Annotated in this window: 54 protein-coding genes and 1 pseudogene (1 of these 55 only partly in view); 27 read left to right on the top strand and 28 right to left on the bottom strand. The window is 61.3% G+C overall.

What is annotated here, in order from left to right; genetic code table 11:
* A protein-coding gene (locus ACPYOP_RS04785; RefSeq protein ID WP_481409242.1) for an SDR family oxidoreductase crosses the window boundary here: on the bottom strand, positions 1-61 show its beginning. 704 nt of this gene lie to the left of the window's left edge; the window shows 61 of its 765 coding nt (coding positions 1-61); the start codon lies at positions 59-61; its stop codon lies off the left edge, out of view.
* A 119-nt stretch (positions 62-180) separates the two neighbouring features.
* Here ACPYOP_RS04785 and ACPYOP_RS04780 point away from each other — a divergent pair, with 119 nt between their 5' ends.
* A complete protein-coding gene (locus ACPYOP_RS04780) occupies positions 181-1,137 on the top strand; it encodes a LysR family transcriptional regulator (protein ID WP_481409241.1) in 957 nt (318 codons plus the stop codon).
* Here the strand turns inward: ACPYOP_RS04780 and ACPYOP_RS04775 are convergent.
* A pseudogene (locus tag ACPYOP_RS04775) lies at positions 1,138-1,999 on the bottom strand (LysR family transcriptional regulator).
* Between the two features lie 97 nt (positions 2,000-2,096).
* On the opposite strand from ACPYOP_RS04775, the gene ACPYOP_RS04770 reads away from it, so the two are divergent.
* From ACPYOP_RS04770 to ACPYOP_RS04750, 5 genes are all read left to right on the top strand, one after another.
* Positions 2,097-3,380, top strand: a complete 1,284-nt coding sequence (locus ACPYOP_RS04770) for an MFS transporter (protein WP_481409240.1) — start codon at positions 2,097-2,099, stop codon at positions 3,378-3,380.
* Positions 3,381-3,395: 15 nt separating this feature from the next.
* The gene (locus ACPYOP_RS04765) at positions 3,396-3,782 is read left to right on the top strand and encodes a VOC family protein (protein ID WP_481409239.1); all 387 of its coding nucleotides are present in this window, start codon (positions 3,396-3,398) and stop codon (positions 3,780-3,782) included.
* Positions 3,783-3,907: 125 nt separating this feature from the next.
* Entirely contained in the window at positions 3,908-4,249 is a 342-nt protein-coding gene (locus tag ACPYOP_RS04760) for an ArsR/SmtB family transcription factor (protein ID WP_481409238.1), read from the top strand.
* Positions 4,233-4,715, top strand: a complete 483-nt coding sequence (locus ACPYOP_RS04755; protein WP_481409237.1) for an SRPBCC family protein — start codon at positions 4,233-4,235, stop codon at positions 4,713-4,715. The genes ACPYOP_RS04760 and ACPYOP_RS04755 overlap by 17 nt, the downstream gene beginning before the upstream one ends.
* Before the next feature lie 5 nt (positions 4,716-4,720).
* Complete coding sequence (locus ACPYOP_RS04750; RefSeq protein WP_481409236.1) at positions 4,721-5,125, top strand: GFA family protein; 405 nt, start codon at positions 4,721-4,723, stop codon at positions 5,123-5,125.
* On the opposite strand, the gene ACPYOP_RS04745 is transcribed toward ACPYOP_RS04750, so the two are convergent.
* From ACPYOP_RS04745 to ubiE, 11 genes are all read right to left on the bottom strand, one after another.
* A complete protein-coding gene (locus ACPYOP_RS04745; protein WP_481409235.1) occupies positions 5,122-5,526 on the bottom strand; it encodes a PIN domain-containing protein in 405 nt (134 codons plus the stop codon). The genes ACPYOP_RS04750 and ACPYOP_RS04745 overlap by 4 nt on opposite strands.
* On the bottom strand, positions 5,523-5,765 hold the full coding sequence (locus tag ACPYOP_RS04740; protein WP_481409234.1) for an antitoxin: 243 nt from the start codon (positions 5,763-5,765) through the stop codon (positions 5,523-5,525). The genes ACPYOP_RS04745 and ACPYOP_RS04740 overlap by 4 nt, the downstream gene beginning before the upstream one ends.
* Before the next feature lie 65 nt (positions 5,766-5,830).
* The gene (locus ACPYOP_RS04735) at positions 5,831-6,505 is read right to left on the bottom strand and encodes a spermidine synthase (RefSeq protein ID WP_481409233.1); all 675 of its coding nucleotides are present in this window, start codon (positions 6,503-6,505) and stop codon (positions 5,831-5,833) included.
* A gap of 126 nt (positions 6,506-6,631) precedes the next feature.
* On the bottom strand, positions 6,632-8,293 hold the full coding sequence (locus ACPYOP_RS04730; protein WP_481409232.1) for a urocanate hydratase: 1,662 nt from the start codon (positions 8,291-8,293) through the stop codon (positions 6,632-6,634).
* A 42-nt stretch (positions 8,294-8,335) separates the two neighbouring features.
* On the bottom strand, positions 8,336-8,665 hold the full coding sequence (locus tag ACPYOP_RS04725) for a TfoX/Sxy family protein (protein WP_481409231.1): 330 nt from the start codon (positions 8,663-8,665) through the stop codon (positions 8,336-8,338).
* 18 nt (positions 8,666-8,683) lie between these two features.
* A complete protein-coding gene (locus ACPYOP_RS04720; protein ID WP_481409230.1) occupies positions 8,684-9,784 on the bottom strand; it encodes a DUF917 domain-containing protein in 1,101 nt (366 codons plus the stop codon).
* A gap of 3 nt (positions 9,785-9,787) precedes the next feature.
* A complete protein-coding gene (locus tag ACPYOP_RS04715; RefSeq protein WP_481409229.1) occupies positions 9,788-11,062 on the bottom strand; it encodes a Zn-dependent hydrolase in 1,275 nt (424 codons plus the stop codon).
* The gene (locus ACPYOP_RS04710) at positions 11,062-12,444 is read right to left on the bottom strand and encodes a dihydroorotase (protein WP_481409228.1); all 1,383 of its coding nucleotides are present in this window, start codon (positions 12,442-12,444) and stop codon (positions 11,062-11,064) included. Before ACPYOP_RS04710 ends, ACPYOP_RS04715 begins: the two co-directional genes overlap by 1 nt.
* 40 nt (positions 12,445-12,484) lie before the next feature.
* Entirely contained in the window at positions 12,485-14,068 is a 1,584-nt protein-coding gene (locus tag ACPYOP_RS04705; RefSeq protein ID WP_481409227.1) for an aromatic amino acid lyase, read from the bottom strand.
* A 237-nt stretch (positions 14,069-14,305) separates the two neighbouring features.
* On the bottom strand, positions 14,306-15,880 hold the full coding sequence (gene ubiB / locus ACPYOP_RS04700; RefSeq protein ID WP_481409226.1) for a 2-polyprenylphenol 6-hydroxylase: 1,575 nt from the start codon (positions 15,878-15,880) through the stop codon (positions 14,306-14,308).
* 62 nt (positions 15,881-15,942) lie between these two features.
* The gene (ubiE, locus tag ACPYOP_RS04695; RefSeq protein ID WP_481409225.1) at positions 15,943-16,719 is read right to left on the bottom strand and encodes a bifunctional demethylmenaquinone methyltransferase/2-methoxy-6-polyprenyl-1,4-benzoquinol methylase UbiE; all 777 of its coding nucleotides are present in this window, start codon (positions 16,717-16,719) and stop codon (positions 15,943-15,945) included.
* Between the two features lie 246 nt (positions 16,720-16,965).
* On the opposite strand from ubiE, the gene mutM reads away from it, so the two are divergent.
* From mutM to dnaA, 4 genes are all read left to right on the top strand, one after another.
* A complete protein-coding gene (mutM, locus tag ACPYOP_RS04690; RefSeq protein ID WP_481409224.1) occupies positions 16,966-17,856 on the top strand; it encodes a bifunctional DNA-formamidopyrimidine glycosylase/DNA-(apurinic or apyrimidinic site) lyase in 891 nt (296 codons plus the stop codon).
* Between the two features lie 41 nt (positions 17,857-17,897).
* On the top strand, positions 17,898-18,671 hold the full coding sequence (locus ACPYOP_RS04685) for an enoyl-CoA hydratase (RefSeq protein ID WP_481409223.1): 774 nt from the start codon (positions 17,898-17,900) through the stop codon (positions 18,669-18,671).
* Positions 18,672-18,864: 193 nt separating this feature from the next.
* On the top strand, positions 18,865-19,140 hold the full coding sequence (rpsT, locus tag ACPYOP_RS04680; protein ID WP_004108374.1) for a 30S ribosomal protein S20: 276 nt from the start codon (positions 18,865-18,867) through the stop codon (positions 19,138-19,140).
* Positions 19,141-20,013: 873 nt separating this feature from the next.
* Entirely contained in the window at positions 20,014-21,564 is a 1,551-nt protein-coding gene (gene dnaA, locus ACPYOP_RS04675; RefSeq protein ID WP_481409222.1) for a chromosomal replication initiator protein DnaA, read from the top strand.
* A 283-nt stretch (positions 21,565-21,847) separates the two neighbouring features.
* On the opposite strand, the gene hemW is transcribed toward dnaA, so the two are convergent.
* The 4 genes from hemW to rph are packed head-to-tail and all read right to left on the bottom strand — an operon-like array spanning position 21,848 to position 24,862.
* The gene (gene hemW / locus ACPYOP_RS04670; RefSeq protein ID WP_481409320.1) at positions 21,848-23,023 is read right to left on the bottom strand and encodes a radical SAM family heme chaperone HemW; all 1,176 of its coding nucleotides are present in this window, start codon (positions 23,021-23,023) and stop codon (positions 21,848-21,850) included.
* A 37-nt stretch (positions 23,024-23,060) separates the two neighbouring features.
* Positions 23,061-23,705, bottom strand: a complete 645-nt coding sequence (gene rdgB, locus ACPYOP_RS04665) for an RdgB/HAM1 family non-canonical purine NTP pyrophosphatase (RefSeq protein ID WP_481409221.1) — start codon at positions 23,703-23,705, stop codon at positions 23,061-23,063.
* 11 nt (positions 23,706-23,716) lie between these two features.
* The gene (locus ACPYOP_RS04660) at positions 23,717-24,133 is read right to left on the bottom strand and encodes a VOC family protein (RefSeq protein ID WP_481409220.1); all 417 of its coding nucleotides are present in this window, start codon (positions 24,131-24,133) and stop codon (positions 23,717-23,719) included.
* Between the two features lie 12 nt (positions 24,134-24,145).
* Positions 24,146-24,862 carry a ribonuclease PH gene (gene rph / locus ACPYOP_RS04655; protein ID WP_481409219.1) on the bottom strand — a complete coding sequence of 239 codons (717 nt, stop codon included), beginning with the start codon at positions 24,860-24,862 and terminating at the stop codon, positions 24,146-24,148.
* A gap of 171 nt (positions 24,863-25,033) precedes the next feature.
* On the opposite strand from rph, the gene hrcA reads away from it, so the two are divergent.
* Complete coding sequence (hrcA, locus tag ACPYOP_RS04650) at positions 25,034-26,122, top strand: heat-inducible transcriptional repressor HrcA (protein WP_481409218.1); 1,089 nt, start codon at positions 25,034-25,036, stop codon at positions 26,120-26,122.
* Between the two features lie 24 nt (positions 26,123-26,146).
* Here the strand turns inward: hrcA and ACPYOP_RS04645 are convergent, their stop codons facing one another.
* Positions 26,147-26,581: a GFA family protein gene (locus tag ACPYOP_RS04645; RefSeq protein WP_481409217.1), complete on the bottom strand. Its 435-nt coding sequence runs from the start codon at positions 26,579-26,581 to the stop codon at positions 26,147-26,149.
* A gap of 215 nt (positions 26,582-26,796) precedes the next feature.
* Between ACPYOP_RS04645 and grpE the strand changes: the two genes are divergently transcribed.
* The gene (gene grpE, locus ACPYOP_RS04640) at positions 26,797-27,438 is read left to right on the top strand and encodes a nucleotide exchange factor GrpE (protein WP_481409216.1); all 642 of its coding nucleotides are present in this window, start codon (positions 26,797-26,799) and stop codon (positions 27,436-27,438) included.
* Between the two features lie 93 nt (positions 27,439-27,531).
* Here the strand turns inward: grpE and ptsN are convergent, their stop codons facing one another.
* From ptsN to lptC, 6 genes are all read right to left on the bottom strand, one after another.
* The gene (gene ptsN, locus ACPYOP_RS04635; protein WP_120662806.1) at positions 27,532-27,996 is read right to left on the bottom strand and encodes a PTS IIA-like nitrogen regulatory protein PtsN; all 465 of its coding nucleotides are present in this window, start codon (positions 27,994-27,996) and stop codon (positions 27,532-27,534) included.
* An 88-nt stretch (positions 27,997-28,084) separates the two neighbouring features.
* Complete coding sequence (gene hpf / locus ACPYOP_RS04630; RefSeq protein ID WP_481409215.1) at positions 28,085-28,660, bottom strand: ribosome hibernation-promoting factor, HPF/YfiA family; 576 nt, start codon at positions 28,658-28,660, stop codon at positions 28,085-28,087.
* A 250-nt stretch (positions 28,661-28,910) separates the two neighbouring features.
* On the bottom strand, positions 28,911-30,470 hold the full coding sequence (rpoN, locus tag ACPYOP_RS04625) for an RNA polymerase factor sigma-54 (RefSeq protein WP_481409214.1): 1,560 nt from the start codon (positions 30,468-30,470) through the stop codon (positions 28,911-28,913).
* Positions 30,471-30,665: 195 nt separating this feature from the next.
* Positions 30,666-31,454 (bottom strand): LPS export ABC transporter ATP-binding protein, encoded by a 789-nt coding sequence (lptB, locus tag ACPYOP_RS04620; RefSeq protein ID WP_481409319.1) that lies wholly within the window; start codon positions 31,452-31,454, stop codon positions 30,666-30,668.
* 40 nt (positions 31,455-31,494) lie between these two features.
* Positions 31,495-32,148 (bottom strand): LptA/OstA family protein, encoded by a 654-nt coding sequence (locus ACPYOP_RS04615; protein ID WP_481409213.1) that lies wholly within the window; start codon positions 32,146-32,148, stop codon positions 31,495-31,497.
* Entirely contained in the window at positions 32,145-32,831 is a 687-nt protein-coding gene (gene lptC / locus ACPYOP_RS04610; RefSeq protein WP_481409212.1) for an LPS export ABC transporter periplasmic protein LptC, read from the bottom strand. Before lptC ends, ACPYOP_RS04615 begins: the two co-directional genes overlap by 4 nt.
* Positions 32,832-33,152: 321 nt before the next feature.
* Between lptC and sppA the strand changes: the two genes are divergently transcribed.
* The 3 genes from sppA to ACPYOP_RS04595 all read left to right on the top strand — a co-directional run bounded on the left by sppA (position 33,153) and on the right by ACPYOP_RS04595 (position 34,940).
* Positions 33,153-34,109: a signal peptide peptidase SppA gene (sppA, locus tag ACPYOP_RS04605; protein WP_481409211.1), complete on the top strand. Its 957-nt coding sequence runs from the start codon at positions 33,153-33,155 to the stop codon at positions 34,107-34,109.
* 26 nt (positions 34,110-34,135) lie between these two features.
* Complete coding sequence (locus ACPYOP_RS04600; RefSeq protein ID WP_004120746.1) at positions 34,136-34,441, top strand: integration host factor subunit beta; 306 nt, start codon at positions 34,136-34,138, stop codon at positions 34,439-34,441.
* 166 nt (positions 34,442-34,607) lie between these two features.
* Positions 34,608-34,940, top strand: coding sequence for a LapA family protein (locus ACPYOP_RS04595; RefSeq protein ID WP_481409210.1), 333 nt, complete (start codon positions 34,608-34,610; stop codon positions 34,938-34,940).
* Here ACPYOP_RS04595 and ACPYOP_RS04590 read toward each other — a convergent pair.
* Positions 34,932-35,390, bottom strand: a complete 459-nt coding sequence (locus tag ACPYOP_RS04590) for an N-acetyltransferase family protein (RefSeq protein ID WP_481409209.1) — start codon at positions 35,388-35,390, stop codon at positions 34,932-34,934. The genes ACPYOP_RS04595 and ACPYOP_RS04590 overlap by 9 nt on opposite strands.
* A gap of 36 nt (positions 35,391-35,426) precedes the next feature.
* On the bottom strand, positions 35,427-35,879 hold the full coding sequence (locus ACPYOP_RS04585; RefSeq protein WP_481409208.1) for an SRPBCC family protein: 453 nt from the start codon (positions 35,877-35,879) through the stop codon (positions 35,427-35,429).
* Between the two features lie 115 nt (positions 35,880-35,994).
* Here ACPYOP_RS04585 and ACPYOP_RS04580 point away from each other — a divergent pair, with 115 nt between their 5' ends.
* From ACPYOP_RS04580 to olsB, 5 genes are all read left to right on the top strand, one after another.
* Complete coding sequence (locus tag ACPYOP_RS04580; protein ID WP_481409318.1) at positions 35,995-37,131, top strand: class I SAM-dependent methyltransferase; 1,137 nt, start codon at positions 35,995-35,997, stop codon at positions 37,129-37,131.
* Positions 37,128-37,988, top strand: coding sequence for a TrmH family RNA methyltransferase (locus ACPYOP_RS04575; RefSeq protein ID WP_481409207.1), 861 nt, complete (start codon positions 37,128-37,130; stop codon positions 37,986-37,988). The genes ACPYOP_RS04580 and ACPYOP_RS04575 overlap by 4 nt, the downstream gene beginning before the upstream one ends.
* Complete coding sequence (lspA, locus tag ACPYOP_RS04570; protein ID WP_481409206.1) at positions 37,985-38,503, top strand: signal peptidase II; 519 nt, start codon at positions 37,985-37,987, stop codon at positions 38,501-38,503. Before ACPYOP_RS04575 ends, lspA begins: the two co-directional genes overlap by 4 nt.
* Positions 38,504-38,558: 55 nt before the next feature.
* The gene (locus ACPYOP_RS04565; protein ID WP_481409205.1) at positions 38,559-40,847 is read left to right on the top strand and encodes a hybrid sensor histidine kinase/response regulator; all 2,289 of its coding nucleotides are present in this window, start codon (positions 38,559-38,561) and stop codon (positions 40,845-40,847) included.
* A 231-nt stretch (positions 40,848-41,078) separates the two neighbouring features.
* A complete protein-coding gene (olsB, locus tag ACPYOP_RS04560) occupies positions 41,079-41,957 on the top strand; it encodes a l-ornithine N(alpha)-acyltransferase (RefSeq protein WP_481409204.1) in 879 nt (292 codons plus the stop codon).
* Between the two features lie 18 nt (positions 41,958-41,975).
* Here olsB and ACPYOP_RS04555 read toward each other — a convergent pair whose 3' ends face one another.
* Entirely contained in the window at positions 41,976-43,385 is a 1,410-nt protein-coding gene (locus ACPYOP_RS04555; RefSeq protein ID WP_481409203.1) for a DUF5939 domain-containing protein, read from the bottom strand.
* A 68-nt stretch (positions 43,386-43,453) separates the two neighbouring features.
* On the bottom strand, positions 43,454-45,742 hold the full coding sequence (locus ACPYOP_RS04550; protein ID WP_481409202.1) for an NADP-dependent malic enzyme: 2,289 nt from the start codon (positions 45,740-45,742) through the stop codon (positions 43,454-43,456).
* 196 nt (positions 45,743-45,938) lie between these two features.
* On the opposite strand from ACPYOP_RS04550, the gene mutS reads away from it, so the two are divergent.
* The 7 genes from mutS (at position 45,939) to trpS (ending at position 56,180) form a co-directional block, all read left to right on the top strand.
* A complete protein-coding gene (gene mutS, locus ACPYOP_RS04545; RefSeq protein ID WP_481409317.1) occupies positions 45,939-48,596 on the top strand; it encodes a DNA mismatch repair protein MutS in 2,658 nt (885 codons plus the stop codon).
* A gap of 28 nt (positions 48,597-48,624) precedes the next feature.
* Entirely contained in the window at positions 48,625-48,918 is a 294-nt protein-coding gene (locus tag ACPYOP_RS04540; RefSeq protein ID WP_120666415.1) for a hypothetical protein, read from the top strand.
* 111 nt (positions 48,919-49,029) lie between these two features.
* On the top strand, positions 49,030-51,984 hold the full coding sequence (locus ACPYOP_RS04535; RefSeq protein WP_481409201.1) for a [protein-PII] uridylyltransferase: 2,955 nt from the start codon (positions 49,030-49,032) through the stop codon (positions 51,982-51,984).
* Positions 51,981-53,582, top strand: a complete 1,602-nt coding sequence (gene murJ / locus ACPYOP_RS04530) for a murein biosynthesis integral membrane protein MurJ (RefSeq protein ID WP_481409200.1) — start codon at positions 51,981-51,983, stop codon at positions 53,580-53,582. The genes ACPYOP_RS04535 and murJ overlap by 4 nt, the downstream gene beginning before the upstream one ends.
* Positions 53,583-53,720: 138 nt before the next feature.
* A complete protein-coding gene (locus ACPYOP_RS04525; RefSeq protein ID WP_481409199.1) occupies positions 53,721-54,530 on the top strand; it encodes a DUF1963 domain-containing protein in 810 nt (269 codons plus the stop codon).
* A gap of 81 nt (positions 54,531-54,611) precedes the next feature.
* Positions 54,612-55,004, top strand: a complete 393-nt coding sequence (locus ACPYOP_RS04520; RefSeq protein WP_481409198.1) for a VOC family protein — start codon at positions 54,612-54,614, stop codon at positions 55,002-55,004.
* Between the two features lie 111 nt (positions 55,005-55,115).
* Complete coding sequence (trpS, locus tag ACPYOP_RS04515; protein WP_149632892.1) at positions 55,116-56,180, top strand: tryptophan--tRNA ligase; 1,065 nt, start codon at positions 55,116-55,118, stop codon at positions 56,178-56,180.
* Positions 56,181-56,323 lie beyond the last annotated feature (143 nt).

Genomic DNA, 56,323 nt, shown 5'->3' with positions numbered 1-56,323 from the left:
TACGGCCGATGCCGGAGCTGGCGCCGGTGACGATTGCGACTTTTCCATTCAAGCGGTTCATTGTTCCATCTCCTGTGTGGGAACGTGTCTTTCGGTTTGTCCGATACGAGGAAGATGGCCTTTTCCGATCGTTCGGATTAGTCTTCAAAAAGAGGAATTCGAATTCGGAGTTTCCGAACGATGCTGAAGATCGATGGGATCGTGACGTTCGTGACTGTAGCCGAGGCCGGCTCGATCAGCGAGGCGGCCCGACGCCTGCGCCTGTCGAAATCCGTCGTCAGCGAACGGCTCTCGGAAATGGAGAAGGCGTTGGGAGCAACCCTGCTTCATCGCACGACCCGCAAGCTGACCCTGACGGAGGATGGCGCGGCTTTTCTGCAGCGCGCGACGCGTATCGCGCAGGAGGTTCGCGAGGCGGCGGCCGATCTTGCCGAGCGGCGCGGCACGCTGATGGGACCGCTGCGCATCGCCGCGCCCGTCACCTTCGGCCGCCTGCATCTGGGGCCGGCTCTCTATCCGTTTCTCGCCGCGCATCCGGAGATCGAGTTGACGCTCGACCTCGACGACCGCCGCGTCGATGCCGCCTCGGATGGCTATGATGCGATCATACGCAACGGCCTGATCGCCGACTCGCGCCTGATCGCATGGAAGCTCGCCCGCAGTCGCCGCCTTCTTGTGGCCTCGCCGGATTATCTGAGCCGTCACGGCAAGCCCTCCTCCCTGGCCGACCTAGAGAATCATCGTGGTATTTTCTACACGAATCGCGGTGTTGCGGATTGGCGTTTCGAGGGACCAGACGGTGCTGTGGTCATCCGTGCGAAGCTGGCTCTGGGCGTCAACAACGGCGATGTCCTTCACGATGCAGCGATTGGCGGGCTCGGCATCGCCTTGCTGCCGGCCTTCATTGCGGGGCCTTCGGTGAGGGAGGGGCGGCTTGTCGAAATCGATGTCGGCTATCGGCCCGAGCCTGAGTTCATTTTCATGGCTCATCCGGAGGGGCGCAATCCCTCGGCCAAGCTCCGGGCAATGGCCGATCATTTGAAGAAGGCTTTTGGCGATCCGCCTTATTGGGAGCGGGAGCAATTCCAGCAAAAGTGTGAAGCGGTTTTGCGTCCGGAATTGCGTGAAAACAAATAGCTACGCAATCAGGCTCATGAGGTTGGCGATGACGGGCGATCGCTGCGCCTTGAGACTGGCGAGGCCGAGCCGCGCCACGACCGGCGGCCCGTCGATCTGCCGATAGGCCACGCCGTCGAGCTTGATCTGTGCGATCGAAGCCGGGACGATGGAAACGCCGAGATTGGCGGCGACGAGATTGACGACGGAGGGGATCTGCGGCGCCTCCTGCGTCACCACAAGCTCGAAGCCCGCCTCGCGGCAAGCTCCAACGATATCGTCATAGAGGCTGCGGAAAGAGGATGAAGGGCTCACCGGCGAGCGCCGCGATCGGCACGTGCTCCTTTTTCGCCAGCGGATGATGTGCCGGCAGCGCGATCAGCATCGGCTCGTCGGCAAAGCGCTTCAGGCGCACATCTCGCGGATCTTCCAGGCCCGGACGAATGAAAGCCGCGTCGATCTCGCCGCGCATCAGCCGTTCCATCAGCGCATTGGTGTTCATTTCGGTCAGCGATATCAGCACCTTCGGCCAGTGCCGCCGAAATTCGCGAATGGTTGCCGTGACGATGGTGTTGAAGGCGGAAGATGCGGTGAAGCCAAGCGACAGGCGGCCGATCTCGCCGCGATTGGCGCGCTGGGCGGCGAGCTTTGCCTTTTCCGCCGCATCAATCGCCATTCTTGCTTCGGTGAGAAAGGCCTCGCCGGCGGCCGTCAGCTCCGCGCCATGCGGCACGCGGTGAAACAGTTGCGCGCCCACCTCGTTTTCCAGGTCCCGGATCTGCTGGCTGAGCGGCGGCTGGCCGATGCCGAGCTTGGCGGCCGCGCGCGTGAAATTCCCTGCTTCCGCGAGCGCCAGAAAATAGCGGATATGACGTAGCTCCAACGCTATCTCCAAAAGCTATTGAGATCGCCTGTTCCATATATTGGACTAATGAAGCCGACCTGACTAGATTCCAGGGTAAGAAAGGTTGGGTGCCCCCATGTTTCGCGCCGCCAGAAAGCAGGAAACCACTGCTTCCGAAGTTCCATCCAGTCCCGAATTGACGCTCGTCAGGAACGAGCCGCAGGCCGAGCCTCGCCAATTCCTCACGCGCGGCACGCCCGCCTTCCGCCGTGCGACCATCGCGCTGTTTCTCTCGGGCTTTGCCACCTTCTCGCTGCTCTATTGCGTGCAGCCGCTGATGCCGATCTTCTCGCAGGACTTCGGGGTCACGCCGGCTGCAAGTTCGCTGTCGCTCTCGCTTTCGACCGGCTTCCTGGCCTTCGCGATTTTCGGCGCCGCCGCCGTTTCCGAGAGCCTTGGCCGCCGCAGCCTGATGTTCATTTCGCTGCTTGGCGCGGCCATCTGTACGCTCGTCTGCGCGGTATCACCAAGCTGGCATATGCTGCTTGCCGTTCGCGCGCTCGAAGGCTTTCTGCTGGGCGGCGTCCCAGCCGTCGCCATGACCTATCTGGCTGAAGAAATCGAACCGCGCGGCCTTGGCGGCGCCATGGGCCTCTACATCGCCGGCAACGCCTTCGGCGGCATGGCCGGGCGCGTGGTGACCGGTACGATCGCCGAATATCTGAGCTGGCGGCCAGCTTTGGCAACCGTTGGCATACTCGGCCTGATCGCCGCCATTGGCTTCCTCTATCTGTTGCCGCCGTCGCGCAATTTCACTCCTCGCAAGGGCTTCGATACCGCCTTTCACGTAAAGGCCTGGGGCGGTCACTTCGGCAATGCGGCGCTGCCGCTGCTCTTTGCCATCGGCTTTCTCGTCATGGGCTCCTTCGTCACGGTCTATAACTATGCCGGCTTCCGTCTCGTCGCCGATCCCTATGATCTCAGCCAAACCGAGCTTGGTCTGATCTTCACCGCCTATCTCTTCGGCATCGTCGCCTCTTGGGCTGCCGGTCTGCTCGGCGATCGCATCGGCCATTTTGTCGTGCTGCTGGTGGGCGTGCTGATCGCGGCACTTGGCGCAGCGGTGACGCTCTCCAGCTCATTGCCGCTGATCATTCTCGGCATCGTCCTCGTGACGATCGGTTTCTTCATGGCCCATTCCGTCGCCAGTGCGCTGGTGGGACGGCTGGCCGATGGCTTCAAGGGGCACGCCTCCTCGCTCTACCTGCTCGCCTATTATCTCGGTTCCAGCATTGCCGGCTCGGTCGGCGGCTATTTCTGGCTTGCCGATGGCTGGAATGCGGTGGTTGCCTTCATCCTCGTCATGCTGGCACTATGTCTCGCCAGTGCTTTTGCCGTCGCCAGGCTGGCGCGCCGTTGAGGCCAGGAGGTTCCCATGATCCGCATCGACCATCTCGATCATCTGGTGCTCACGGTTGCGAGCATCGATCAGAGCTGCGATTTCTATGCCCGCACTCTCGGCATGGGCATCGAAACTTTCGGGGAGGGCCGCAAGGCTCTGACCTTCGGCAACCAGAAGATCAATCTGCACCGCGCCGGACACGAGTTCGAGCCCAAGGCCGAACGACCGACGCCGGGCTCGGCCGACCTTTGCTTCATCAGCACGACGCCGCTGGATGACATCATCGCTCACCTCACGGCCGAGGGCGTTGCGATTGAAGAGGGTCCGGTTAACCGGACCGGCGCGACCGGCCCCATTCTCTCGGTCTATTTTCGCGATCCCGATGAAAACCTGATCGAGGTCTCCAACACCCTCTCCTGAGATCGTACACCGGCTAACGAATCGCTTTCTGTCCTGGCCTGCCCATGAATGCGTCTGCTTGACTCTCGCAATTTCGGCCTATATTAAACCGATAAGTTAATTAACTTTCTGGTTTATCATCCCGCATGGATACCTTGAGCACGACTTTGTCAGCCCTCGCCGATCCCACCCGGCGGGCAATCCTGGCGCGGCTGACGACCGGCGAGGCATCCGTGTCCGAGCTGGCCGAACCCTTTGACATGTCGCTGGTGGCCGTCTCCAAGCATTTGAAGGTGCTGGAGAAAGCGGGCCTGATCTCGAAGGGGAAGGAGGCGCAATGGCGGCCCTGCCGGCTGGAACCGAAGCCGCTGCGCCAAGTCGATGACTGGCTGGAGAGCTATCGCCAGTTCTGGAACGACAATCTCGATCGCCTGGAGGACTACGCGGCACTATTGCAAAAGGGAGGAAAGAATGACCCCAGCAACTGAGGGCGGCAGCTTGCGCCCGCCGCGCGAGATCGTGCTGACCCGCGAGATTGCCGCGCCGCGTGCCCTGCTGTTTCGCCTCTGGACGGAACCGCAACATCTCATGCGCTGGTGGGGACCGCAAAACATGACAGCCCCAGCCGTTTCCGTCGACCTGCGGGAAGGGGGCGCCTGGCGGCACTGCATTCTGACACCGGAGGGCAAGGAATATTGGAGCCATGGCCGCTATCTGGAGATCGTTCCGCCCGAGCGCCTTGTCTTCACCTTCGCCTGGGAAAACCAAGAGGGTAGGCCCGAACACCCGATGCAGGTGACCGTGGAGTTTCATGAGCTTGGCGAGAAGACGCGCCTCGTCTTCCGCAAGGTCGAGCTGCCCGACGATACGGAGCTCAGATTGCAGACCGGCGGCTGGGAGCAAGCCCTCGAGAAATACGTCGCTTACGCAGAAGCCACCTCAAGGGAAGGATGAGAGTGATGAAGAAGACCTATCATGGAAGCTGCCATTGCGGCGCGGTCGCTTACGAAGCCGATCTCGATCTGCAGGGCGGCACTTTCAAATGCAACTGTTCGATCTGCAAGAAGAAGCGCAATTGGCTGGCTGTGGCAACGCCGGCCGACTTCCGCCTGACCTCGGGCGAAGATAGCATCGGCGAATATCAGTTCGGCCCGCGTATCCTGCATCATCTCTTCTGCAAGACTTGCGGCATCAGCTCCTTCAACTGGGGTGAAAATCCGGCACTCGGCGGCAAGTTCTATGCGATCAGCATCAGCTGCCTGGACGATGCCACCGACGAGGAATTAACCTCGCTTCCCGTCGGCTATTTCGACGGCCGCGACGATCGCTTCGATCGTGCGCCGGAGGAAACGCGTTATCTTTAGGCGTGCGATAAGGACGCCCAATCCTCGTAACGTAGTTTTTCAACACGCTGAAATTCTCTGACATTGCGTGTTATCAGGATCAGATCGCGGGCGACCGCTTGGCCCGCGATCAGAACGTCATAGGTACCGATCGGTGTGCCAAGGGAAGCAAGGCTTGCGCGAATTTCACCGGCTACACGGGCATCTTGCTTGTCGAAATCCAGCGTCTCGAACTGCAAGGCATCCACACGCGCCAGATTGTCGACAACGCGCTGGCCCTTGTAAGCGCCATAAAATAACTCGTGTATGACGATGGCCGGAATGGCAAAATCCTGGGGCTTATGTCTGCGAAGCTCGCTGACGAAGCCGGAATGTCCTTTCATCAGGGCGATGACGGCATTGCTGTCGAGCAGATATTTCACTTGAAGATATCCAGCTCGGGGCGTTGCTGCTCGGCAGGCTGTTCCGTCGCCGCCTCTTCAAAATCGGGGTCGACCGGCCCTGTAACGGATTCCAGCCAATCCCAATCTTCGGCGATCGGCTCCAGAATGATTGCTTTTCCCTGCCGGCGGATGCGCACTTCTTCGCCGTCGAGGCGGAATTCCTTCGGCAAGCGTACGGCCTGCGAGCGGCCGGACCAGAAGATCTTTGCGGTGTCCATGCCATAACTCCTTTGAGATATGACATTGATATATAGCATCTCGGGCGCTATTTCAATTCGAGGCGCTATGATCCTGATTTTGTCGCGAGCCAGATGACATGACGCGCGCCCGTTTTGCCATTCGCGCGCGTATTGACCACCTCGGCGGTAAAACCGCTGTCGCGCAGACGTCTTGTGAAGCGCTCGTCAGGCCCTGAAGACCAGACCGCGAGCACGCCTCCCGGGCGCAAGGCATCACGCGCTGCCTTCAGGCCCCGATAGTCGTAGAGGCCGTCATTGGCTTCTGACGTGATGCCATCCGGGCCGTTGTCGACATCGAGGAGGATGGCGTCATAAGCCGCCTTGCGGGCGCGAATGAGCGGGCGCACATCGCCTTCATGAATAGCGACGCGCGGGTCATCGAGACAGCCGTCGAAGACCGTCGCCATCGGTCCGCGTGCCCAGGTCACCACGGCCGGCACGAGTTCCGCAACGGTGACCTTGGCATCCGCACCGAGTTCGCCGAGTGCCGCCCGCAAGGTAAAGCCCATGCCGAGGCCGCCGATCAATATATACGGCGCCTTCCGGCCCTTGATCTTCTCGCAGGAAAGCGTGGCAAGCGCCCGCTCCGAGCCGCTCAGACGGCTATTCATCAACTCGTTGGTGCCGAGCATGATGGAAAATTCCTGGCCGCGCTGCTTCAGGCGCAGCTCGCCGCCACCAGGGATTTTCGCAGTGTCGAGCAAGGTCCAGGGGATCACGGGCAATTCTCCAGAGCAATTCCAGGAAAACTGCGTAGCGGTTTTCCGTCCGGAATTGCGTGTAAAACAGGTCGACTTGAATTGCCGGGGACCATAGTCTTTCGATGTCGCCAAGAACAGACGCGCTTATCCCAAACGGATATAGGGCACATCCTTTTTCGCAACTTCGTCCAGCGCTTCCTCATAGCCGGCATCGGCATAGCGCATGACACCGAGCGCCGTGTCGTTGGTCAGCGCGTGGTCGAGCCGTTCGTCGGCGGCAGCCGTGCCGTCGGCGACCACGGTGACGCCGCAGCTGGTCATATAGCCGGCATAGCCGCCGCCGCCGGAATGGACGACGACGAGATCGGCCATGGACGAGCAGAGCATCATGGCGTCGATCAGCGGCCAGTCGGCGATCGCGTCGGAGCCGTCCTTCATGCGCTCGGTCATGATGTTCGGATGCGCCATGGCGCCCGCATCGAGATGGTCGCGCGAAAAGGCGATCGGACCTTTCAGCTCGCCGCTTACGACAAGCTCGTTGACGCGGCGGGCCAGCGCCGTGCGCTCGCCATGGCCGAGCCAGGCGATGCGTGCCGGCAGGCCTTCGAAGGGCACATGCTGGCGGGCAAGCTTGATCCAGTTGGTGATGATCTTGTTGTCCGGAAACATCTCCAGCAGCAGATCGTCGATGCGGGCGATGTCGCTTTCCTCGCCCGAAAGCGCCATCCAGCGGAACGGGCCGATCGCACGGCAGAAGAGCGGCCGTAGATAGGCTTCGGTGAAGATCGGGATATCGAAGGCGTTGGCGACGCCGCCTTCCTTCGCTTGGGTGCGGATCAGGTTGCCGTTGTCGAAGACTTCCGAACCCTTTTTCTGGAAGTCCAGCATGGCCTTCACGTGCTCGACGATCGAGGCGCGGCTTGCCGCCATCAGCTGTCCTTGACCATCATCGCGCAAGTCCCGAACCTGCTGCAGGTTCATGCCCTTCGGCACATAGCCATAGACGAGATCGTGCGCCGAGGTCTGGTCGGTGACGATATCGGGCACGATGCCGCGCCGCGCGATCTCGGGATAGATCTCCGCCGCATTGCCGACAAGGCCGACGGAAAGCGCCCGCTTCTCCTTGACCGCCGAATCGATCATCGCCAACGCGGAATCGAGATCCGGGGCGATTTCCTGCAGGTAGCCGATGTCCTGGCGCTTCCTGGCGCGCTCGGCATCGATATCGACGCAGAGGATCGCGGCACCCGCCATGCGACCGGCGAGCGGCTGCGCACCGCCCATGCCGCCGAGACCCGCCGTCAGCACGAAACGGCCGAAGAGATCGCCGCCGAAGCGGCGCTCCGCGATGCGCATGAAGATTTCGTAGGTGCCCTGGATCACGCCCTGGCTGCCGATATATTGCCAGGCGCCGGCCGTGAGGCCACCCCAGCAGATCAAGCCCTTGCGCTGCAGCTCATAGAAGACTTCGGCCTTTGCCCATTGGCCGACGATGTTGCAGTTCGCCATGATGACGAGCGGTGCCTTGTCATGCGTGCGGATGAGGCCGATCGGCTTGCCGGACTGGATGAGCAGGGTCTGGTCCTCATCCATTTCCGTCAGCGCCTTCACGATGCCCTTATGCGCTGCCCAGTTGCGGGCGGCTTTGCCGAGGGCGGCATAGACGACGAGGTTATCAGGGTCCTCGCCGACCGAGAGCACGTTTTCGAGCAGGCGCAGCAGGGCCTCCTGCCGCCAGCCTTTGGCCCGCAGCTCCGGGCCGCCCGGAATGGGGAATTTCGGATGACGTGGATTGGCTTTCGGCATGGATTTCCCTTCCCTATTTTCTTTGTTGTTTCGGCGGCCCGGCTATTTCGGCGGCAAGCCTTTGACGAAGTCCAGCGCGGCCAGAAGCAGCCGCTTGCGCAGCATGTCATTGCCATAGGCTTCCGGCCCGGCGCGCAGCCACCCCTTCATTTCGCGGCCGCCCATCAACATGGTTTTGACGTCATGCTGCTCCAGCGCCCAGGCATCGTTACCTTTGCCGAGGCGGATCAGCATCCCGTCTTCGCGGGCGCCGCAAAGCAGATGGCCGTTGAGCAGGAAGGCCCAGCCGCCGAACATCCCCTTTTCGCTGAGCCCGGCTCGTCGCCCAAGCTCCTCTCTCAGCAATTCCTCGAGACCGGCGTCACGTGCCATCTGCGCCTCCCACGCTTTTCAACCCTTCTTGCCGGCCAGGGCGTATTTCGCGATCTCGATCCCCATGGCCTTTTCCACCGAGGGATAGACCGTGGGGTCGAGCACGCTGGCAGACAGCGGAATGATATCCATCGGCACATGCAGGATGAAAACCTTCATGCCTTCGTGCAGCTGGCCGACGCTCAAGGGCTCGCCTTCCGGCGACAGCGTGGTGATGACGGAAGGGAAGGTCGCAAGACGCTTGCCGCCGGTATCCTCGACCGCCATGTATTCGTTCATCACATGCATGACGACGGCCTTGTCGCCGCTGCCGACCGTGATGGTGCCGATGTCGAAGGCTTCCTTCGTGTAGACGACGTCCTTTTTGGTGATCGTGCCCTCGGCCAGGATATGGCCGCCGGTCGTCTTGCAGATGCCGTCGATGACGGCGCTGCCGCCCTTCTTTTCCGCCTCGATGATCGCTTCGCCGAGCGACAGCGCCATGGAGATGCCGCCGAGTGCGGCGTGCGTGCGAACGTAAGAAGCGCGCAGCGGGTTGCGGCAGGAGGCGATGAAGCCGCCGGACTGGTCGGAGGCCGCGCGCAGGATCGGCGAAATCTTCGCCGTCGCGCCCTTCACGACCAGCTCGATATAGCGGTTTTCGGCCCGGTTGCCGCCGACGGCGGTCTGGATCATCTGCTCGGGCGAACCCGCCATGCCGATCGAGCCCATGTCGCCCGTCGGATGGGCGCGGATGTCGCCGACCGCATCCACCACCTTCGTTCCGAGGATGGCCGATGGCAGCCAGCCGTTCAGCGTCGAGGACCGGCCGTTCTGGCCGATGATCAGGCCGGAAAGCTTCTCTCCAAGCTCGTCCTGCAGGAGCTGCGCGGCCTTCACGTAATCGATGCCCTGCATTTCCCAGGGCGTCGTGGAGGCCGGTGCGCCGATGGCGGCGGCCGTAGCGATCCAGTCGTTGTCGTTGAGTTCGTCGATCGACACCAGCTCCGGCTTGCCGACATTGACGGCGGCATAGCCGAGCATGCGCCCATGATCGGCCCAGCCACCACCGCCTGCGGCGTAAACCGAGCCGCCCTTGACGGCTGCTTCCACATCCTTGGCAACGAGTATGCGTCCCATCGGCTACTCCCGGTTCTGTTTGAGGTTCTTGTCCATGTCGCGCACCGCTTCGAAGAGCACGGCGGCGCCCATGGCGATGTCGTCATTCTCTGCCCACTCCTCCGCGCAATGGCTGCGGCCTTCCTTGCAGGGCACGAAGATCATGGCGGCGGGGGCGACCTTGGCGATCCAGGCCGTGTCGTGGCCGGCACCGGAGGCCATGCGGCGATGCTTGGCGCCGACGGTCTCGCAGGCACGCTCGAGCGTTTCGAGCAGCACCGGCGCGCCGGGAGTCGGCATGTTGTCGGATACGCGCACCGGCGGGTTGATTGTCACGCCATGATCGGCGGCGATGGTCTTCACCTCGCCATCGATCCAGGCTAGGAAATCTTCCATGTCACTGCGGATTTCGGCGCGGCCGTCGATCAGCAGCACGACCTTCGAGGGCACGACATTGGCGGCGTTGGGCTCGATGCGGAATTCGCCGACAGTCGCGGCGAAATGGCCCGGCGTCTTTGCCTGTTCGGCGGCACGTTGACGGATGTCGAGGACCAATTGCGAGGCTGCCACGAGCGCATCTGCACGGCGATCCATCGGCGTCGTGCCGGCATGATCGGCGCGGCCTTCCACGGTAATCTCGATGCGGGTGATGCCGGCGATCGCGGTGACGATGCCGATATCCTTGTTCTCTGCCTCCAGCACCGGACCCTGCTCGATATGCAGTTCCAGGAAGCCGGCGAGATCCGGGCGCTTCTGGGCAAGCAGCACCGAGGGATCGCCGCCGACCTCGGCAATCCCTTGCGAAAGCGCGCGGTCGCCGCTGGTGCGGGAAAGCCATGCCTCGGGAATCTGCCCGGTCATGCCTCGGCTGCCGATGCAGGAGACGCCGAAGATGCTGACTTCCTCCGCCAGGAAATCGACGACTTCCAGATCATGATCGAGCTCGATGCCGCGATCCTTCAAGGAGCGCGCGACTTCGAGCGCGGCGATCGTGCCGGCAATGCCGTCGAAGCGGCCGCCATCCGGAACGGTGTCGGAATGCGAGCCGACAAGGATCGTGCCGAGGCCGGGCCTTGCGCCCGCGCGCCGGCCGATCAGGTTGCCGGCGGCATCCATGCGTGTCGTGAGCCCCGCCGCCTTCATGCGCGCCTCAATATAGGCACGCCCTTCCAGGAAGAGCGGCGAGAAGGCGCGGCGCGTCCAGGGATGGCCCGGGTCGGTGATGCCGGCCAGCGCATCGATATCCTCGGCGATACGGTCGGCGTTGACGGGCAGGTTATGGCGCTTGGGGTCGTTCATCAGGCAGTCTCTCCGACAAGAACTTGGCGAGGCAAGGGACGGACGAAGCTGCCGGAGCCGGGCTCGGCCAGCACCTTCTGTCCTTCGGCAATCTGCTTGCCTCTAAGATAAGCGGCGGACACCGTCCAAGGCAGACGGATGCCGTTATAGGGGCTCCAGCCGACGACATTGTTGCCGCTGGCGGCTGCGTCATAGACCGTTTCGCGCGGTTCCAGCACGACGATATCAGCGTCCTTGCCCGGGGTCAGCGCGCCCTTGATATGATCGAGGCGGAAATGCTTAGCCGGGTTTTCCGCCATCAGCTTCGCGGCCCAGGTCAGCGGCACGCCGCGCTCCAAGGCACCCTTGACGAAGAGCGGCACCATGACCTCCAGTCCCGGCACGCCGGAAGCGTTTGCCAGCATATCCGGATTGGTCTTGCGGTTTTCCGACCAGCTGACATGGTCGGTCGAGACCAGCCAGACATTGCCTTCCGCCACCTTGCGCCACAAGGTTTCCACTTCGGCGCGCGGACGGATCGGCGGATTAATTTTCGCCTTGCCGCCGAGACGCCGCACATCGTTTTCCTCGTCGAGCGTCAGATAGTGGATGCAGCATTCGACCGTCGCCTCGAAGCCGTCGCGGCGATAGGCGCGGGCGATGTCGTATCCACGGCCGAGCGAGCAATGCACGACATGCGCCGGGCAGCCGGTATCCGCACCGGTCTCGAAGATCGTGTGCATGGCGAGGAGTTCAGTGATCGGCGGGCGGGAGAGGCCATGGGCACGATAGTCGGTGACGCCGCTCGCCTTCACTTGCTCCAAATAGGTGTGCACCGCTTCGTCATCCTCGTTGTGGACGCCGGCGGTCAGGCCCGTTGGGGCGATCGCAGCAAAGCAAGCATCGAGCAGGGCAGGCGGGATGCGCGGAAAACGCTTCGGATCGGTGCCGAAGGTGGAGAATTTGAAGGCCGAAACGCCGGCTTCGACCATTTCGGCGATGCGCGCCGGACCTTCTTCCGGATCGACCGTGCCGTAGAGGGCGAAGTCGACGCGGGCCTGCGGCGCGGCATGATCGATCTTCTTCTTCACCGCCGCTGCCGAGCAGACGAGATTGCCTTCATCATAGGGCATGTCGACGATGGTGGTGACGCCACCGGCGGCAGCCGAGCGGGTCGACCAGATGAAATCCTCCTGGTCCTTCTGGGAGAGCGAATGGACCTGCGCATCGATCGCGCCGGGCAGGATCAGCGCCTTGCCGAGCAGATGCCGCTCGCGTGCCGCCGGCGGCACGCCGACGCCGATCTCGGCGATCTTGCCGTCGCGCACAGCGACATAGCCGGCTTCCATGACGCGTTCCGGCAAAACCACGGTGCCTTGCAGAACAAGATCGAAATCAGCCATGTGCATTCTCTCCGCTTGTCGGTTGGGCTCGTCGGTTGTTTCAGATGGCAACGGTGTCGTGATAAAGCCGCTCTTCGACCCGCTCCAGAGAGCCGAGCGCGAAGAAGTCATCATAGGCGAGGATCGGCTTGTGGGCGATCATTTCCGAAATGAAAGCCTCGGAGGCCAGCTCCTCCTCGATCGCCTCGACCTCGGCCGAAAGGGGCCGGTCGACCACATAGAAATCCGCATGCTTGCGCACGACGTCGTAGAGCATGCGCGCGACGCCCTCCGGCTTGTCGCCGAGAATGTCCATCGCCTGGGCCGATAGCAGCGCTTCAAGAGCGGCCAGACGCTTCAGTGCCCGCATCTGCCGCTCGAAACGTTCGATGACGAGCGGCAGGAAGGCAGCCTCGTCTTCCATGCCGGCCGCCACGACGAGGGACTGCGCCGAGACCGGATTGGACATGGACAGAACGCGCGAGAAGATCTCGCCGGCGAGCTTGATGATCGGACCGAAGCCGGTGGCGATCCTGCCTTCGGGCACGAGATTGACGGGCAGGCCGCGTCGCTGGCCGTTGCCGAGCAGCACGCAGCGATTGAAGGCATTGCGGGCGGCATGGGCCATGCAGATGACGGCCGCTTCGAGCAGAATGGTGACATCGAGCGGCAGCGAGCCGCCCGAGGTCATGACGCGCCCATCGACGATGACGGGATTGTCGTCGGAGCGACCGGTGGCGGCAAGGATCTTGTGGCCGGCGGTCAAAAGGTTTTCGATGACGGCGCCGAAGACCTGGGCGATCATGCGCAGGCTCAGCGGATCCTGCACATGGGTCGCGACCGGCCAGGGCCATTCATCCGAGGCATTACACAGCCAGGCGCCGATCAGGGCTTCTCGAGCAGTGCCGACATGGCGCACGGAAATCCAGGGATCGCGCGAAGCGCCGAGTGCGCCAGCCGCCATCATGCCGGTCGCAAGCAGGACGCGGATCGAGGCGGCGGCATTACGGGTTGTTTCGGCGGCGGCGGCAAAGCTGACGGCATTGACGCTGAGCGAAGCCAGGCTGTCGCGCGGCATCATCCTGACAGGAGCGATGCCGGCGGCATCGAAGGCATCGGCGGCCTGCATGCGCCGGCCGCGATAGACGGCCTCGCCGACGCCGGTCAGAACCGCGCCGATCTGTCCCATCAGACCGATATCCGCGCAGCCGATCGAGCCTGTGCGTCGGACGACCGGAATGACATCCGCGCTGAGCAGCTGCAAATAGGCCTCAATCAGCTCCTGCGAGCATCCGACCTTGCCGGTCAAAGCGGTATTGATCCGGATCGCCATCGCATTGCGAACGACCGACATGGAGAAGGGCGCGCCCGTGCCGAAATGATGGGCGCGAACGAGGCCGAGATTGAAGGTATCGAGATCTTCCGGCGACCACTCGACATCCTTCATGGCGCCAACACCTGTCGTGGAGCCATAGACCGGCATGCCGGATTGGATCGTGCTTTCAAGGACGCCGCGCGCGAGCCGCACCCGGGCCATGCCGCTTTCCGATGCCCAAGGCAGTGCAACGCCGGCCCCGATCCGCACCAGATCGCTGAACCCCAAGGGTTGGCCGCTGAGTTCGATGCCGGCTCGCTGACGCTCCATGTCCGTTATTCTCCTTTTCCGCAAGGCTACGCGAGCCCCAACGCCAATGGGATATCCCAAATGGCGAACACCTCGATCGGTGAGCGTGCCGATGAATTTTCGGACGAGTCAGACCGACGCGCAACTCTATGTTTGCCCGGGTATATATCTTCAGCGACACGAAAGGCAGGCGAAGGCAAACGCCGCTCCCGCATCAGCCCATGTTATTTCGACTGATGCAGGGGCAAGTCTTGCCGGTCAGCTCAAATGCCAGGCGATGTAGAGAAGCGTCAGCGCGATCACCCACAGCGCGAAACGACCGGAGCGGCTATGCTTGGCCTCGGCCTTGCCGATCGCTTCCGCCGTCTGCGGGTCGAAACGCAGGCCGTTTTCGCTCATGGCGAGGAGCTCGTGGTGGAATTTCTCGGTCTTGGCGGCGATCTCGGGTGCCGCTTCGGCGAGCTTCACGGCTGCCTTCAAGCCGTCTCGCAGATCGGTCATGATCCGTTTCGGGCCGAGATTGGTGCGGATCCAGTCGCCGACGACCGGTTCCGAAGCCTTCCACATGTTGAAGCGCGGATTGAGCATGCGCGACACGCCCTCGACGACAACCATGGTCTTCTGCAACATGACGAGCTCCGGCCGTGTTTCCATGTCGAAGAGTTCGGTCACTTCGAAGAGCAGGGTCAAAAGCTTGCCCATGGAGATGGTTTCGGCCGGCTGGCCATGGATCGGCTCGCCGATGGCACGGATGGCCTGGGCAAAACTCTCCGTATTGTGATGGGAGGGCACGTAGCCCGCTTCGAAGTGTACCTCGGCAACCCGGATATAATCGCGGGTGATGAAGCCGTAGAGAATTTCGGCAAGGAAGCGGCGTTCCTTCCTGCCGAGCCGCCCGACGATGCCCATGTCGACGGCGACGATCATACCGGTGGGATCGACGAAGAGATTGCCGGGATGCATGTCGGCATGGAAGAAGCCGTCGCGCAGCGTATGGCGAAGGAAGGACTGGATCAGCGTATCGGCAAGCACGTTGAGATCATGGCCGGCGGCCGTCAGCCCCTCGACGTCGGACATCTTCACGCCGTCGATCCACTCCATGGTGATGACATCGCGTCCGGTGCGTTCCCAATCGACCTTCGGAACGCGGAAACCCGGATCCTTCTCGGTATTCTCGGCGATTTCCGAGAGGGCCGCCGCCTCCAGGCGCAGATCCATCTCGACCTTGGTGGTCTGCTCGAGCGTCTTCGTCACTTCCACCGGTCGAAGGCGTCGGCTGGAGGGCATGAAGCGCTCCTGCATTCCGGCGACAAGATACATCGCCTTGATATCGTTGGAAAAGCGCTGGCGAACGCCTGGTCGGACCACCTTGACGGCAACGCGCTTGCGGCCTTCGACCGTCTCGATTTCGGCCGGATGTACCTGGGCGATCGAAGCGGCGGCGATCGGTTCGCCGAATTTGACATAGAGATCGTCGATCCGCCGGCCGAGCGAGGCTTCGATGGCCGCCGTTGCCGTATCATGCGGAAAGAAGGCCATGCGGTCCTGGAGCTGCGACAGGTCGTTGGCCATGTCGACGCCGACGACATCGGGGCGCGTTGCCAGGAATTGGCCGATCTTCACATAGGACGGCCCAAGCCGCTCGACCGCCTTGGCAAGCCGGTCGCTGCGGGCCTGGCTCTTCGCCTTCCTGCGGGCGAAGATGCTGACGAAGGATTTGGCAAGGCTGACGGAGGGCGGCAGTCCCTCCGATGGCAGCGCCATGACCACGCCTTCGCGCACGAGCACCCAGCCGACCCGGACGAGGCCGAAATATGCGTTGAAAGCACTCATAGCGTCTCAAGGTCTCGAAGAGCGGAGGCCGTCAGCCGCATGATATGGCTCGACATCATGCTTCAGAGCTTCCAGCCGGAGTGCAGCGCGGCGATGCCGCCGGTGTAATTGGTGAAGCTCACGCGGGAAAAGCCGGCCTCGCGGATCATCGTCGCGAAGTCCTGCTGGTTCGGGAACTTGCGGATCGATTCCACCAGATACTGGTAGGGCTCGGCCTCGCCTGTGATCGCCTTGCCGAACTTTGGAATGGCGTTGAAGGACCAGGCGTCGTAGACGCGATCGAGCAGCGGCAGATCGACTTCGGAGAATTCGAGCACCAGCAGCCGGCCGCCGCGCTTGAGAACCCGGTAGGCTTCTTTCAATGCGACATCGATATGCGGCACGTTTCGGATGCCGAAAGCGATCGTATAGGCGTCGAAGGAGTTCGGCTCGAAGGGAAGCTCTTCGGCATTCGCCTCGACGAAGGTGAGGTTGTCTGAAAGCTTTTTCTTTTCTGCACGCTCGGCGCCGACGGCGAGCATCGAGCCGTTGATGTCGAGCACGGTTGCATGCGCCAGCCGGTTCGAAGCTTCCACGATGCGGAAGGCGATGTCGCCAGTGCCGCCCGCAACATCGAGGGTCTTGTAGGCGGGATCCTTGCGCGGGTTGAGCGCCGCGATCATCGCATCCTTCCAGGCGCGATGCATACCCATGGACATGACATCGTTCATGACGTCGTAGCGCTTGGCGACCTTGTGGAACACCTCGTTGACGAGGCCCTGCTTTTCGCCATCGGCTACTTCGCGGAAGCCATAGGATGTTTCCATGCCGCCATCGGCGGAGGTGCGGCTTTCTGCCATCGGCTCTACTCCGTTACACGACAGCGCCGCGCGTCACATGTGACGCGCAAAGGTCGCTGCAGCACTTTAAATCTGCTGCATAATTTAATCCTTAAACCGATTCCGATTTAAGGAATTACGCAGTACTCAGCGGCGGACCATAGCGAAATCGCATTTGCCACGCTATCTCATCAGCTTGATCACCAGCCGCAATGCCTTGGGCTATAGCTCAGATCATAAGCGGTTGAAACATAAAGATGGATAGCCATGCCGGAATTACCAGAGGTCGAAACCGTCAGACGGGGGCTGGCGCCTTCCATGGAGGGCGCCGTTCTGAAGGAGCTGGAACTGCGCCGCAATGATCTGCGCTTTCCGTTCCCGGCCGACTTCGCTCGGCATGTTTCGGGGCGCGGCATCACGTCGCTGTCGCGCCGCGCCAAATACCTGCTGATCGATCTCGACGATGGAATGACTATCGTCGCCCATCTCGGCATGTCCGGTTCGTTCCGGGTCGAGGCGGGTACTGCGGCCGAGGCGCCCGGCGCCTTTCATCATCCCCGGTCGAAGGATGAGAAGCACGATCATGTCGTCTTCCATCTGGCGCGTGGCAATAGCGATGCGCGTGTCATCTATAATGATCCGCGCCGCTTCGGCTTCATGGATATCGTCAGGCGGGCCGATATGGTCAGCCATCCCTTCTTCCGCGATCTCGGCCCGGAGCCCACGGGCAATGAACTCGATGCTGATTATCTGGCTAAGCGCTTTGCCGGCAAGGCGCAGCCGCTGAAGAGCGCGCTTCTCGACCAGAAGAATATCGCCGGTCTCGGCAATATATATGTATGCGAGGCGCTTTGGCGTTCGCATCTGTCGCCGCTGCGCGCCGCCGGCACGCTGGTCGCCGATAGCGGCAAGCCGGCGGAGGCACTGCTGACGCTGGTCGACGCTATCCGCGAGGTGATTGCCGATGCGATTGCTGCGGGCGGCTCGTCGCTGCGCGATCATATCCAGACGGACGGCTCGCTCGGTTACTTCCAGCATTCCTTTTCCGTCTATGATCGCGAAGCCCAGCCTTGCAGTACGCCCGGCTGCGGCGGTACGGTCAGCCGCATCGTCCAGGCAGGTCGCTCTTCTTTCTATTGCGCCTCCTGCCAAAGTTGATTGAAGGCCGAAGGTGAAACAATAGAAAAGGGAGAGAACAGGTGTCTTACGAAACCCTCATCGTCGAAACTCATGGGGCTGTCGGCCTTGTCAGGCTCAATCGGCCGCAGGCGCTGAATGCGCTGAATTCCGCCGTGCTTTCCGAGCTGAAGCAGGCCTATGCCGCCTTTCACCAGGATGATGCCATCGGCGCGATCGTGCTGACAGGTTCAGAAAAGGCCTTCGCCGCCGGTGCCGATATCAAGGAAATGCAGTCGCTCGATTTCGTCGACGCCTACAAGAACGATTTCTTCAGCGGCTGGGCTGAGATCGCCAATGCCCGCAAGCCCGTCATCGCGGCAGTCGCAGGCTTTGCGCTCGGCGGCGGTTGCGAACTGGCCATGATGTGCGATTTCATCATCGCCGCCGAAACGGCCAAGTTCGGCCAGCCGGAAATCACCCTCGGCGTCATCCCCGGTATGGGCGGCTCGCAGCGCCTGACCCGCGCCGTCGGCAGGGCAAAGGCAATGGATCTGGTGCTGACCGGCCGGATGATGGATGCGGCTGAGGCCGAGCGTTCGGGCCTGGTGGCGCGCGTCGTGCCGGCTGACAAGCTCTTGGACGAGGCAATGGCGGCGGCCGCCAAGATTGCCTCTCATTCCCGTCCTTCCGTGCTCATGGCCAAGGAAGCGGTCAATCGCGCCCTGGAGACCACGCTCGAGGAGGGGTTGCGCTTTGAGCGCCGCCTGTTCCACAGCCTGTTCGCCACGCAGGACCAGAAGGAAGGCATGACGGCCTTCGTCGAGAAGCGCAAGCCATCCTTCAAGAACCGGTGAGGCTGAGATTCCGGAATTACACGGGTTTGGCGAGAATCCGCGTTGACGGCGGGGCTCATTCCGGTTATATGCCCGCCACAGTTTGGAAAGCCGCTCTGGTTTTCCGCAATTGCTCCCGCATTGCTGGATGAAGTTGGCCGCAAGGCCCGCGCCGCAACGATGGAGTTTTGTTCGAATTCTAAGAGAGGCATACATGGCCAATACTACCTCGGCGAAAAAAGCGACCCGCAAGATCGCCCGCCGCACCGATGTCAACAAGGCTCGTCGCTCGCGCGTTCGCACGTTCGTTCGCCAGGTCGAAGAAGCCATCGCATCGGGTGATGCGGATCGCGCAAAGGCAGCTTTCGTTGCTGCCCAGCCGGAACTGGCTCGCGCAGCCACCAAGGGCGTGCTTCACGCCAACACTGCTTCCCGCAAGGTTTCGCGTCTTGCCAAGCGTGTGAAGGCCCTTTCGGCCCCGACCGCGTAACTTTCCATTAACGATTCCGTCGTTAGACTTAAGCCCGGCCCTTGTGCCGGGCTTTTTGGATTCGGCCAAAAAATTGCCGCATTGCCAAAAATAACCGGCCGTTCATGTCATTGGCGTGACAGAAATATACCTTTGAAAACAAAGGTTTACAGCAGGATATCTCAGCGCTGGGTGATCTGCATGACGCATTGCCGGCTCACAAGTGAGTCAAGGGATTTTTTATTTTTTTTGTTTTGAAACCTGTGGGAATCGCATTTGTCGGGAATCTCTTTGATTCAACAGCGATTCTTTTTTGAAGGGCTTGTGACAGTCAAAAATGGCCTCCGGAGTCAATGGCTGCCTCTTAATTTTGTGTAAAATTCATCGTTGATATCTGCCCGCGATCCTGCCTAAATGCATTTCAACAAGGGGCGCGGATTTCACCTTAAACGGCTTCGGCAAACACCGTCATTTACGGCGGCGTGGGTGGTTTTGTCTCTTGTGACGGAGCAGTTCAGCTCCGTTTTTTCAAACAGTTGACGAGTTAAAGCTGGAAGCGGCAACGCTTTCGGAACGAGGAAGCTTGTCTGTCCTTTGCAGCCGGAGTTAGTGGCGTGGCTGCGGGGAGGGGAGAAAAATTGACAGTCATCGGGGCAGCGCTCGGAATACGAGGGCCGATTGTTGCTCCAGTTGCGGGTACTCGGGGGTGAAGGCTGCTTTAAGAGCGGTTTTCGCCACAGTCTTTCTGTAACGCCCGTTGGTCGGGCATGGCTGATGAACCGGTATGCGGCGCTGCTTGGGACAACGGGCGCGATTGTCATGCTATGGCGAAGAACCTAGGGGCGGCGGTGCATTGCTCTCCCGCCCTATAAGAGACTTGGAAGGCGGCATTATATGCAGATACATACGAGGACGACGGGTGCGTTGGAGAATGGGGACAATGCGCAGGCGTTCGGTGCGGTTTGCTTAGAAGCGGCGGGGGAAAAGGGTGACGTGGCGCAAAATAATCTGTTCGAGCGCGTTAGCGCGCGCTTGAAGGCCCAGGTTGGACCCGATGTCTACGCCAGCTGGTTCGCAAGGCTCAAGCTCCATTCGGTATCGAAGAGCGTCGTTCGTCTCACAGTTCCGACGACCTTTTTAAAGTCGTGGATCAACAATCGTTATCTCGATCTGATCACCAGCCTGTTCCAGGCTGAGGATGCCGAGATCCTGAAAGTCGAAATTCTGGTCCGCACCGCGACGCGGCACAGCGCGAAGCCCAGCACCGACGAGCAGCCGGCATTGCCGGATCAGGCGGCTGTGGCGCCGATCCGCCGTCCCGCCGCGCAGCCGGCGGGCCATGCGGTGGCACAGGCCGTGAATGCCGTCGCCGCTGCGCGGCCAGCAACGGCAGGCTCGCCGCTATTCGGCTCTCCGCTCGATTCCCGCTTCACCTTCGATACCTTCGTCGAAGGCAGCTCGAACCGCGTCGGCCTTGCCGCTGCAAAGACCATCGCCGAAGCCGGTACGGGCGCCGTGCGCTTCAACCCGCTCTTCGTTCATGCGACGGTCGGCCTCGGCAAGACGCATCTTCTGCAGGCGATCGCCAATGCCGCCGTGCAGAACCCACGCGGCCTGCGCGTGGTCTATCTGACGGCGGAATACTTCATGTGGCGCTTCGCAACCGCGATCCGCGACAATGATGCGCTGACGCTGAAGGATTCGCTGCGCAACATTGATCTGCTCATCATCGACGACATGCAGTTCCTGCAGGGCAAGATGATCCAGCACGAGTTCTGCCACCTGCTCAATATGCTGCTCGACAGCGCCAAGCAGGTCGTCGTCGCTGCCGATCGCGCTCCCTGGGAGCTGGAATCGCTCGACCCGCGCGTGCGTTCGCGTCTGCAGGGCGGTGTCGCCATCGAAGTCGAGGCACCGGACTATGAAATGCGTCTTGAGATCCTCAAGCGCCGCCTCGACGCTGCCCGTCAGGACGATCCGTCGCTGGAAATTCCGGCGGAGCTTCTGTCTCATGTCGCGCGCAATGTCACGGCAAGTGGTCGCGAGCTGGAAGGAGCCTTCAACCAGCTCATCTTCCGTCGCTCCTTCGAGCCGAACCTGACGGTCGAGCGCGTCGATGAACTGCTGGCGCATCTGGTCGGCTCCGGTGAGCCGCGCCGCGTCCGCATCGAGGACATCCAGCGCGTCGTGGCGCGCCACTACAATGTCTCGCGCCAGGAACTGGTCTCCAACCGCCGCACGCGCGTCATCGTCAAGCCGCGCCAGATCGCCATGTATCTGTCGAAGACCCTGACGCCGCGTTCCTTCCCGGAAATCGGCCGACGTTTCGGTGGCCGCGATCATACGACCGTTCTGCACGCCGTGCGCAAGATCGAGGAACTGATCTCCGGCGATAGCAAGCTGTCGCACGAAATCGAGCTGCTGAAGCGCCTCATCAACGAGTAAGCGCGCGGACAGCATTTACTCCGTGTTTCACGGCCGGCCTAACCGCCGGCCGTTTCTTTTGTGAGGCATATCGGCGCCGCAACTTCCGTCTCCTCAGGGGAGAAGATGACCCGAAGGGCCGGATGAGGGGCTGACGATTTGAATGCGGGGATTTTCGCACTTTTGGCACCCCCTATCCGCCTGTCGAGCTCGTCGAAGGGCGGCCCTTCTCCTTGAGGGGAGAAGGGATGTGCGGCAGCGGCTTCATTTCATATGCGATTGCCTGCCCTCAAGGGGGAAGTAATTAACAGGCGAGATCGGCAACTACAGAGTCGAGAACCAGCATTCCCGCCGGCGTGCAGCGCAGGCGGGAATTGCCGATCCGCTCGATGAAACCGTGTTCCAGTAAAAACGCCTCGCGCTGCGGATCGGGGTCGCGCCCGGAAAGCTGCTGCCAGCGGGCGAGATCGACGCCTTCCCGAAGCCGCAGGCCCATCAGCAGCAATTCGTCGGCCTGTTCATCGAATCCGAGCATTTCCTGGTCGATCATGCCGTGGCCGTCGCGCTCGACCATCTCAAGCCAGCTTTCCGGCTTTCGTTCGGTCGCCGTCGCAAGCTTCTGCGGGCCTCGGGTCAGGCGGCCATGCGCGCCGGGGCCGATCCCGGCATAGTCGCCATAGCGCCAATAGGTGAGGTTATGCCGGCTCTCGGCGCCGGGACGCGCGTGATTGGAAACCTCGTAGGCCGGCATGCCCTCGCGCTCGGTAATTTCCTGCGTCGCCTCATAGAGCAGCGCGGATTGGTCGCCATCGGGCACGATCAGCTTTCCGGCCTTGTGCAGGCCGTAGAAGGGCGTGCCTTCCTCGATCGTCAGCTGATAGAGCGAGAGGTGATCGACCGCATAGGACATCGCCTCCTTTAGCTCGCGCTCCCATTCCTCGACGGTCTGGTTCGGGCGGGCATAGATGAGATCGAAGGACATGCGCGGAAAAATCTCGCGCGCCAGCCTGATCGCCTTCAGCGCATCCTCGACATTGTGCAGACGGCCCAAGAATTTCAGGTCACGGTCGTTCAGCGCCTGTACGCCCATCGACACGCGATTGACGCCGGCGGCGCGATAGCCACGAAAGCGCTCCGCCTCGACGCTGGACGGATTGGCTTCCATGGTGATCTCGATGCCATCGGGCACATGCCAGGCCTTGGCGATGCCGTCGAGGATCGCGGCAACCGTTTCCGGCTTCATCAGCGAAGGCGTGCCGCCGCCGAGAAAGACGCTGGTGACCGTCTTCGGGCCGCTGATCATCCGCATCGTCGCCATTTCCTTCAGGAAGGCGGCTGCGAAGCGCTCTTGGTCAACGGGCTGGTGGCGGACATGGCTATTGAAATCGCAGTAGGGACACTTGGCCGCGCAGAAGGGCCAATGCACATAGACGCCGAAACCGGGTTCGCCGGTATCGGGCAGCAATTGCGCCACGCGCATCAGGTCCTGTGTGTCGACGATTTCCACGGGGGGTAGCTTACGCCTCCAGGCAGGTTTCGACAAAGGTCTTGAAGGCGCGGGCGCGATGCGACAGTGCCTGCTCGTCGCCGGGCTTCCAACCATGCTTCTGCTCGGCGCTCATTTCCCCGAAGGTGGTCTCGTAACCCTTGGGCTGGAAGACCGGGTCGTAGCCGAAGCCTTGGCCCCCGCGCGGCGGCCAGACGACCGTGCCTTCCACTTCGCCGCGGAAAAGCTCGGTATGCCCATCCGGCCAGGCAAGGCAAAGTACGCTGACGAAGCGGGCCGTGCGGTTCTCCGGCGAGGTCGCGCCGGCCTTTTCCAGGGCTGTCTCGACCTTTTGCATCGCCATGGCAAAGTCGCGCGTGCCGTCAGGCCTTTCCGCCCAGTTGGCCGTATAGACGCCGGGATCGCCGCCAAGCGCATCGATGACCAGGCCGGAATCGTCCGACAGAGCCGGCAGACCGGAAGCGTGCGCAGAGGCGAGTGCCTTGATCGTCGCATTTTCCTCGAAGGTCGTGCCCGTCTCGTCCGGCTCGATGAAATTGAGATCGGCGGCGGACTTGGCGGTAAAGCCCAGCGGGCCGATGAGATCGCGAATTTCCTGGATCTTGCCGGCATTGTGGCTGGCGACGACGATGGTCTTGGTATCGAGCTTGCGCATGTGCTGTCCTGTCAGAGGCCCCAGATGCGGGGTTCGGCGCATTCCAGGCTGTTGCCGGCCGGATCGCGGAAATAGATCGATCGGCCGCCGTTCGGCCAGTGAAAATCGGCTTCGATATCGATACCGGCAGCCTTCAGCTTTTGCGCCATGGCCTCGATCTCGTCGTTGTCGAGGCGAAAGCAGACGTGACCCTGCCCCTTCGTGCCGTGCGGCGGCACAGGTAGGGCGCCCGGCTCATGCGGCATGACCGTCTCATCGCTGTTGAAGATCAAGAGCACGCCCGGCCCGCAGCGATAGAAGACGTGGCGATTGCCGCCACGCGAGATCTTCCGCAGTCCGAGTATGCCGCCATAGAAGGCTTCCACCGCATCGAGATCGTCCGCGTAAAGCGCAGTTTCAAGGACGCCTGCAAGGACCGGGTCTGCCATTCTAAAATACCCTCAGGCGATGGCCTGCTTCTGGAGCTCCACCAGTTCGGCGATGCCGTTCTTGGCAAGATGCATCAGCGTGGCAAATTCCTCTTCGCTGAAGGGGGCGCCTTCAGCCGTTCCCTGGATCTCGACGATGCCGCCCTTGCCCGTCATGACGAAATTGGCATCGGTTTCGGCCGAGGAATCCTCGAGATAGTCGAGGTCGATGACAGGCTGGGCGGCGAAGATGCCGCAGGAGATGGCGGCGATGTGATCCTTCAGTACGCGCTCGACCTTGATCATGTTGCGGCTTTCCATCCACTTCAGGCAGTCATAGAGCGCGATCCAGCCGCCGGTGATCGAGGCCGTGCGCGTGCCGCCATCAGCCTGGATGACGTCGCAATCGACGGTGATTTGACGTTCGCCCAATTCCTTGAGGTCGACGACGGCGCGCAGCGACCGGCCGATGAGGCGCTGGATTTCCTGCGTGCGGCCGCCCTGCTTGCCGGCAGCGGCTTCGCGCTTCATGCGCTCGCCGGTCGCGCGCGGCAGCATGCCGTATTCGGCCGTGACCCAGCCCTTGCCGCTGTTGCGCAGCCATGGCGGCGTCTTGTCCTCCAGGCTTGCCGTGCAGAGCACATGCGTATCGCCGAATTTCACCAGGCAGGAGCCTTCCGCATGCTTGGAAAAATTGCGCTCGAACGACACCTTGCGCATCTGGTCGGTTTTTCTGCCTGAAGGCCGCATTCCACTCTCCTGAAAGTTCGTTGACCGCTTCTACGACCCACGGCCCGCTTTTGCAAAGGAAAAGCAGGTTGCGAGACCTGTCCGCGCCTCCAGCGACATTTTCCCTTTTGCCATTGCTAACTGAATGATTATATTTTGCCTAAGGCTCAACGGAATGGATCTGACAGCGAAATGGTATTCACGACATCGTCGGTCTCGGATGTCATTGCTGCACTGGACGAACGCTCCAAGGAAGTCTTCCGTCGCATCGTCGAGGGCTATCTGGAAAATGGCGAGCCGCTGGGTTCGCGCAATCTGTCGCGCCTGTTGCCCATGTCCCTTTCGCCGGCTTCCGTGCGCAATGTCATGAGCGATCTGGAGGAGCTTGGGCTCATCTATTCGCCGCATGTCAGCGCCGGACGGTTGCCGACACAGGTAGGCCTGCGCTTCTTCGTCGATGCCTTCATGCAGGTCGGCGATCTCTCCGCCGAAGACCGGGCCAATATCGACAGGCAGGTGCGCGGCAGCAATCGCGATCAGCCGATGGAATCGATCATGTCGGAGGCAAGCCGGGTGCTGTCGGGCGTTTCGCGCGGCGCCGGTCTCGTGATCACGTCCAAGAGCGACCCTGTGTTGAAGCATGTGGAATTCATTCGCCTGGAGCCGACCAAGGCGCTTGCCGTGCTCGTCGGCGATCACGATCAGGTGGAAAACCGCATCATCGAACTGCCGGCCGGCACGACCTCGTCGCAGCTGACGGAAGCCGCCAACTTCCTCAACGCCCATATGACCGGTCAGACGCTGCCGGAACTGCGGCGGCAATTGCAGAGCCTCAAGCAGAGCGTGCGCCAGGAGCTGGACAGCCTGTCTCATCAGCTGGTCGAGCGCGGCATTGCTGTCTGGTCCGGCGGCGATGACGACGGCAAGCCGACGCAGCTCATCGTGCGAGGCCATTCCAATCTGCTTGCCGAAATCGGCGGCGCCGAGGATCTGGATCGTTTGCGCCTTCTTTTCGACGACCTTGAGAAGAAGGACAGCCTCATCGAGATCCTCAATCTCGCCGAAAGCGGGCCGGGCGTGCGCATCTTCATCGGTTCGGAAAACAAGCTTTTCTCGTTGTCCGGTTCCTCGCTGATCGTCGCGCCCTATCGTGACGACGACGATCGCATCGTCGGCGCGGTCGGCGTCATCGGCCCGACGCGGCTGAACTATGCCCGCATCGTGCCCATGGTTGATTATACGGCGCAGCTGATTTCGCGGCTGACGCGGCCGGGGATTTGACGAGACGGGATCTTGCGACGGCGGTCAATCGGGAAGCAGCATCCCCGATCCGCCCATTTCCACCGGCAAATCCTTCTGCTTCGGCAGCCCGTCACTCAGGTGCAGCACTGTGGTTTCATAGTTGACGTGAAACGCCGGCTGAAAATCGAGGCCGGGCAGCATGGCGGCATAGACATCGGTCACGCCCCACGGCGGATGCTCGGTCAAAAGATGACCGCCGCAGACCGTGCACCACTTGCGCACGCTCTTCTCGGTTTTCTGGTAGCTGCCGATCTTGTCCGCGCCCCTGGTGACGTGAACCGCTTGTGGCGGCCAGAGCGAAAAGGCATTGACCGGTCCTGCCGACCATTCGCGGCAGGAATCGCAATGACAGTAGCCCATCGCCAGTGGCTCGCCCTCGACTGCAATTTCCACTGCGCCACAGAAACACTTGCCTGAAAGAGATTTGCCATTAGACATTGATGTCACCCCACGCTGTGCTGAGATGCATTTCAGGATACCACCGGGGAAGAGGGCTGAACAGTCGACGTCTCGAACGGCATCCAAGAGCGGGAAAGCGCATTGCTGCCGCCGCAAAGCCGTGAATTGGCTGTTCTTCTCGACAAAGCCTTGATTTTTTCCGGACAAACCTCGATATCGGGCACATCCAAAGACCAAGCAATTCGGAGACCGTCATGACCGACGAAACAACAAAAACCGGACCTGACGCCACGGCGGCCGACACGTCAGCGGATTTCGCGCAGGATGCAGCGGAAACCGTTGATGCGGCCGAGCCGTCGCAGCCGGATCCGGTTGAGCTGCTGAAGGCCGAGAACGGCGAACTGCGCGATCGCTACCTGCGTCTTGCTGCCGAGATGGACAACCTCCGTCGCCGCACCGAGCGCGATGTGAAGGATGCAAAGTCCTATTCCGTGGCAAGCTTCGCCCGCGACATGCTTTCCGTGGCGGATAATCTGCGCCGTACGTTGGATGCCATTCCGGCCGAAGCACGCGCCGGCGGCGATGCCGGCCTGCAGACGCTGATCGAAGGCGTCGAGATGACCGAGCGTTCCATGCTCTCCGCTCTCGAGCGCCACGGCGTGCGCCAGCTGGAGCCGGTCGGCCAGAAGTTCGATCCCAATTTCCACCAGGCCATGTTCGAAGTGCCAAATCCCGAGGTGCCGAACAACACGGTCGTCCAGGTCGTGCAGGCCGGCTTCGCCATTGGCGAACGCGTTCTGCGCCCGGCCATGGTCGGCGTCGCCAAGGGCGGCCCGAAGATCGTCGAGAATGCCGAGCAGGGCGCCAACAGCCCGCTGGATGAAAAAGACGCCTGATCCTTTTTCGGGCAGCAGCAACAAAAGAAAAGAGCCGGATGATGTCAGATCATCCGGCTCTTATTTTTGCCTTGGTCCGATGCGATCCAGCTATCAGGCAGCGTTGGAAGCCTGCTCCTCGTTAAGGAACGCGTAGATGGCGGAGGCGGAATCGGTGGCGCGGAGCTTCGCGACCAGATCCTGGTCTCGCAGAACACGGGCGATGCGCGACAGCGCCTTCAGATGGTCTGCGCCCGCGCCTTCGGGCGCAAGCAGCAAGAAAACGAGATCGACGGGCTGATCGTCCAGGGCCTCGAAATCGACAGGCGCTTCGAGGCGCGCGAAAATGCCGGCGATGGACCTGATACTGGCGAGCTTGCCATGGGGAATGGCGATGCCGTTGCCGACGCCGGTCGAGCCGAGGCGCTCACGCTGCAGCACGACGTCGAAGATTTCTCGCTCCGGCAGTCCAGTCAGTTTGGAGGCTTTGGCGGCCAGCTCCTGAAGCAGTTGTTTTTTGGAATTTGCCTTCAAGGCGGGGATGATCGCATCTTGCTGTAGCAAATCTGCCAATGCCATTCTCTTTATCCTTCGTGTCGCCGAGAACCGATGACGGGCAAGCGGCGGCCAGCTGCCATCATGCGCAGCCGCCGCTTATCTTCTATTCTCAGCCTTTGATATTGGCCGCGTCGATCCAGCCAATGTTACCGTCCTGACGACGGTAGACGATGTTCAAGTGTTTGTTGCCGGGGCTGCGGAAGAGCAGCAGCGGTTCGTCGGTCATGTCGAGTGCCATCACGGCAGTCGCCACCGACATGGTCTTCAATTGCTTCGTGCTTTCGGCGACGATCGCCGGTGCGAAATCGGCGGGAATTTCCTCGTCGTCATCCGGTATGCCGTCCATCACGGTATAGGCGACCTCGACCTGCCCGTTTATGTGATTGGCGGCCTGATGGTCCTTGAGTTTGCGTTTATAGCGGCGCAGGCGTTTCTCGATACGCTCGGACGCGGCGTCGAAAGCAAGCTGCGGGTCCATAGCTTCCCCTGCGGCATGCAGTACCACGCCGCTGTCGAGGTGAAGCTTGCAATCGGCCGCGAAGCGCGAACTGGACTTATGCACAGTCACTTGACCCGAATACCCCCCGTCGAAGTATTTCGTCACGGCCATACCGATCTGGTCTTCAATCCGTTGGCGGAAGGAATCGCCAATTTCCATATGTTTACCGGAGACACGCACACTCATGGAGTTTCCCTTCTTGTAGTGGTTATTGCGCGTATCAGTTTACGCCAAGCCTCAAGCTCATCCAAGCACTTCACGCAGTCAAAGGCAAATTGCGTATTTCGACCGCCTTTTGGATGGTGGGGATAAGTTTCATGGTCGTGCTGTCCTGCAGCGATTGCGGCGGGCTTCTAGCTCTGCCGCATGCGAAAGTCAACTGCATCTTAACGGACTGTTAGGAGATATGCACCCTGTGGTTGATAGTGGACGGTCATCAGAAACCGGAAACTTTGGCCAGAGCCCGCTTCTCACGGCGCCGCTGAACGGAGGAGGGGATGTTCATGGCTTCCCGGTACTTTGCAACCGTGCGGCGAGCAAGCTCTATCCCGCCCTTCTTCAGCGTATCGACGATATCATCGTCGGACAGCACCGCGTCCGGGCTCTCATTGGTGATCAGCAGGCGGATCTTGTGGCGCACGGCTTCGGCGGAGTGACTATCGCCGCCCGCAACGGCGCTGATCGAAACCGTGAAGAAATATTTGAGCTCAAACAGCCCGCGCGGCGTCAGCATGTACTTGTTCGAGGTCACGCGGCTGACGGTGGACTCGTGCATCTTGATGGCGTCCGCCACGGTTTTCAGATTGAGCGGCCGCAGATGGTCGACGCCGTGCACGAGGAATGCGTCCTGCTGCCGCACGATCTCGCTCGCCACCTTCATGATCGTCTTGGCGCGCTGATCCAGGCTGCGGGTCAGCCAGTTGGCATTCTGCAGGCATTCCGACAGGAAGGCGTGGTCCTGCCCATTCTTGGAAACGCAGGCGAAGTAGGATTGGTTGACCAGCACGCGCGGCAGCGCATCGGGATTGAGCTCCACCAGCCAGCTGCCGTCGGCGGACGGGCGCACGACGATATCGGGCATGATCGCCTCGGATATCTCGGTCTCGAAGCCGCTGCCGGGCTTGGGATTCAGCTGGCGGATTTCCGCCATCATGTCGAGCAGGTCTTCCTCGTCGACGCCGCAGAGCCGTTTCAGAGTCGCAAAGTCGCGCCGGGCGAGCAGTTCCAGGTTCTGGACGAGGCGTTCCATCGCCGGGTCGAAGCGATCCTTCTGCCGGAGCTGGATTGCAAGGCATTCACTGAGGCTGCGGGCAAAGACGCCAGGCGGATCGAGTTGCTGCAGGGTATCCAGCACCCGCTCCACATCTTGCGGGGTGGTGCCGAGGCGACCGGCTGTTTCATCGAGATCGGCGCGCAGATAACCCGCATCGTCGAGCTGGTCGACGAGATGCTGGGCGATCAGCCGGTCGCCCATGGCGGGCAGCGAGAAGGGGATCTGTTCGTAGAGATGATCGCGCAACGACACCTGGCCGGCGACGAAGTCGTCGAGGTCATAGCTTTCGCCAGCCTCGCCGCCAGGCATGGATTTCCATTGGCTCAGCAATTCCGGCGCGTCGGCGCGCTGCGGAACGCCATCATCCGGAAAGACATCGTTGAAATTGGTATCGAGCTCGTCGCTCAGTCGCTTGGCGTTGCCGGTATTGTCGTTTTCGTACCAGTCGCTCGCAAGCTCGCCGGCACCGCGTTCGAAGCCATCGTCCCCGTGCGGTTCTTCCTGGGTGTCGAAATGATCGTCCTTGGCTTCGCGTTCGCTGCTGCTGCCTAGATCCTCGTCATTTGACGCAAATTCGAGCAGCGGATTTTTCTCGACTTCCAGCGCGATGAACTGGCTCAGCTCGAAATGGGTCATCTGCAGCAACTGAATGGATTGCATCAGTTGCGGAGTCATTACCAGGCTCTGGCTTTGGCGCAGGAAAAGATTGGCCGATAGTGCCATGGCGGACGCGGGACTCCCCTTGAACTCCTCGGGATTCCGCGTTCTCCATTAATAAAATCTTCGCGAAATTCCAACTGGCCCAAAAATTGCTTTTTTATGGGATTTGGTCAAGCGGAACTGTGAAGCGGAAGTAAATTTCCCGCGCGCGCCGGCGTCCGGTAATATTAGTGGATGAAGGGATGGAATTTCAGCCTATCATAGGCTGAAATTATCACCGAGATAGAGCTTGCGTACTTCGGGATTGCTGACGATATCGTTCGCCCTGCCATGGGTCAGCACCTCACCCGCATGGATGATATAGGCACGGTCGATCAGGCCGAGCGTCTCGCGGACATTGTGGTCGGTAATCAACACGCCGATGCCGCGTGCCGTCAGGTGATGCACGAGGTTCTGGATGTCGGCGACCGAGATCGGGTCGACGCCGGCGAAAGGCTCGTCGAGCAGCATGAAGGTCGGGTCGGTCGCCAGGGCGCGGGCGATTTCAAGGCGCCGCCGCTCACCGCCCGAAAGCGCGATGGCCGGCACGGTGCGCAGATTGCGAATGTGGAATTCCTCCAGCAGTTCGTCGATCTTGCGCTCCCGCTTCGTCTTGTCCTTTTCGTGGACTTCGAGCACGGCGCGAATGTTTTGCTCCACCGTCAGGCCACGGAAGATCGAGGCTTCCTGCGGCAGGTAGCCGACGCCGAGCCGCGCGCGGCGGTACATCGGCATCGACGTGACATTATTGCCGTCGATCTCGATCGTGCCCTCATCGACCGGCACCAGACCGGTGATCATGTAGAAACACGTCGTCTTGCCGGCGCCGTTCGGCCCGAGCAGGCCGACGGCTTCGCCGCGCCGTACCACCAGCGAAACGCCGTTGACGACGCGCCGCCTGCCGTAGGTTTTGGTGAGGCCCCGCGCTATCAGGGTGCCCTTATAGCGTGCCTTATCCGTGGCCGGTGCGCCCGATGCCGCGGAAGACGGCCCGGGCACGCCGGGCAAAGTGGAAGTGGTGGTCGATGTGGTCACGAGAGGGCCGGTATCAATTTTTCTTTTGTTGCTGCTGCTGCACTTGCTGCGACTTCGGATCGAGCTGGATCTGAACGCGGCCTCCGCAGGAATCCAGCTGCGCTTCGCCCGTCGCCATGTGCACGGTGAGCTGGCAGCCGGTGAAAACGTTCGGTCCGTCCGTCAGAACCACTTTCTTGCCCTTGAGGATGGCAAGCTGGTTGGCCATGTCGAAGGAGCCGTCCTCCGCCGTTGCTGTCTGCGTGCCGGAAACGAGGTAAACCTTGTCGGTGACCAGAATATGGTCGATGTTGGCATCGCCTGACACCAGCGACTGGTTCTGCTCCTTGGCGGCCTTGGCGACAGGATTGTCGGCCTGCTTGGCATCTGCCGGCTGCTTCTTCTTGTAGAAGACCGTCATCTTGCCCGCCTGCATCGTCGTGGTGCCCTGAACGACCTTGACGTTGCCGGTGAACACGGCCTGGCTTTCCTGATCGTGGATTTCCAGCTTGTCGCTTTCGATCTGGATCGGCTGATCGCTGGAAAGAGCAAGGCCCGGCATCGAGCTGGTCGTCGACTGCGCACCTGCTTCCGCGGCTGCGAAGAAGGCGAGCGCGCTGAAGGCGCCAAGAAGACCCGCCTTGCGCAGGCCGGAGTTGAAAATTGAGTTTGGCCAATACTTTATCATGAACCGCCCGGCTTCTGTTCGCTAGCTGAATTGTGGAGAGCGGACGGTTCGATATGCATCCGAACCTGCCCGTCGAATTCGATTACGCTCCCCTTATCCGTCATCTTGAGCGAACGCGCAACAACCGACATGCCACCTCGCTGGATTGCAACCTCATCCTGGCTGGACAGGTCGCCTTTCTTCACATCGAGGAACGCGGTCTTGAACTCCGCGCGCAAGCCATTGTCCATCTGGACGACGAACGGCTCGGTCAGCTTCAGCGTGTCGGCCTGGCGATCGAAATCCGCGCTCTGGGCCGTCACATGGGCGATCACGTCGGTATTGACGGGCATGGATGCCTTGATGGCCTTGAGCGTGATCATGTTCGGATTCTTGATATCCTGCAGCGCTTTCTCCGCCAGCAGGGAATAATTGATGCCGTCCTTGTTACGGCCGGCGATGGCGGGACGCTCCATGACCACCTTGCCGTCCTCGATCCTGGCACTCTCGATCTGTATGTCAGCCGGCAGATAGGCGCGGATCAACGAGACCGTGATGAAGATGAGCGAGACGATGACGGCGGCAAGCGGCAGCAATACCCTCAGCCGCTTCACGCGCGCAGAGTGGAACATTGCGTCCTTATACACATTCCGTTCCGGCACCGGGCGGATTGCCTCGCCGGGAGTCTCGATCGTATTGAGCATGCAACAGGTCCGTCTTTTTGATCCGGGAACCGCATTCACGCTAATGCGAGGCTGCGCCAAAAGCCCATCGGATCGTTTCGCATTATTGCACAGGCTTGCCAATATGGATTTTTTTCCGCAGCCGAGGAATTTCGGCAGAAAAATATCCGATTGGCCCGTTTCATCAGGTCGGGCAATGTCCTATCTGATGAACGGCAGAGCGGCCTCCCGCAGACGACATGGAGAACGGGAAACGCTTTTCTCTGAGGATTGTGCCCGTTTCAAGGTGTCATTGTCCGGTTCGTAGCGCATTCGATTTATTGCAGGGAGAAATAAGGCGTGATGGACAGTTCTGCAATCGCGGATCGGCGACAATTGCGTCGTAAGCTTGGTTTTTGGCGCATTGTTGCCGTTTTGCTCTTTGTGGGGCTCGGCTTCGCGCTCTATCGCTTCGTCGCCGGAGACCTCCCCGACACCCGCGGCCCGCAAATTGCCCGCGTCAAGATTTCCGGGCTTATTCAGGACGATCCGGAGCTCCTCGAACGGCTGAAGAAGATCCGCGACAATGACCAGGTCAAGGCGCTGATCGTCTCGATCTCGTCGCCCGGCGGCACCACCTATGGCGGCGAGCGCATCTTCAAGGCGATCCGCGCCGTCGCCGCCAAGAAGCCCGTCGTATCGGACATTCGCACGGTCGCTGCCTCGGCCGGCTATATGATCGCGAGTGCCGGCGACGATATCGTTGCCGGCGATACCTCGATCACCGGGTCGATCGGCGTCATCTTCCAGTATCCGCAGGTCAAGGATCTGCTCGACAAGGTCGGCGTTTCCCTCGACGAGATCAAGTCGGCGCCGCTGAAGGCCGAGCCTTCGCCCTTCCATCCGGCAAGCGAAGAGGCCAAGAGCATGATCCGCAACATGGTCATGGACAGCTACGGCTGGTTCGTGGATATCGTCGCGGACCGCCGCAAGCTGCCGCGCGAGGAGGTGCTGAAGCTTGCCGACGGCAGCATCTTCACCGGGCGGCAGGCGCTGCAGAACAAGCTGATCGATACGCTCGGCGGCGAGGACGAAATCCTCGCCTATCTCGAAACGCGCAAGGTCAAGAAGGACCTGCCGATCGTCGATTGGAAGCCGGAAGACAGAACGTCGTCCTTCTTTTGGCCGGGTGCCGCTTCCTGGTTGCTAAATCGTCTTGGTTATGATGATTTTGTAAAAGGAGGAGCTCTCCAGAAAATCATGACCGATAAGTTGTTTCTTGACGGCCTGCTTTCTGTTTGGCAGGGTGCAGCCAATTGATAAATCAATGATTTAAGGGGATAGCTGTGATTAAGTCGGAACTGGTGCAGATTGTTGCCGCCCGCAACCCGCATCTCTATCACCGCGACGTCGAAAATATCGTCAATGCCGTCTTGGATGAGATCACAGATGCACTCGCTGCGGGAAACCGGGTTGAGCTTCGCGGCTTTGGCGCTTTTTCCGTCAAGAACCGGCCTTCGCGCTCCGGCCGCAACCCGCGCACCGGCGATACGGTCTTCGTCGAGGAAAAATGGGTTCCCTTCTTCAAGACGGGCAAGGAACTGCGCGAGCGCCTGAATCCGGGCGCCGGCGACGAGGAAGACGATAACTGATCGGCCCGATCGCGCCGAGCTTTCCCGAAAATGCTCTGATGAAATAGCGTCGGACATGATTGTGCCGCGACGCGGTGGCACTTGAATTCAGCCGCCTCTTTTCTATTCTGCGGCTGAAGGCGGCCAGGGTGCGGGCATCCATGGCTGCGGATAAAGGAGCTGCGCAATGGCCAAGAAGATCGTCAATCTGCTGATATTGCTGCCGCTCGGCATCATCCTCATCATATTCTGCGTTGCCAACCGGCAATCCGTGACGCTGGCTCTCAACCCGTTCCGGCCGGACGATCAGGTCCTGTCGCTGAATGCGCCTCTGTTCGCCCTGCTGTTTGTCGCTCTGATCCTCGGCATGGTCGTCGGTGCCGCGGTGACCTGGTTCAATCAGGGAAAGCACCGCAAGCGTGCCCGCAGTCAGTCTCGGGAGGCGGTCCGCTGGCAAGCGGAGGCCGACAAGCACCGCACGCGTGCTGAAGAGATCGCCGGCCAGCTTCCGTCAAAATAACGGGCCGCCGTCAAGCCGCATCTCCTTGTAGTCGCCCTCGGGCGAGGCGCCGTCGCCGATGATCGCAAAGCCGAGTCTTCGATAGAAGGTCATGGCATGCGTGTTTTTGACCAGGCATTTCAGCCGATAGCGGCGTGTAGGCCAGTCCGGCAGAGCGGCGAGCAGGGCTTTGCCGGCGCCGCGCCCCTGGAAGGCCGGCAGGATGTAGAGCATGTGGATGAAATCGTCGGGCTCCCACACTGCGGCAAAGCCTGCAACCACGCCGTTTTCGTCTTCGCAGACGAACAGGCGCTCGCCATTCGTATGAACGGCGAAGTCCTCGAGACTGAAGCGGCCGGGATCGACCCATCGGAATGTCTCGCGGCGGACGCGGAGATAGATTTCCGCGAGGTCCCCCATGTCTTGTTCGCGTGCGGGCCGGACAGCCCAGCTCTCGGATTTCGATGTCATGATCGGCTATATGGGCGCCAGATGTGCTCGCGGCAATCAGGCGTTGGCCTGACCGTTGATCGCGGCCGTGAAATCGGCAAAAAATTGCTGCGCCAGCTTTTTGGCGCTGGAATCGACCAGCCGCGAGCCGAGCTGCGCGATCTTGCCGCCGACCTGCGCCTTCGCCTCATATTGCAGGATCGTCTCGTTGCCGTCTTGCTTGAGGACGACGTCGGCCCCGCCCTTGGCGAAACCGGCGATGCCGCCCTTTCCCTCGCCTGATATCGTATAGCTCTCCGGCGCATTGATATTGGAAAGCGTGACCTCGCCATTGAAGGAGGCGGAAACCGGGCCGATCTTCAGCTTCACGGTCGCTGTCAGTTCCGTCGGGGAAATCCTCTCCAGGCTTTGACAGCCGGGTATGCATTGTTTGAGGATTTCGGGATCGTTCAGTGCCGCCCACACCGCGTCCCTGGATGCCGCGATCCGCTCCTCGCCGGTCATGTCCATGCGCAATCCTCCCAATGTGACATTTTGTGCATGGATCATCGCAGATCGGAAAGCACTTTGCCAAGTGGCGGCCAGATGCTATTTGCACGCACATATCAATTTTGAGACAAGCATGGTGAAACACAGGGAAAACCGCCCCGGCCAAAAGGCCGCCGGCGGTCTTGGGGCAAAGCCCCGGCGCGACATGCCCGGCAAGCCGCCGGCAAAGGCTGCGTATGCTTCAAGGCCAGCCAAGCCTTCGCATGATGCCAGGCCTTCGCGTGATCATGGCGAACGGGTGACCGATGCGGCGGGCGCTCCTGCGGCGCCCGAGCGCCCGCTGATGACGCGAAGCGGCGAGCGGCCGGCTGAACGTGTGCCCGTTATTCTCGAATCGCTGGGTGCCGGGGATTTTCACCTCATCGACAGCGGTAACGGGCTGAAGCTCGAGCAATACGGTCCCTATCGCATCGTCCGCCCGGAAGCGCAGGCGCTCTGGCCGCCGTCGCTCGCCTCTCATGTCTGGGACAATGCCGATGCCATCTTCACCGGAGATACGGATGAAGACGGCATGGGCCGCTGGCGCTTCCCACGCGAAGCGCTCGGCGAGACCTGGCCGCTGCAATTGCTCGGCGTCGACTTTCTCAGCCGCTTTACTGCCTTTCGCCATGTCGGTGTCTTCCCGGAGCAGATCGTGCACTGGGCATGGATGAAGGAGCAGGTCGAGGCGGCGAAACGGCCGCTGAAGGTCCTGAACCTCTTCGGCTATACCGGCGTCGCGTCGCTGGTGGCCGCCGCCGCCGGCGCGGAAGTCACCCACGTCGATGCCTCGAAGAAGGCAATCGGCTGGGCGCGCGAAAACCAGGTCCTGGGGCGCATGGAAAAGCTGCCGATCCGCTGGATCTGCGAGGATGCGATGAAGTTCATCCTGCGCGAGGAACGGCGCGGCAACAAATACGATATCATCCTAACCGACCCGCCCAAGTTCGGCCGCGGCCCCAACGGCGAGGTCTGGCATCTGTTCGAGCACCTGCCGCTGATGCTCGATATCTGCCGCGAGATCCTGTCGCCGAAGGCGCTCGGCCTCGTGCTGACGGCCTATTCCATCCGCGCCAGCTTCTATTCGATCCATGAGCTGATGCGCGAGACGATGCGCGGTGCCGGCGGCGCTGTCGAATCCGGCGAGCTCGTCATCCGCGAGGCAGGCCTTGACGGCCGCACGCCGGGCAGGGCGCTTTCCACCTCTCTCTTCAGCCGCTGGGTGCCGAAATGAACCAGGATTTCCGTAATGACGGCCCACGCAAGGTCGGGCAGGTCAAGGAGGTTACCTCGCTTGCCAATCCGATCGTCAAGGACATCAAGGCGCTGACGGTCAAGAAGTCCCGCGAGGAAAGCGGCGCCTTCCTGGCCGAGGGCCTGAAGCTCGTCATCGACGCGCTCGAACTCGGCTGGACGATCCGCACACTGGTCTATGCCAAGGCCGCCAAGGGCAAGCCGCTGGTCGAGCAGGTCGCCGCCAAGACGGTCGCCGCCGGCGGGCTGGTGCTCGAGGTCAGCGAAAAGGTCATCGGCTCCATTACCCGCCGCGACAATCCGCAGATGGTGGTCGGTGTCTTCGAACAGCGCTGGCAGCAGCTGAGGGATGTCAAGCCGAAGGCGGGCGAGACCTGGGTGGCGCTCGACCGCGTGCGCGATCCCGGCAATCTCGGCACCATCATCCGCACCGCCGATGCGGCCGGCGCTTCCGGCGTCATTCTCGTCGGCGAGACCACCGATCCGTTTTCGCTGGAAACCGTGCGCGCCACCATGGGCTCCGTCTTTGCCGTTCCGGTCGTCAAGGCGACGCCGGAGGAGTTTCTGGCCTGGAAGAAGACGGCCGGCGTTGCTGTCGTCGCCACCCATCTGGCTGGCGCGGTCGATTATCGCACCATCGATTACAAGAAGAAGCCCGTCGTCATCCTGATGGGCAATGAGCAGTCCGGCCTGCCGGATGCCCTGGCGAAAGAGGCCGACGCGCTTGCCCGCATTCCGCAGGCCGGCCGCGCCGACAGCCTCAATCTGGCGGTTGCAACCGCAGTCATGCTGTTCGAGGCCCGCCGCCATATCCTGACCCTGAGCGAGACCCGATGACCGAAAGCGAGACCACCGAACAGCAGACTGCGAGGCCGGCCCTGTTTTCACGGCCCCTGCCGATCCTGATCTTCATCGTGGTTGCGGTCATTCTCGACCAGGCCATCAAGATCACGGTCGATCACTGGCTGCCGCTGCAGGAGATGGTGCCTGTTATTCCGATGCTGGCGCTCTATCGCACATACAATCTCGGCGTGGCCTTCTCGATGCTGTCAGGCATGGACGGCTGGTTCATCGTCGGCATGCGGCTCGTCATCGTCGCCTTCGTGCTGTGGCTCTGGCGCCGCACGCCCGATCATCGCTGGTTGGCCCATATGGGCTTTGCCCTGATCATCGCCGGGGCGCTTGGCAACCTGATCGACCGCTTCCTCTACGGCCATGTGATCGACTATATCCTCTTCCACACGCAGACATGGTCTTTCGCGGTATTCAATCTCGCCGATAGTTTCATCACGATCGGGGCCGGCTGCGTCATTCTCGACGAGCTTCTAATGCCGAAAAAGGCAAAAGTTTAAAATTCTAGCGAATCCCTGAAGGCATCGGGAAGGTTGCATGTGTTAGCCAGATTGCATGAGCACTCTGGCAAATCTGCAGCAAAAGCTTGCCGCAGCCCAAATCCGCGGCCACGCGCGACCGATCGAAGGAGCGGCCGAAACCGAGCCGTCGCTTGAGAAACCGATCGCGCCATTGCAGGATGCGTTCCGCCAGCCGGTATCGTCGGTGAAGGCGTGGTGGCTGGAGGGCCATTGGCTGAATGGCGGCGGTCTCCTGGCAGGCGCGGCCTTCCTTGCGATCGGCTTTGCCGGAGGTCCCTTCACGCTCGCAGGCGTTCTTGGCCTTGTTGCCCTCATGCTGGCCGCCGTCAGCATCGTCAATGCCCGTCGCGCGTTGCCCAAGCCTGCAATTGTCGCGGCCGATTTCAGCGAAAGCGAACACGACCGTCTTTGGGAACACAGGGAAAGCACCGGCCTGCTTGCCACTATCCACGATGCGCTCGGCGACTTCGCGGTCACACGCAGCATCGATCGCCGGATTCTCCATGCCAACGCCACCTTTCGCAAATTGACCGGCAAGCCGCAGCCGGAAGGCCTGACGCTGGAGGAGGCAGGCCTCGTATTCCGTGCCGTCACCGATGCAAAACATCAGGATGCCGAAATCGCCACGCCCGAGGGGCGGCGCATCTTTGCCTGGCACGATGTCATGTTCCGCGATCCGACGACGGGGCAATTGTGCATCCAGAGCATCGCGCGTGACGTGACGGAAGAGCGGCAGGCCGCCCGCATGCGCGAGGATGCGCGGCTGAAGGCCGAATATAACAGCGCGGCCAAGTCGCGGCTGCTCGCCACCGTCAGCCATGAGATCCGCACGCCGCTGTCGGGCATTCTCGGCATGAACCATCTGCTTGCCCAGACACCGTTGACCTTGGAGCAGGCAAATTACCTGACGGGCATTCGCCAGTCGGGTCACGCGCTGGTGCAGCTGGTCGAAGACCTGCTTGATTTCTCCACGATCGAGGTCGGCCGCTTCCAGTTGCATCCGCGCAAGGAGGCTTTGCGCCCCCTGCTGGAAGGCGTCATCGAGATGCTAGCCCATCGGGCCCATGAAAAGGGCATCGAAATCGCTGCGAGCGTCGCGGCCAAGGTCCCCGAGAGCATGGAATTCGATCCGGCCCGTCTGCGTCAGATCCTGTTCAATGTCATCGGCAACGCCGTGAAGTTCACCCAGACCGGTGGCGTGCTTGTCCGTGTCGACCTTCGGGGACGGGATTTGACGATATCGGTGCGGGATAGCGGCCCCGGCATGACCGAGGAAGAACAGGCGCGGGTCTTCGGCGAGTTCGAACAGGCCGGCACGATCGTGGAAAAAAGCGCCGGCACGGGCCTGGGTCTGGCCATTTCCGCCCGCATCCTGCGCGAATTCGGCGGCAGGCTCAGCGTCGCCAGCGAACGCGGCAAGGGCAGCGAGTTCATCATTTCCTTTCCGGTCGGCCTGGATGCCGAGGAGAGTGGACATGAATGGCGCGACATCATGCTCAAGGGATCGCGCGTCCTGCTGCTGGCGCCCGAAGGGGCCGCAAGCGATGCAATCACGCAGACCATCCGGACCCTTGGCGGTCATTGCAGGCTGATCGATGCCGACGACATGGACGATCTGCTGCGCTCGTTCCCGATGGGCGAGGAGGGGATATGGACGGATCTCATCGTCGACCACCGCATGGCGCCCTGGTATTTTAGTGAGGGAACTGCGCTTGCCGTGCCCGGCCTGCGCAAGATCTTCCTGGTCAATCCGGAGGAGCGCAATACCCACCCGCTCGATCTTTTCGACGCCTGGCTGATCCGGCCGCTGCGCGAGCAGTCGCTGATCGACGTGCTGAGGGGCCGCATGCGTGGCATGGAAAAGCGTGATGCCTTTATCGAGGCGGTCTCCGAGATCGGCATAACGACGCCGGAGGCGGAAGATCGCACGCTCGATATCCTGCTCGGTGAGGATGACCCGGTCAATGCCATGCTGGTCAGGGCCATGCTCTCCAAGGCCGGTCACAGGGTTCGCCTCGTCGAGGATTTCGAAGGCCTTCGCGTTCGCGTCGAAAACGCCGAAGCGCGGCCGGAGGTGCTGGTAACCGATCTCAATATGTCCGGCGGCTCGGGTGCTGCCGTGCTTGCGCAATTGCGGGCCTATGAGCGTCGGCACGGTTTGCCGCCGCTTCCGATCGTCGTGTTGACCGCAGACAGCCGCGACTCGGTCCGCCGCCAGGCTTTGCTGGCCGGGGCCGATGCCGTCATCGTCAAGCCTGTCGATCCCGAAAAGCTGTCGGCAACGCTGCAGGGCCTGTCGAGGTCGGTTTTCGAACGCGCCTAGACATCATCACGCATCTTCGGATGAAGGTTAAGGAAGCCGGCTCATCAATGCTCGATAGTGGCCGGCAATATGGCTCAACCTATGGCAATTGCCGCTGCTAAGTTGGGGACGGCGTGTTCATTCGAAAATTGAAATGGGCACACTTCTTGCTTTTAGCAAAGCTGCGTGTCACTTTCCTGTCGCACGAATTTGGTTTATGGCGCTATATCGGCCCGTAGGGGGAGAATCGCCATGTCCATCGAAATCTTGAATCGCGAAGCTCAGGGCGAAATGGTTCAGTCTTCAAAGGCACCGGTTGCACCGGTTGCCAGCGATGTGCTCGGACGCATCGGAAATTTAGAAACGCGCCTTGCCCGCACGGCGCGCGAAATCGATGCCGCCCAGGCCGTCCGCTATCGCGTTTTCGTCGAGGAGATGAACGCGCAACTGCCTGATGACGCCATGCGTCGCCAGCGTGATGTCGATAGTTGGGACGCCATTTGCGACCATCTTCTGGTTTTGGACCTTTCGATCGAGGGCGATTCGGAAGACCAGATCGTCGGCACCTATCGCCTGCTGCGCCAGGAAGTAGCCATGGCCAATGGCGGTTTCTATTCCTCTTCGGAATTCGACATCGACGCGTTGCTCGCCCGCCATCCGGACAAGCGCTTCATGGAGCTTGGCCGTTCCTGCGTGTTGCCGGCATACCGGAACAAGCGCACGGTGGAATTGCTGTGGCAAGGCAATTGGGCCTATGCCCTGAAGCACGGCATGGGTGCGATGATCGGTTGCGCCTCTTTCCCCGGCATCCTGCCGGAGCAGCATGCGCTGGCCCTGTCCTTCCTCTATCATAATGTCGTCGCCAAGGACGAATGGACGGTCGGTGCTTTGCCGTCTCTTGCCCGCAACATGGACCTGATGCCGGTCGAAGCCGTCAATCCGAAGAAAGCGCTGATGGCGATGCCGCCGCTGATCAAGGGCTATCTGCGCCTCGGTGCCATGGTCGGTTCCACCGCCGTTGTCGACCACGCCTTCAACACGACCGATGTGCTGATCGTTCTGCCGATCGCCAGCATCTCGGACCGCTACGTCAATTATTACGGCGCGGATGCCGGTCGCTTCGCAAGCTGAAAGATCTCATGATAGGTCTCAGGGGATCATAAAAATATCGATCGCATCCGTGATGCCGCGCAGCGCGACATGATGCGATTGCGGTTTCAAGCCGCGCGTCGTCAGCAGTTCGGCGGCGCGGGCATTTTCCAGCACCGCACCCGTGGCAAATATCTCGCTCGACGTCGCCAGATGCTGCACGCGCGAGGCGATATTGACCGTTTGTCCGAAATAATCCTGCCGCTCGTTCAGGCTGACCGCAATGCATGGTCCCTCGTGGATGCCGATCTTCAGAAGTAGATCGTCGTTGCCGCGTTCCTCGTTGAGGCTCGACATGGCCTCGCGCATCCGCATCGCCGCGGCGAGCGCCCGGTCCGGCGTCGGGAAAGTGGCCATGACGGCGTCGCCGATGGTTTTGACGACCGCGCCAGCCTCCGCGCCGACGATTTCGTGCAGGATGCTGAAGTGCGTCTTGACCAGATCGAAGGCCGCAAGATCGCCGACCCGCTCATACAGTTCCGTCGAACCGCGCAGATCGGTGAAGAGAAAGGTGAGGCTGGCGATCTTCAGCCTCTGGTTGATGTCGATCGTATCGGTCCGGTATATGTCGCGGAACGTCTGGTTGGAAAGCAGCCGCTTGGCGGTCAGGAATGGCCGGCGATTGCCGAGCAGCGTGTGAAGTGCGTCATTGGCGATGCATACCGACGGCAGGGTGCGGACCTCCGTGTGGTTCTCTATGACGATGCGCAGCGGGCCGGGTCTAAGCTCGATCGTGTCGTGGTGCTGATGCGTGCGATCAAAGACGAGCGATATGCTCTGCCGTTCCTTGGTTGGTTCGCCCTTTACGTCGATGAATTGCGCGCTATGGGTAACCGGTTCAAATATAATGACGAATTCGGCCGGCAGCTGCAGCGATATGACAGCCTTTTCGCCCGCCGGCAGCTCCAAGGCTTCCAACAGGAATTCATCGACCTTTTCTTCGTAGCCGTCCTCCGGAAGGTCGACGCCCGAACTCCAGTAGATCTGGCGAAAATATTCATGAGGCGACAAATCATGCGGACTGTGGGCGGCGATGTGACGCAAGCGCGGACTGACGGTGAAGGTGACCTCGACCATTTCGTCGAGCGTCGGCTCGTAGCCGGCTGCACACAGGGTGCAGCTATAGGTTTCGCTCTGAACTGTCTTCAGCGACGTATTGGCATCCAGCACGCCGCCGCATCCCGGACACAGCACATTCCAGGACATCTCGAACAGGCCGAGGCGCGCAGCGTGCAGAAAGGCGCTGATGGTTTGTTCTTCGTCGAAGCCATGGTCGCCGGCGAAGGCGAGCGCATTCACGCGGTTGAGCTTGCGGTCAGATGCCTCAAGGGCCATCCGCTCGATTGCGTCGACGATATCCGGCCGCGCTGAATGGCGCAGCGCTTCGAACAGGGGCTGAGCTTCAGTCATCCCCCATTCTACACCTATTTCATAGGGCAGCCATCATCATTGTTCGGCCGCCCGTTCCAGCCCAAAAGTCAGGAGCCGGCACCGTAAGCTGCAATGGCGGCCATGTTGACGATGTCGGAATCCTTGGCGCCCATGGAGGTGATCTGCACCGGCTTGTCGAGGCCCACAAGCAATGGCCCGATCACGGTGGAGCCGCCGAGTTCCTGCAGCATCTTGGTGGAGATCGCCGCCGAATGGAACGCTGGCATGACGAGAACGTTTGCCGGCCCGGAGAGCCGCGAGAAGGGATAGAGGCTCTCCATGATCTTGCGGTCCAGCGCCACGTCGGCGGACATTTCGCCGTCGAATTCGAAGTTCAAATGGCGGTGATCGAGGATGCTGACAGCTTCGCGCACCCGCTCGGAGCGCTCGCCGGAGGGATGGCCGAAGGTGGAATAGGCGAGCATGGCGACACGCGGCTCATAGCCCATGCGTCGGGCAAAACCGGCAGCTTCCTCGGCGATATCGGCGAGCTCCACGGCCGTCGGCATGTCGTGCACGGCGGTATCGGCGACGAAGACGGTGCGGCCGCGGGCAAGCACGATCGATATGCCGATCACCCTATGCCCCGGCTTGGCGTCGATGCAGCGTCGCACGTCTCCGAGCGCCGTCGAATAATTGCGCGTCACGCCGGTCACCATGCCGTCGGCGTCTCCCAGCGCCACCATGCAGGCGGCGAAGTGATTGCGGTCGTTGTGGATCAGGCGCGTCACATCGCGGTGCAGGTAGCCCTGGCGTTGCAGCCGGGCATAGAGATAGTCGATATAGGCATCGCCGCGCTTGGAAATGCGCGCGTTGACGATTTCGAGGCCGGGGCGATTGAGATCGATGCCGGCGCGTTCGGCCGTGGCTTCGATCAGATCTTCGCGGCCGAGCAGGATCGCCGTCCCAAGCCCCTGATTGGCATAGGAGAGGGCGGCGCGCATGACCTGCTCTTCTTCCGCCTCGGCAAACACGATGCGTTTCTGGTGTCTGCGGACGCGCTCATAGAGTTGTGCCAGCGTCGAGGCGATCGGATCGCGCCGGGCCGAGAGTTCGCGCGCATAGGCGGCCATATCCGATATTTCGCGGCGGGCGACGCCGCTTTCGATCGCCGCCTTGGCGACCGCCACCGGGATGGCCGAGATCAGGCGCGGGTCGAACGGCACCGGGATGATATATTGCGCGCCGAAACGCGGCCTTGCGCCCTGATAGGCGGCGACCACGTCATCAGGCACGTCTTCGCGCGCCAGGCTTGCCAGCGCGTTGACGGCGGCAATCTTCATCTGGTCATTGATGGTGGTGGCCCGCACGTCGAGCGCGCCGCGGAAGATATAGGGAAAGCCGAGAACGTTGTTGACCTGGTTCGGATAGTCGGAACGCCCCGTCGCCATGATGGCGTCGTCACGGATGCGGGCGACTTCCTCCGGCGTAATTTCCGGATCGGGATTGGCCATGGCGAAGATGATCGGCCGGTCCGCCATCGAGCGGATCATCTCTTCGGAGAAGGCATCCTTCTGCGAAAGGCCGAGAACGACGTCGGCACCCTGCATCGCTTCAGCCAGCGTGCGCTTGTCGGTCTTGACGGCATGCGCCGATTTCCACTGGTTCATGCCTTCGCTGCGACCCTGATAGATCACGCCCTTCGTATCGCAAAGGATGACGTTTTCCGGGTTGAAGCCCATGGCCTTGATCAGCTCGATGCAGGCAATGGCGGCAGCCCCGGCACCGTTGCAGACAAGCTTGGTGGTCTTCAGGTCGCGGCCCGTCAATTCCAGCGCGTTGATCAGGCCGGCAGCGGCGATGATGGCGGTGCCATGCTGGTCGTCATGGAAGACGGGGATGTCCATCAGTTCGCGCAGCCGCTGCTCGATGATAAAGCAGTCGGGTGCCTTGATGTCCTCGAGATTGATGCCGCCGAAGGAAGGGCCGAGATAGCGCACGCAATTGATGAATTCATCGACATTCTCGGTATCGATCTCGAGATCGATCGAATCGACGTCCGCGAAGCGCTTGAAGAGGACGGCCTTGCCTTCCATGACCGGCTTGGAGGCGAGCGCGCCGAGATTGCCGAGGCCGAGAATGGCCGTTCCGTTCGAGATGACGGCGACCATATTGCCGCGGGAGGTATAATCGTAGGCGGTGGCCGGATCGGCCGCGATCGCTTTTACGGGAACAGCCACACCGGGCGAATAGGCAAGGGAAAGATCGCGCTGGGTTGCCATCGGCTTGGTCGGGTTGATCTCAAGCTTGCCGGGGCGGCCGTTCCTGTGGAAATCGAGTGCTTCCTGATCGGTAATCCCCGTTCCCGGACGCGACTTGCTCTTGCTGTCAGCCATAGTTCCTCCAAACCTCCTGTGGGCGACCGGTCCCTCTCGCCCGATAGCTGTTGTCTTCTATAGCGGTGCGCGGATAGGGTGGCACCTCATTTTTTGGAAAAACTGCACCTCCGTGAACGAACGTATTAACGCCAGCATTGATGCTTTCTCGACCGCCGAGCTTGCCTCGGAGGAAAGCCGCGCCTCGGCTACTCCGATGATGGAGCAATATATCGAGATCAAGGCGAACAATCCCGGTTCGCTGCTGTTCTATCGCATGGGCGACTTCTACGAATTGTTCTTCGAAGACGCCATCGACGCCTCGCGCGCGCTCGGCATCACGCTGACGAAGCGCGGCCAGCATATGGGGCAGGATATCCCGATGTGCGGCGTGCCGGTTCATGCTGCCGACGACTATCTGCAGAAGCTGATTTCACTGGGCTTCCGCGTCGCCGTCTGCGAGCAGGTGGAAGATCCCGCCGAAGCGAAGAAGCGTGGCGGCAAGTCGGTGGTGCGGCGCGATGTCGTGCGCCTCGTCACGCCGGGCACGATCACTGAAGAAAAACTGCTTTCGCCTTCCGAGTCCAATTATCTGATGGCGCTCACCCGCATTCGCGGCGGCGCCGAGCCGCAGCTGGCGCTCGCCTGGATCGATATTTCGACTGGTGTCTTCCGCCTGGCGGAAACGGAAGCCTCGCGGCTGCTTGCCGATATCCTGCGTATCGATCCACGCGAACTGATCCTGCCGGATACGATGTTCCACGATCCGGAATTGAAGCCGGTCTTCGACATACTCGGCCGCACCGCCGTTCCGCAGCCGGCAGTGCTCTTCGACAGCGCCAGCGCCGAGGGGCGCATCACCCGCTATTTCGACGTCTCGACGCTGGATGGTTTCGGCACGTTCAGCCGCGCCGAACTGGCCGCCGCCGCCGCCGCCATCGCTTACGTCGAAAAGACCCAGCTTGCCGAACGGCCGCCACTCGGACTGCCTGAAAGGGAGAGCGGCGCCTCCACGCTCTTTATCGATCCCGCCACGCGCGCTAATCTCGAGCTGGTGCGCACGCTCTCCGGTGATCGCAATGGGTCGCTCCTGAAGGCGATCGATCGTACCGTGACCGGCGGCGGCGCCCGGCTCCTCGCCGAACGGCTGATGTCGCCGCTGACCGACCCCCAGCGCATCAACGAACGCCTGGATTCGATCGGCTTCCTCACCGAGGAGCCGTCGCTTTGCGGCGATCTGCGTTCGGCGTTGAAGCATGTGCCCGACATGCCGCGCGCCTTGTCGCGCCTGGCGCTCGATCGCGGCGGCCCGCGCGATCTCTGGGCGATCCGCCAGGGGCTGGCCGCTGCGGCCGATCTCGCGCGCATGCTCGGCGGCGCCTTGCTGCCGGAGGAACTTGCCGCCGCGCTCAAAGGCCTGCAGGCTTTGCCTGCCGATCTTGAAGCCATGCTTGCCGCGACACTCGCGGAAGAACTGCCTCTGTTGAAGCGGGACGGCGGTTTCTTGAGGGATGGGGCAAATGCCGAGTTGGACGAGGTGCGGGCGCTGCGCGATCAATCACGCCGCGTCATCGCCGGTCTGCAGCTGCAATATGCCGAGGAAACCGGCATCAAGTCGCTGAAGATCAAGCACAACAACGTGCTCGGCTATTTCATCGAGGTCACCGCCGGCAATGCCGGTCCGATGACGGATACGAGCGAAGCCAAGGCGCGCTTCATTCATCGCCAGACCATGGCGAATGCCATGCGCTTCACCACGACCGAGCTTGCCGATCTCGAAAGCCGCATCGCCAATGCCGCCGACAAGGCGCTTGCCATCGAGCTTGAAGCCTTCGACCGCATGGTGGCCGCCGTTGTGGTCGCTGCCGAAGCGATCAAGGCCGGCGCGCGCGCGCTGTCGGTGATCGATGTCGCGGCCGGGCTTGCGCTGCTTGCCGAAGAGCAGGCCTATTGCCGGCCCGTGGTCGATGGCAGCCGCATGTTCGCCATCGAAGGCGGCCGTCATCCAGTGGTGGAGCAGGCACTGCGCCGTCAGGCCGGCGGACCTTTCGTTGCCAACAATTGCGATCTTTCTCCGCAGGCCGACGGCAAGGATGGCGCCATCTGGCTCCTGACCGGCCCGAACATGGGCGGTAAATCCACCTTCCTGCGCCAGAACGCCTTGATCGCCATTCTCGCGCAGATGGGTTCCTTCGTGCCTGCCACATCGGCCCATATCGGCATTGTCGACCGCCTGTTCTCGCGCGTCGGCGCTTCCGACGATCTGGCGCGGGGCCGTTCGACCTTCATGGTCGAAATGGTCGAGACGGCGGCGATCCTCAATCAGGCGACTGAACGTTCCCTCGTCATCCTCGACGAGATCGGTCGCGGCACCGCGACCTTCGACGGCCTTTCCATAGCCTGGGCCGCCGTCGAGCATCTGCATGAGGCCAACCGATGCCGCGGCCTCTTCGCCACGCATTTCCATGAGCTGACAGTCCTGTCGGAGAAGCTCGGCCGGCTCTCCAATGCCACCATGCGCGTCAAGGAATGGGATGGTGACGTCATCTTCCTGCATGAGGTCGGGCCGGGGGCCGCCGATCGCTCCTACGGCATTCAGGTTGCGCGTCTTGCCGGCCTGCCGGCCTCGGTGGTGGCGCGCGCCCGCGACGTTCTGACGCGGCTTGAAGATGCCGACCGCAAAAATCCGGCAAGCCAGCTTATCGACGACCTGCCGCTGTTCCAGGTGGCCGTTCGTCGTGAGGAGGCGAGCGGCCGGCGAGAACCCTCCAAGGTCGAGGAGCGGCTGAAGACACTCGACCTTGACGATCTGACGCCGCGTGCCGCGCTCGACGTGCTCTACGAGCTGAAGAAAACCCTTACCAAGACCGGCTGATCACAGGCGATATCCCAAGGACGACATGATGCATCTCGAAGTTCTTCTCGCCGAAGTCCGCATTCTCGGCGAGCGCTTCTCTCCGATTGCCGCGCGCGGAAAGATCTGCGGCGAGGGTGAGCCCCCGGACTGCGAATCCGATCGCGGCCTCCTCGACATCACTCTGTCCTGCAGCCGCATTTCCGATATCTGCTCGAAGATCGCAAAAGCCGGCTATTGGGAATGCGAACGCGAGATGGTGACGCAGATCGGCGCCCAGTCGCGCAACATATTACATAGCCTGAACGAGCTGAGGCGGGCGATCGAGCCGGCAAGGCCCTAAAACTGCCGGTTTCTGCGTCGATTGCCGTCACGCTTCGTCAACTTCGGCCCGGTAGACATCATAGGGATCGTCGATTCCATGCATTCTACCCTCGAGAGATCCGGGCGTAGAATGCCTGTGTCAATCGCCGGGCAAAGGGGCTATAGCGCATGCAAGACGAGAAGACAGGCGCGCCGGCAACGGGCCGCCGTCAGTGAACAGAAGGCCGATCGGCAGAGCATGGAAACGCATCATATCGATTTTTCGACCATTCTCGATGTCTCCGCGCTGAGGGCGGAATGCGAGGCTCTCGCCAAACGCGGACTGGATAAGAATGAGGAGCGTTCCGCTCTGCTCGCGCTGTTGAAAAAGGCGAGCCAGGAGGGGCGCGAGGCGGCGCGGCGATTGCTGATCGCGGAAGGCGGCGGCCTCGATTGCGCTTACCGGATTTCCTGGCTGCAGGACCAGATCATCACCATTCTCTACGACTTCACCGTCCGTCACGTCTATCCGAAGCAGGCGGAGGCCTTCTCCGTCACGGCGGTCGGCGGCTATGGCCGCGATACGCTGGCGCCGGGATCCGATATCGATCTTCTCTTCCTCTTCCAACCGAAGCCGGAGAGCGATACGCACAAGGCGGTCGAATTCATTCTCTATATGCTGTGGGATATGGGCTTCAAGGTCGGCCACGCCACGCGCACGGTCGAGGAATGCATCCGCCAGGCCAAGTCCGATATGACGGTGCGCACGGCGATCCTCGAAACCCGCTATATCTGCGGCAACGCGCCGCTGGAGCGCGAACTGCAGGCGCGCTTCGACAAGGAAATCGTTACCAATACCGGCCCGGAATTCATCGCCGCCAAGCTCGCCGAGCGTGACGAGCGCCACCGCAAGGCCGGCGATACCCGCTATCTGGTCGAGCCCAACGTCAAGGAGGGCAAGGGCGGCCTGCGCGACCTGCACACGCTGTTCTGGATCTCGAAATACTATTACCATGTTCGCGATACCGCCGAGCTGGTGAAGCTCGGCGTGCTTTCGAAGCAGGAATATCGCCTTTTCCAGAAGGCCGAGGACTTCCTTTGGGCCGTGCGCTGTCACATGCATTTCCTGACCGGCAAGGCGGAAGAGCGGCTTTCCTTCGATATCCAGCGCGATATCGCCGAAGCCCTTGGCTATAACGCGCGTCCCGGCCTTTCGGCGGTCGAGCGCTTCATGAAGCACTATTTCCTCGTTGCCAAGGATGTCGGCGATCTCACCCGCATCCTCTGCGCCGCGCTCGAGGACCAGCAGGCCAAGGCCACCCCGGGGCTCACCGGTGTCATCAGCCGTTTCGCCAACCGTTCGCGCAAGATCGCCGGCACCGTCGAATTCGTCGAGGATCGCGGCCGCATCGCCCTTGCCAATCCCGATGTCTTCAAGCGCGATCCGGTCAGCCTCATCAGGCTGTTCTTCGTCGCCGATATCAACGGGCTGGAATTCCACCCGGATGCGCTGAAGCGCGTCACCCGCTCCCTGAACCTGATCGACAATGATCTGCGCGAGAACGAAGAGGCGAACCGCCTGTTCCTGGCGATCCTGACCTCGAAGCGCGATCCCGCGTTGATCCTGCGCCGCATGAACGAGGCCGGCGTGCTCGGCCGCTTCATCCCGGAATTCGGCAAGATCGTCTCGATGATGCAGTTCAACATGTATCACCACTATACGGTCGACGAGCATCTGATCCGCACCGTCGACGTGCTGTCGGAGATCGACAAGGGCAAGGCCGAGGATATCCATCCGCTCACCAACAAGCTGATGCCCAATATCGAGGATCGCGACGCGCTCTATGTCGCGGTGCTGCTGCACGATATCGCCAAGGGGCGCGAGGAAGATCATTCGGAAGCCGGCGCCAAGGTCGCGCGCAAGCTCTGCCCGCGCTTCGGCCTGTCTCCGAAGCAGACGGAACTCGTCGTCTGGCTGATCGCCGAGCACCTGACCATGTCGATGGTCGCTCAGACGCGAGACCTGACCGACCGCAAGACCATCATCGATTTTGCCGATCGGGTGCAGTCGCTCGACCGGCTGAAGATGCTTTTGATCCTGACCGTCTGCGACATCCGCGCCGTCGGTCCTGGCGTCTGGAACGGCTGGAAGGGCCAGCTGCTGCGCACGCTCTATTACGAGACCGAACTGCTGCTGGCCGGCGGCTTCTCCGAAGTGTCGCGCAAGGAGCGGGCCGAAGCGGCAGCCGAAGCGTTGGAACAGGCCCTTTCGGATTGGAGCCAGAAGGACCGCAAGGCCTACGTCAAACTGCACTACCAGCCTTATCTGCTGTCCGTGCCGCTGGAGGATCAGATCCGCCACACGCAGTTCATTCGCCAGTCGGACAAGGCGGACAAGGTGCTTGCCACCATGGTGCGTACCGACAGCTTCCATGCCATCACAGAGATCACCGTGCTCTCGCCCGACCATCCGCGTCTCTTGACTGTGATCGCCGGGGCTTGCGCTGCGGCCGGCGCCAATATCGCCGACGCGCAGATCTTCACGACATCGGACGGCCGCGCCCTAGACACCATTCACGTCAGCCGCGAATTTCCTGACGATGCCGACGAGCTGCGCCGCGCCGGCACGATCGGCAAGATGATCGAAGATGTGCTGGCCGGCCGCAAGCGGCTGCCGGAGGTCATCGCGACGCGCACGAAGAACCGCCGCAAGAACAAGGCCTTCGTCATCCCGCCGTCTGTCATCATCACCAACAGCCTCTCCAACAAGTTTACGGTCATCGAGGTCGAATGCCTCGATCGCACCGGCCTGTTGTCGGAAATAACAGCCGTTCTCTCGGACCTGTCGCTCGATATCCAATCGGCGCGCATCACCACCTTCGGTGAAAAGGTCATCGACACCTTCTATGTCACCGATCTCGTCGGGCAGAAGATTTCCAACGAGAACAAGCGGGCCAATATCACCGCGCGTCTGAAGGCGGTCATGGCGGGCGAAGAGGATGAAATGCGCGAGCGCATGCCATCAGGCATCATCGCGCCCGCCGCCACGCGCGGCGTCGCCGTCGAAAAGTCAGATCCCGAGAAGAAAGCCGGTTCCGCCGCATGAGCCTAGTCAAGAAATTCATCACCGTTGGTGGCGCGACGCTTGGCAGCCGCATCTTCGGCTTCGCACGCGAGACGCTGATGGCCGCCGCCCTCGGCACCGGGCCGATGGCCGACGTCTTCTATGCCGCCTTCCGCTTTCCGAACCTCTTCCGCCGCCTGTTCGCTGAAGGTGCGTTCAATGCCGCCTTCGTGCCGCTCTTTGCCAAGGAAATCGAGGCGAACGGCATCGAGGGGGCAAAGCGCTTTTCCGAAGAAGTGTTCGGCGTTCTCTTCTCGGTCCTGTTCCTGATTACCGTCGTCATGGAACTGGGCATGCCGCTGATCGTGCGCTGGATCATCGCGCCCGGCTTTGCCGACGATCCGGAGAAGTTCACGATCACGGTGCGCATGGCCGCCGTCATGTTCCCCTATCTCATGTGCATGTCGCTGACGGCGATGATGAGCGGCATGCTGAACTCGCTGCATCATTTCTTCGCGGCTGCGGTAGCGCCCATCTTCCTGAATGTGGTCATGATCGGTGCGCTGTTCTATTCGCTGTATTTCGGCGCGGTGCCGCTACAGACGGCCTGGTACCTTTCCTGGGGCGTGCTCGCCGCCGGCATCCTGCAATTGCTCGTCGTCTATATCGGTGTGCGCCATGCCGGCATCAGTATCGGCTTCCGCTGGCCGCACTTCACGCCGAACGTCAAGCGGCTCCTCATCCTCGCCATTCCCGCCGCCGTCACCGGCGGCATCACCCAGATCAACCAGATGATCGGCCAGGCGATTGCCTCCAGCCGCGAAGGCGCGATCGCCGCCCTACAATATGCCGACCGCATCTATCAGCTGCCGCTCGGCGTCGTCGGCGTCGCCGTTGGCGTGGTGCTGCTGCCGGAGCTTGCCCGCGCCCTGAAATCGGGCCATCTGAAGGAAGCCGCCAATCTGCAGAACCGCTCGATGGAATTCGTGCTGTTCCTGACCTTGCCGGCCGCCATGGCGCTCTGGGTCCTCTCCGACGATATCATTCGCGTGCTCTACGAGCGCCGCGCCTTCCATCAGGAAAACACCCTCATTGTCGGCTCGATCCTGGCGATCTATGGGCTTGGTCTGCCGGCCTTCGTGCTGATCAAGGCGCTGCAGCCCGGCTTCTATGCTCGCGAAGATACCAAGACGCCGATGCGCTTCTCCGGCATCGCCGTCGCCACCAATTGCGCCATCGCGCTCAGCCTCTTTCCCTATATGGGCGCGCCCGGCATCGCCGTCGCCGAAGCGACGGCCGGCTGGATCAGCACGGTTCTGCTGTTCACGACCTTGCTGCGCCGCGGCCATTTGACCTGGGAATGGGGACTCGCCCGCCGCGCCGCCCTCCTTCTTGTTTCAGCCGGCGTCATGACCGGGGTGATCATCTATCTCCAGCACCGCTGGGAACCCTATCTCGCCTCTGGCGCTTCGCTCCTGACCAAGGTGAGCACGCTCGGTCTGCTGATTGCAATCGCCATGGCAATCTATTTCGTGGTCGCCTTCCTGATCGGCGGCGCCGATCTCGGCATGATCCGCCGCAACATCAACCGCAAGCGCCAGGCTGCAGCACCGGATGCCGAGGTGGTGAACGGGGAGTAACAAGTCTCCTTCGCCCCGCAATGCGGGGAGAAGGTGGCTTGGCGCGATCGAACGGAGTGAGATTGCCATAACGACAAGCGTTGCTATCCTGAGTTGCTGACTGCAAGGTGTTACGTTAATCCAAACGGAGTGAGCGGCATGGATGCGTTGGGATGGCTGAGATCGATCTTCGACTTTCGTGGACGGCGGAAGGAGCAGAGGGCTTCGCCAGCAGAAGGTTTGCCAACGGATCGGGAGATGCAGGCAGCCTTTCGTACACTGCGGCAGATGGTCAAGCCTGCCGTCTTTGGTGAAATCGGCGGTGAGAAGCCGCAAAAGGACAATAGAGCCTCAAGTTGGTGGGGCGGAAACTTTCTCGGACGACAAGACGAGGTGATACCCGTTTGCGAGAGGTCGGGACGGTTGATGCATCCACTTGTTCAAATCCGGATGGATGAGCTTCCGGAGATACCGAGCACATTATCAAAGGTAGCGCTTCTGAACATATGGGTGGACTTGGAAGACGTTCCGCTGGATGACGTGGAGAATGGCAAGGGCTTTGTCGTTCGAACTTATTCCGCTATTTCGGATCTGGTTCCCATCGGCCCCGGGGACCGGGAAAGCCAGAGGCTTCCGACTTTTCCGCTTCTTTGGCGTTCAACTGTCCTGGAGCAGCCAAGCTGGGATGATATTGCGTTCAAAATTCCAAGCAATGTCGCGCGATCCAACGACTCGAAATGGTTTTTTGAAAGCCAATACGCGATTGAAACCGATAAATATCGCGGGACATGCCCCGTCAAGCTTGGTGGCTGGCCTACCTGGATTCAAGGCGAAAACTGGCCCGACGATGCAGAGCTATGTCTTCAGATCGATAGCACCGACAAGGGACGCTTCTATGTTGGGGACTCCGGATCGTTATATCTGTTCCGAGTATCGGACCGCTGGGCAATCAGATCAGACTTTTACTGACAAACCTGTTTTATAGGTTCGCTTATTTCGAGCTAAGAATCGTCTTTAATGCTGCATGCCAGGAAATAACACGGAGCCTCCATGTCCCAATCGCTCTTCCTCGTCGCCCTCGTCGTCGATGACTATGATCGCGCCAAGGCCTTCTACTGCGATGCTCTCGGCTTCGAGTGCCTGCAGGATGAGGTGCAGCCTGAGGGCAAGCGCTGGGTCGTCGTCAGGCCGAAGGGCGGGGAGGGAGCCGCGTTGCTTCTGGCTCAAGCCGCCAGCGACAGCCAGCGCGCCGCGATCGGCAACCAGACCGGCGGTCGCGTCGGCTTCTTCCTGAAGACCGACAATTTCGCCCACGATCATGCCGCGATGAAGGCAAAGGGCGTGCGTTTTCTGGAGGAGCCGCGCCACGAGGCCTATGGCACGCTGGCGGTCTTTGCTGATCCCTATGGCAACACCTGGGACCTGATCCAGCATTCTTCCTGAGACTCTGCCACATAACCTCTTGATCCCCGCCAATCCCGCGTGCATAAGCCGCTCGAAACCAAGGGTCGAGCATTGCTCGCCCGGGCCCTCCACAAGCCTTTTGAGGACGACATGACCGAATTCAAGCCGCTCGTATTCTCCGGCGTTCAGCCCACGGGCAATCTCCACCTCGGCAATTATCTCGGTGCGATCCGCAAGTTCGTAGCCTTGCAGGAAAACAACGATTGCATCTATTGCGTCGTCGATATGCATGCGCTGACGGCCCAGCTCGTTCATGATGACATGCCGAACCAGACGCGCTCGATCACTGCGGCCTTCCTTGCCGCCGGCATCGACCCGGAAAAGCATATCGTCTTCAATCAGTCGGCCGTGCCGGGTCATGCCGAGCTTGCCTGGATCTTCAACTGCGTCGCCCGCATCGGCTGGATGAACCGCATGACGCAGTTCAAGGACAAGGCCGGCAAGGACCGCGAGCAGGCCTCGCTCGGTCTTTACGCCTATCCGAGCCTGATGGCCGCCGACATCCTGCTCTATCGCGCCACGCATGTTCCTGTTGGAGACGACCAGAAGCAGCATCTGGAACTGACGCGCGACATCGCCATGAAGTTCAATCTGGACTACATGGAGCATATTCGTCGCACGGGCTATGGCATCGACATCACTGTCGGCGACGAGCCGGTGCATGCCTATTTCCCGATGGTCGAGCCGCTGATCGATGGCCCGGCGCCGCGCGTCATGTCGCTCAGGGACGGCACCAAGAAGATGTCGAAATCCGATGCTTCGGACCTGTCGCGCATCAACCTGCTCGATGACGAGGAAAACATCTCGAAGAAGATCCGCAAAGCCAAGACCGATCCGGACGGCTTGCCGAGCGAAATCGCCGGTCTCGCCGGCCGCCCCGAGGCCGATAACCTAGTCGGCATCTATGCGGCACTTGCCGACAAGTCGAAGGCGGACGTCTTGTCCGAGTTCGGCGGCCAGCAATTCTCTGTCTTCAAGCCGGCGCTGGTCGATCTTGCCGTGCATGTGCTCTCGCCGATCACCATGGAAATGCGCCGCCTGATGGCCGATCCCGGCCATATCGACGCCGTTCTGCGCGATGGCAGCGCTCGTGCCCGTGCCCGCGCCGACGTCACCATGAAGCAGGTCCGCGACATCATCGGCTTTCTCTATTGATCATGTCGTAATGGAAGCTTCCGCCCAGAGCTGGATAATTTGAGGCCGGATCAACCTCAAATCATCCAGCTCTAAAATCAAAGAAGCAGAGCATGATGTTGCCCGAAAACCGCATACACTTTTCGGCATCATGCTCGGAAACG

The organism is Rhizobium sp. KNZ2-6A (assembly GCF_056755475.1).
This window is presented reverse-complemented; position numbering and strand designations above follow the sequence as displayed.

Coding starts and splice junctions, on each gene's coding strand:
- ACPYOP_RS04780 (WP_481409241.1), top strand. CDS start 181: ATGCTGAAGATCGATGGGATCGTGACGTTCGTGACTGTAGCCGAGGCC.
- ACPYOP_RS04770 (WP_481409240.1), top strand. CDS start 2,097: ATGTTTCGCGCCGCCAGAAAGCAGGAAACCACTGCTTCCGAAGTTCCA.
- ACPYOP_RS04765 (WP_481409239.1), top strand. CDS start 3,396: ATGATCCGCATCGACCATCTCGATCATCTGGTGCTCACGGTTGCGAGC.
- ACPYOP_RS04760 (WP_481409238.1), top strand. CDS start 3,908: ATGGATACCTTGAGCACGACTTTGTCAGCCCTCGCCGATCCCACCCGG.
- ACPYOP_RS04755 (WP_481409237.1), top strand. CDS start 4,233: ATGACCCCAGCAACTGAGGGCGGCAGCTTGCGCCCGCCGCGCGAGATC.
- ACPYOP_RS04750 (WP_481409236.1), top strand. CDS start 4,721: ATGAAGAAGACCTATCATGGAAGCTGCCATTGCGGCGCGGTCGCTTAC.
- ACPYOP_RS04740 (WP_481409234.1), bottom strand. CDS start 5,765: ATGGACACCGCAAAGATCTTCTGGTCCGGCCGCTCGCAGGCCGTACGC.
- ACPYOP_RS04730 (WP_481409232.1), bottom strand. CDS start 8,293: ATGCCGAAAGCCAATCCACGTCATCCGAAATTCCCCATTCCGGGCGGC.
- ACPYOP_RS04725 (WP_481409231.1), bottom strand. CDS start 8,665: ATGGCACGTGACGCCGGTCTCGAGGAATTGCTGAGAGAGGAGCTTGGG.
- ACPYOP_RS04720 (WP_481409230.1), bottom strand. CDS start 9,784: ATGGGACGCATACTCGTTGCCAAGGATGTGGAAGCAGCCGTCAAGGGC.
- ACPYOP_RS04715 (WP_481409229.1), bottom strand. CDS start 11,062: ATGAACGACCCCAAGCGCCATAACCTGCCCGTCAACGCCGACCGTATC.
- ACPYOP_RS04710 (WP_481409228.1), bottom strand. CDS start 12,444: ATGGCTGATTTCGATCTTGTTCTGCAAGGCACCGTGGTTTTGCCGGAA.
- ACPYOP_RS04705 (WP_481409227.1), bottom strand. CDS start 14,068: ATGGAGCGTCAGCGAGCCGGCATCGAACTCAGCGGCCAACCCTTGGGG.
- ubiB (WP_481409226.1), bottom strand. CDS start 15,880: ATGAGTGCTTTCAACGCATATTTCGGCCTCGTCCGGGTCGGCTGGGTG.
- ubiE (WP_481409225.1), bottom strand. CDS start 16,719: ATGGCAGAAAGCCGCACCTCCGCCGATGGCGGCATGGAAACATCCTAT.
- mutM (WP_481409224.1), top strand. CDS start 16,966: ATGCCGGAATTACCAGAGGTCGAAACCGTCAGACGGGGGCTGGCGCCT.
- rpsT (WP_004108374.1), top strand. CDS start 18,865: ATGGCCAATACTACCTCGGCGAAAAAAGCGACCCGCAAGATCGCCCGC.
- dnaA (WP_481409222.1), top strand. CDS start 20,014: ATGCAGATACATACGAGGACGACGGGTGCGTTGGAGAATGGGGACAAT.
- hemW (WP_481409320.1), bottom strand. CDS start 23,023: ATGCGCGTGGCGCAATTGCTGCCCGATACCGGCGAACCCGGTTTCGGC.
- rdgB (WP_481409221.1), bottom strand. CDS start 23,705: ATGCGCAAGCTCGATACCAAGACCATCGTCGTCGCCAGCCACAATGCC.
- ACPYOP_RS04660 (WP_481409220.1), bottom strand. CDS start 24,133: ATGGCAGACCCGGTCCTTGCAGGCGTCCTTGAAACTGCGCTTTACGCG.
- rph (WP_481409219.1), bottom strand. CDS start 24,862: ATGCGGCCTTCAGGCAGAAAAACCGACCAGATGCGCAAGGTGTCGTTC.
- hrcA (WP_481409218.1), top strand. CDS start 25,034: ATGGTATTCACGACATCGTCGGTCTCGGATGTCATTGCTGCACTGGAC.
- ACPYOP_RS04645 (WP_481409217.1), bottom strand. CDS start 26,581: ATGTCTAATGGCAAATCTCTTTCAGGCAAGTGTTTCTGTGGCGCAGTG.
- grpE (WP_481409216.1), top strand. CDS start 26,797: ATGACCGACGAAACAACAAAAACCGGACCTGACGCCACGGCGGCCGAC.
- ptsN (WP_120662806.1), bottom strand. CDS start 27,996: ATGGCATTGGCAGATTTGCTACAGCAAGATGCGATCATCCCCGCCTTG.
- hpf (WP_481409215.1), bottom strand. CDS start 28,660: ATGAGTGTGCGTGTCTCCGGTAAACATATGGAAATTGGCGATTCCTTC.
- rpoN (WP_481409214.1), bottom strand. CDS start 30,470: ATGGCACTATCGGCCAATCTTTTCCTGCGCCAAAGCCAGAGCCTGGTA.
- ACPYOP_RS04615 (WP_481409213.1), bottom strand. CDS start 32,148: ATGATAAAGTATTGGCCAAACTCAATTTTCAACTCCGGCCTGCGCAAG.
- lptC (WP_481409212.1), bottom strand. CDS start 32,831: ATGCTCAATACGATCGAGACTCCCGGCGAGGCAATCCGCCCGGTGCCG.
- sppA (WP_481409211.1), top strand. CDS start 33,153: ATGGACAGTTCTGCAATCGCGGATCGGCGACAATTGCGTCGTAAGCTT.
- ACPYOP_RS04595 (WP_481409210.1), top strand. CDS start 34,608: ATGGCCAAGAAGATCGTCAATCTGCTGATATTGCTGCCGCTCGGCATC.
- ACPYOP_RS04590 (WP_481409209.1), bottom strand. CDS start 35,390: ATGACATCGAAATCCGAGAGCTGGGCTGTCCGGCCCGCACGCGAACAA.
- ACPYOP_RS04585 (WP_481409208.1), bottom strand. CDS start 35,879: ATGGACATGACCGGCGAGGAGCGGATCGCGGCATCCAGGGACGCGGTG.
- ACPYOP_RS04575 (WP_481409207.1), top strand. CDS start 37,128: ATGAACCAGGATTTCCGTAATGACGGCCCACGCAAGGTCGGGCAGGTC.
- lspA (WP_481409206.1), top strand. CDS start 37,985: ATGACCGAAAGCGAGACCACCGAACAGCAGACTGCGAGGCCGGCCCTG.
- ACPYOP_RS04565 (WP_481409205.1), top strand. CDS start 38,559: ATGAGCACTCTGGCAAATCTGCAGCAAAAGCTTGCCGCAGCCCAAATC.
- olsB (WP_481409204.1), top strand. CDS start 41,079: ATGTCCATCGAAATCTTGAATCGCGAAGCTCAGGGCGAAATGGTTCAG.
- ACPYOP_RS04555 (WP_481409203.1), bottom strand. CDS start 43,385: ATGACTGAAGCTCAGCCCCTGTTCGAAGCGCTGCGCCATTCAGCGCGG.
- ACPYOP_RS04550 (WP_481409202.1), bottom strand. CDS start 45,742: ATGGCTGACAGCAAGAGCAAGTCGCGTCCGGGAACGGGGATTACCGAT.
- mutS (WP_481409317.1), top strand. CDS start 45,939: ATGATGGAGCAATATATCGAGATCAAGGCGAACAATCCCGGTTCGCTG.
- ACPYOP_RS04540 (WP_120666415.1), top strand. CDS start 48,625: ATGCATCTCGAAGTTCTTCTCGCCGAAGTCCGCATTCTCGGCGAGCGC.
- ACPYOP_RS04535 (WP_481409201.1), top strand. CDS start 49,030: ATGCCTGTGTCAATCGCCGGGCAAAGGGGCTATAGCGCATGCAAGACG.
- murJ (WP_481409200.1), top strand. CDS start 51,981: ATGAGCCTAGTCAAGAAATTCATCACCGTTGGTGGCGCGACGCTTGGC.
- ACPYOP_RS04525 (WP_481409199.1), top strand. CDS start 53,721: ATGGATGCGTTGGGATGGCTGAGATCGATCTTCGACTTTCGTGGACGG.
- ACPYOP_RS04520 (WP_481409198.1), top strand. CDS start 54,612: ATGTCCCAATCGCTCTTCCTCGTCGCCCTCGTCGTCGATGACTATGAT.
- trpS (WP_149632892.1), top strand. CDS start 55,116: ATGACCGAATTCAAGCCGCTCGTATTCTCCGGCGTTCAGCCCACGGGC.